Genomic DNA, 57,487 nt, shown 5'->3' on the forward strand with positions numbered 1-57,487 from the left:
CTTAGTGCTGAATTCACTATCGGCGAAGGTGAGTTGATGGCTCATGATGTCCCTCTGGGATGCGCTCCGGATGAATATGATGATCTCATATCAGGAACTTGTTCGCACCTTCCCTAATACAAAAGGCTGATATTTCTCCGCCGCAACTATAATTCCTGCGGGAAATGTCACAAAAAAAAGATGCAGGCGGCCTGTTTTAGCATGCTCAGATGATAACAACCGAGACTGCTGGGTGGCGGAATTTAAGTTAGCGTAATTAATAATAGCGGCAATATTTAGTATTTTTTGAATTCCTTACATTCCTGGCTATTGCACAACTGAATTTATGGCTCTATTATTAGGTCAACAAACCACCCCCCATTATAAGTTTGAGATTACTACAATGAGCGAAGCACTTAAAATTCTGAACAACATCCGTACTCTTCGTGCGCAGGCAAGAGAATGCACCCTCGAAACGCTTGAAGAAATGCTGGAAAAATTAGAAGTTGTAGTTAATGAACGTCGCGAAGAAGAAAGCGCTGCTGCGGCTGAAATCGAAGAACGTACTCGTAAACTGCAGCAATATCGTGAAATGCTGATTGCTGATGGTATCGATCCAAATGAATTGCTGAACAGCATGGCTGCCGCTAAAACCGGTACTAAAGCAAAGCGTGCTGCCCGTCCTGCTAAATATAGCTACGTTGATGAGAACGGCGAAACTAAAACCTGGACTGGCCAGGGTCGTACTCCTGCTGTTATCAAGAAAGCGATGGATGAGCAAGGTAAACAGCTGGACGACTTCCTGATCAAGGATTAATCGAGCCTTATTCAGAAAAATCCCGCTTATTGCGGGATTTTTTTTAACCTAAATTTGCCGCAAACATCCTCTTACACTCTGTCATAAAGCATTATTTAGCAATTTCATCGACTGTACTTTAAGACAGGTTTTCGGGAGTGTTACGGGCATAAAAAAACCGGTGGGCAACGCCTCACCGGTTTGAACATTTGCAGCGGTGGCTTATTTCTTAATACCTACGCTCTCTTTGAGCCAGGTTTTAAATTCTTCGCCGAGGGTATTGTGGCGGATACCATATTCAACAAACGCCTGCATATAACCGAGCTTATTACCGCAGTCATGGCTCTTACCTTTCATATGGTAGGCCTCAACGGTCTCTTTCTCGATCAGCATATCGATGGCATCCGTCAGCTGGATCTCATCACCCGCTCCTGGAGGCGTTTTCGCCAGCAGAGGCCAGATTTCAGCACTCAGGACATAGCGACCTACAACAGCAAGGTTTGAAGGCGCTACGTCGGCTTTAGGCTTCTCTACGACGCCAACCATTGGCACACTCTCACCCGGCTCAAGGTTAACGCCTTTGCAGTCAACCACACCGTATGCCGTTACGTCTTCAACAGGCTCAACCATAATCTGGCTGCTGCCGGTTTCGTCGAAACGCTTGATCATTTCAGCCAGGTTATCCTGAGAAAGATCGGATTCGTATTCGTCCAGAATAACGTCAGGCAGAATTACCGCTACAGGCTCATCACCCACGACCGGGTGCGCGCACATAACAGCGTGGCCCAGACCTTTCGCCAGCCCCTGACGAACCTGCATAATGGTGACGTGTGGAGGGCAAATAGACTGAACTTCTTCTAACAGCTGACGCTTAACGCGCTTTTCCAGCATGGCTTCAAGTTCAAAGCTTGTATCGAAATGGTTTTCGATAGAGTTTTTAGATGAATGCGTAACCAGCACAATTTCAGTGATGCCGGCTGCGATACATTCATTAACGACATACTGGATTAATGGCTTATCAACCAGAGGCAGCATCTCTTTAGGAATCGCCTTGGTTGCTGGTAACATCCTGGTCCCCAATCCCGCTACCGGGATAACGGCCTTTCTGACTTTCGAATTTAGGGCAGCCATTCAAATTCTCCTGAGCTGTTCAAGTTTTGAACTTTTATGCAATAAATAACGCGTTGAGTATATCAGCCTCGCCCCGCAGTCCGGGTCTGAAAAGAACGCGTTGCCGATCAATTAGGATAAATACGCATGAAACCGGGCAGCGATAGTAGCACTCCCCGCAAAACACAGGTAAAGCAATCTTAAAATGACGATCCAATTGCTTATTCCGTGGACAACATTAAGCGTAGCCGCCCCCCGGCGCCCCAAATTTGGCACTGCCAGGAGGAACAGCGGTGGCTAATTTGATTAAGATACGCCGTTCCCAACGTCCCAAGCGGTACACCGTTACTCACCTGAATATGGTGTTCACCGGTATTCAGTGATGCATTGAGACCGGCTGAAACGAGGATCAGATTTTTTAAACCGCTGTGGTAATAGCCGACCAATAGCGGAAACTGTCCAGGCAAATTGGCCTGACGAAAAAGCTGGTTTACCTGTTTGAGTAAACTGCCTAACTCCGGCAACCGTTGTCCCTGATGGGATAACTGTTCCTGCAACAAACCATTAAATAGCGCACGAAGAAGCAACGCCGCTAATACACCGTTATCCCCCGCCCGGGTGACATCCAGGGAATAAAACGCAAGGTCAGAGTCAGACAGTGGCGCAATATCCAGCACCAGCCCAGGCTGGTCAGCGGCCACCAGCTGCCGATAATTTACGCGACAGTGGGAAATAGTTTGCTGGACGGGCGGCTGGAGCTCTTGCAACAGTTTCGCCGCAGCAGGCGGATTACTCACCAGCGCGTCCCAGTCCTGGAAAAGACGTTCCTCTTCCTCTACCCGGGAATTAAACATATTCGGATAAAGGCACGCTAAGACCGTTTCTCGCAGCCGGTTCAAATCTTTAACCGGTTTAAGCAGAATATCCTGTACCCCAAGACGTAATGCTTTTGCGATATCCGCCATGTTTTCGGTGGCAGAGATCACCAGAATCGGCGTCTGATTGCCTTCGTTACGCAGATGCTCAACCAGCTTCAGTCCATTCATGCGCGGCATCGCAATGTCGCAAATCATCAAATCGGGCGTAATGCTGATCATTTTTTCCAGGGCGTCGATGCCATCTTCAGCCAGTGACGTCATTGCGCCCAGCGAGGATAACCACGAATCCAGTAGCGATCGGAAAACGGGCTCGTCTTCAACAATCAAAATGTGTTTTCCGGCCAATGGCTGCGTCATGGTTCCTCCCCTGGCTGACAGTAACTAAATAGTGGCATGCGATCGGCACTATCGCCTGTCAGATTTTGCTGAAGTAGTCAAAAAAAGGTGCTTAACGTGCGGTTTGCACAAAAGGCAACAATTCGTCCATTTTCTTTTCGACGGCTAACGAGCCCGCTGCGATGGCGGCCTCAGCCCGATGGAAATCAAGAGTAGAGATTTGCGGACAGTACGGCTGAATAAGAATATCCGGAGGATCGCCTGCCATACGGTTACGTTTAAGGCGATTCTCGAGTACCTGAATTGACGTGGTCATGATTTCTATCGCCGTCGGCGCAGCAACCGAACGACGAGCGGTCATACGCCCGATTCTTCCGCGCAGGCGCTCGTGCCAGGCCAGTTTCTCGCCCTCAGCATCTTCGCTCTGGAGATTGACCGGCATGAGATCCTGTTGCATCAGGTGGGCGTCGTGCTGCAGGTCGACGGCAATCACGATGTCAGCACCCATTGCACGCGTCAGAGAGATGGGAACCGGGTTAACGACGCCACCATCGACAAGCCAGTAACCGTTGTGTGGGACAGGCGCCATGAGTCCCGGCATACTGCAGGAGGCACGCACGGCAAGATGGATATCCCCTTCGGTTAGCCAGAGTTCGCGACCTGTACTGAGGTTCGTCGCGACGGCGCCGAAAGGCATCTGACAATCAGTGAAGTCTTCGAGGGGCATAACCTGGCGGAACTGGTTAAAGACGCGTTCGCCGCGCAGCAGTCCACCACGCTGCCAGGAGAGGTCCATCAGACGCAGCACGTCCCAGTAGCTGAAGGAGCGCACCCACGTCTCGAGCTCCGGTAGCTTTCCGCACGCGTAAGCGGAGCCGACAAGCGATCCGATTGAGCACCCTGCAACAATATCGACAGTAATGCCCATCTGATTTAAGGCATTAATCACGCCGATGTGTGACCATCCCCGGGCGGCACCTGAACCCAGCGCCAGCCCAATTTTAACCTTTCTCATTAGTCCTGTTTTACGTCCCCTGGATTCCTGACATGGCATCAACGCAACGCCTCAGTTAACATAGTGCTACCCGAAGCGTTTTACGCCTTTATTTTTTTGTTCCAGGAAGAGAATCGTGTCTCAACTCTGCCCTTGTGGTAGCGCTCTGGAGTATAGCCTATGTTGCCAGCGATATCTTTCTGGCGATCAGGTTGCACCAGACCCGTCACACCTTATGCGTTCACGGTACACTGCTTTTGTGATCAAAGACGCAGACTACCTGATTAAAACCTGGCATCCATCCTGCCACGCAGCCGATTTCAAACAGGACATCGAAGCCGGGTTTGCGAACACGCAGTGGCTCGGCCTCACCGTCTATGAATCCTCTCCAGGCAGTCATGAAGATGAAGGTTACGTCAGCTTTGTTGGCCGTTTTACCGAGAACGCTAAGCCTGGCGCCATTATCGAGCGTTCCCGGTTCTTAAAGGAACGCGGGCAATGGTATTATATTGACGGAACGCGTCCACAGTTTGGTCGTAACGATCCCTGCCCGTGTGGTTCAGGTAAAAAATTTAAAAAGTGTTGCGGGCAGTAATGCCTGACAACCCAGACTTCGCAAATACAAACAGGATTTCCCGGCGATGCAATCATTACAACGTAAAGTTCTGCGCACCATCTGTCCCGATCAAAAAGGGCTGATCGCACGAATTACCAACATTTGCTACAAACATGAACTGAATATCGTGCAGAACAACGAGTTCGTTGACCACCGTACCGGCCGCTTCTTCATGCGTACCGAACTGGAAGGTATTTTCAACGACACCACCCTGCTGGCCGATCTGGACAGCGCGCTTCCGGAAGGCTCCGTGCGCGAGCTGACCCCTGCGGGCCGACGCCGCATCGTGATCCTGGTGACCAAAGAAGCACATTGCCTGGGCGACCTGCTGATGAAAGCCAACTACGGCGGTCTGGATGTCGAAATTGCGGCTGTTATTGGTAACCACGAGACCTTGCGCTCGCTGGTCGAGCGCTTTGATATTCCGTTCGAGCTGGTTAGCCATGAAGGCCATACGCGTGAAGAGCACGACGATCTGATGGCGCAGGCCATTGAAGCGCATAACCCGGACTACGTGGTGCTGGCGAAATACATGCGCGTGTTAACGCCGTCTTTCGTGGCGCGTTTCCCGAACAAGATCATCAACATCCACCACTCGTTCCTGCCGGCCTTTATTGGTGCGCGTCCATACCACCAGGCGTACGAGCGCGGCGTGAAGATCATCGGCGCGACAGCCCACTACGTGAATGACAATCTGGACGAAGGTCCCATCATCATGCAGGACGTGATTCATGTGGATCACACTTACACCGCTGAGGACATGATGCGTGCAGGGCGTGACGTTGAGAAGAATGTGTTAAGCCGCGCGCTGTATCAGGTACTGGCCCAGCGTGTCTTCGTTTACGGCAACAGAACCATCATTCTTTAATCTTTCGGAAAATGAATTGATTAGCTTTGCGCCTTTACGGATAAAAAGCAGGCAAACAACTTCATTTCCCTAAAGGAAAGCTTTACAGGGGCGTCTCATTTGATATGATGCGCCCCGCTTCCAGCAGGAAGCAAGCCAGTAAAAAAGCATTACCCCGTGGTGGGGTTCCCGAGCGGCCAAAGGGAGCAGACTGTAAATCTGCCGTCATCGACTTCGAAGGTTCGAATCCTTCCCCCACCACCATCTCTCAGCACGACCTCAAAATTTGAATTACCCCTGGTGGGGTTCCCGAGCGGCCAAAGGGAGCAGACTGTAAATCTGCCGTCATCGACTTCGAAGGTTCGAATCCTTCCCCCACCACCATCACTTCCCCAACATAAAAAAACCGAGTCCGCCCTTGTAGGCCGGGTAAGGCGCAGCCGCCACCCGGCGACAGAAACCTACATCGGAGGCAAACGACGCCTGACCGGCGAACTCTTCACAATCGACGTATTACACTGGGCATGTTCCGCCAGGCCGTCCAGCAGCGCATCAAGCTGTTCGATTGACCGCACCACCAGCCTGATGACGAAGCAGTCCTCCCCGGTGACTTTGTCGCTCTCAATACACTCCGGCATCGCCTGAATATACTTATCCACCTTATGCAACAGCCCTGGCAACGGCCGTACGCGTACCAGCGCCTGCAGCGTATACCCCAGCGCCGCCAGATTCACCCGTGCACCATACCCCTGAATCACACCGCGCTCTTCCAGCCGCTTCAGGCGTTCTGCCGTGCTGGGGGACGTCAGACCGATGCGGCCGCTGAGCACCTTCAACGACATGCGCGCATCCTCAACCAGGCAGGCTAAAATTTGTCGGTCGATATCATCGATAAGGCATTCCATTCTTTTCACCTAATTTTAAAAAGCCATTTACCTTTTCAACCTTATCTCACCCCTGTAAAACCCGACAGCGATTTTCGACAATAGCGTCATTAATCAGGAGGTGGATGATGCGTGATTTCCATAAAGGCGTCTGGCAAATGAGCCTGGCGATGTTAATTTCCGGCTCTATCGGCGCGTTTGTTTTGCTCTCCGGTCTGCCGGTGACGGAAGTGGTGTTCTGGCGCTGTCTTATCGGGGCTATGGCGCTTTTTATTTTTATCCGGGCAAGTCAAAAGCCCTTCAGCCCCCTCACCCGCACCACGCTGCTGCTGGCTATTCTTGGCGGCGTGGCGCTAGTGGTGAACTGGCTGCTGCTCTTCGCGGCCTATGAGCGCATCTCAATTGGTCTTTCAACCGTGGTCTATAACACCCAGCCTTTTATGCTGGTCTTGATGGGGATGTTTCTGGGTGAACGCGTCAGCCTGGTGAAATGGGGCTGGCTATTCCTCGCCTTTGGCGGCGTGGTGATCCTGCTCTCCAGCGAGCTCACCGGCGCGCATGGCAGCGAATGGCTCACCGGAATAGGTTTGGCCATGGCCGCGGCCTTCTTCTACGCGCTGACGGCAATCATTGCGCGCAAACTGAAAACAATCGCACCGCAGCATATTGCCTTTATCCAGGTGCTGACCGGCGTCGTGATGCTTTTGCCGTTTGCCAGCCTGCCGTCATTTTCCGGCGATTTCCCCTGGCCGATGCTGCTGACGCTCGGCATTGTCCATACCGGCATTATGTACCAGCTGCTCTACAGCGCAATTCAGAAGCTGCCTACGCCCATCACCGGCTCCCTGTCGTTTATCTATCCGGTGGTGGCAATTGTTGTCGATAATCTGGTGTTCGGACACGCGCTTAATCTGACGCAGCTGGCGGGCGGCGCGCTGATCCTGTTTGCTGCCGCGGGCAACAACCTGGGCTGGGGCGAAAAAAAACCCCGCGAGCGCGGGGTTAGTATCAAAACGGCGAATTAGCGACGGGCGCGTACAATCTGGTATTTGCGCGTCAGGTACTCCACCGGCGCGCTCCAGATGTGGACCAGGCGGGAGAACGGGAACAGCACAAACAGCGTCATCCCCAGCACCAGGTGAACGCGGAAGATAAACGCCACGCCGTACAGGTGCTCAGATGCTCCGCCGTGGAAGGTCACCACGGACTGCGCCCAGCCGACCAGCTTCATCATTTCGCTTCCGTCCATATGCTGCGCCGAGAACGGAATGGTCAGCAGACCCAGCGCGCACTGTACCATCAGCAGGGAGAGGATCAGGATATCCGCTGCGGTTGTGGTGGCACGCACGCGCGGGCTGAACAGACGACGCTTGAGCAGCAGCAGGCCGCCAACAAGGGTCATCACGCCGCAGGCACCGCCCGCGATCATCGCCATCTTCTGCTTCACCTCAATCGGCAGCCACGCTTCATACATCCAGTGCGGCGTCAGCATCCCGAGGAAGTGACCGGCAAAAATGCCCAGAATCCCGATGTGGAACAGGTTAGACGCGACGTGCATCCCCTTGCGGTCCAGCATCTGGCTGGAGGCGGCACGCCAGGTGTACTGGCCATAATCGTAACGCAGCCAGCTTCCCACCAGGAACACGGTGCCCGCGATATACGGGTAAATGTCAAAGAAGAACATATTCAGGAAGTGCATTAGTGCCGTCCTCCGTTAGAGATATTCAAATATTGCGGGGCAACCGCGCCGGCAAAACGGCGCTGGTGAGCAGCGATTTCAGACTCGCCGCAGTTCTGGTCGGCAAAGAATTTGACCTGCTCTTCTTCCCAGACCGCATCCAGCGCCTGTGGCGTATCGTCACGGGCCTCATCGGCGATTTTCTCCGCCACTTTTTCACTGTCGACAGAGGCGTTGGCGAGCTTCACCAGCAGATCGAACAGCACCGCGTAGCGGCTCTCACGCTGCTGAAGACGCGCGCCGAGCAGCGCCAGGATCGGCGCGATGTCCTGCAGACCGCCCAGCGCCTCTTCTTTTGGCAGCTGCGCCAGATATTCCAGATAGAGCGGCAGGTGATCCGGCAGCTCGCGGCTGTCGAGCTGCAGGCCGTGCTGCTCGTACTGTGCCATCAGGTCAACCATCGCCTGACCGCGGTCGCGGGATTCACCGTGAACGTGTTCGAACAGCAGCAGCGAGGTCGCACGCCCCCGATCAAACAGCTGACTGTAGTCCGCCTGCGCATCAAGAAGATCGCGCGCCAGCAGGTCACGGAGGAAAACGCCCAGCTTCTGGGCATCTTCTTTATCCAGGTTTTCAGATGCCGCAAGCGCATCAAAAAGTTCCTGCTGGTGCTGCGCCAGCGCAGCATCCGGGTACTCGAGCAGACGCGAAACAATGACGAGTTCAATCATGAGTGCGGCTCCGTTTTACTGGTCACATCCATGGCGTCGATGCGGCGGCTGTTGAACAGGTTGAATTTGCTGTCTGACCCGTGGCAGCCGTCGCCAAAGGTAAAGCCACAGCCGTTTTTCTCCGGGAAGGCCTCGCGGGCCAGCTCACGGTGGCTGCTAGGCACCACGAAACGGTCTTCGTAGTTGGCAATCGCCAGATAGCGGTACATTTCCTGCGCCTGCGCTTCGGTCAGACCGACCTCTTCCAGCGCGCGGGTGTCGGTTACGCCGTCCACGGTTTCGGCACGCTTGAAGTGGCGCATCGCCAGCATACGCTTCAGCGCCAGCAGTACGGGCTGGGTATCCCCTGCGGTCAGCAGGTTGGCCAGGTACTGAACCGGAATACGCAGGCTCTCCACGTCCGGCAGAATGCCGTTGCTGCCCAGCTCACCCGCGTCAGCGGCAGACTGAATCGGCGACAGCGGCGGCACGTACCAGACCATCGGCAGCGTGCGGTATTCCGGATGCAGCGGCAGGGCCAGCTTCCAGTCCATCGCCATTTTGTACACCGGAGACTGCTGCGCGGCGTCGATTACGCTCTGCGGAATGCCGTCCTTCAGCGCCTGCTCAATCACCTTCGGATCGTTCGGGTCGAGGAACACGTCCAGCTGACGCTGATACAGATCCTTCTCGTTCTCGGTGCTCGCGGCGTTTTCAATCGCGTCCGCGTCGTACAGCAGCACACCGAGGTAGCGAATACGGCCTACGCAGCTTTCGGAACAGACGGTCGGCATACCGGCTTCGATACGCGGGTAGCAGAAGATGCACTTCTCGGACTTACCGCTCTTCCAGTTGAAGTAGATCTTTTTGTACGGGCAGCCGGTGATGCACATGCGCCAGCCGCGGCACTTGTCCTGGTCGATCAGCACGATGCCGTCTTCTTCACGCTTGTAGATGGCGCCGCTCGGGCAGGTCGCCACGCACGCCGGGTTAAGGCAGTGCTCGCACAGGCGCGGCAGATACATCATGAAGGTGTTTTCGAACTGGCCGTACATCGCCTTCTGCATGTTCTCGAAGTTCTGGTCTTTGGCGCGTTTTTCGAACTCGCCGCCCAGAATCTCCTCCCAGTTTGGACCGCTGGTAATTTTGTCCATGCGCTGACCGGTGATCAGCGAGCGGGGACGGGCGATCGGCTGGTGTTTACCTTCCGGCGCGTTGTGCAGATTCTGGTAGTCGTAGTCAAACGGCTCGTAGTAATCCTCGATGCCCGGCAGGTGCGGGTTAGCAAAGATTTTTCCCAGAAGCCAAGCGCGGTTACCCATGCGCGGCTGCAGCTTGCCGTTGATTTTGCGGATCCAGCCGCCCTTCCACTTCTCCTGGTTTTCCCAGTCGGTCGGGAAGCCGGTGCCCGGCTTGCTTTCCACGTTGTTGAACCAGGCGTATTCCATACCTTCGCGGCTGGTCCAGACGTTTTTACAGGTGACCGAGCAGGTATGGCAGCCGATGCATTTATCCAGATTCAGCACCATGCCGACTTGTGAACGAATTTTCATTTTACGCTCTCCTGTACCTGGTCATTACCTTCGCCGTCTAACCAGTTAATATTCTTCATCTTACGTACCACCACGAACTCATCGCGGTTCGATCCTACGGTGCCGTAGTAGTTAAAGCCGTAGGCCAGCTGCGCATAGCCACCGATCATGTGGGTCGGCTTCGGCGTAATGCGGGTCACGGAGTTGTGGATCCCGCCGCGCTGCTCGGTGATCTCTGACCCCGGCAGGTTAACGATACGTTCCTGCGCGTGGTACATCATGGTCATCCCGGCCGGTACGCGCTGGCTCACCACCGCACGCGCCGTCAGGGCACCGTTGCTGTTGAACACTTCGATCCAGTCGTTATCTTCAATACCCAGATCTTTGGCATCCGTTTCGCTCATCCAGACAATCGGACCGCCGCGCGACAGGGTCAGCATCAGCAGGTTGTCGCTGTAGGTGGAGTGGATACCCCACTTCTGGTGCGGCGTCAGGAAGTTCAGCGCCTTCTCCGGGTTACCGTTCGATTTCGCGCCCATCACCGCTTTCACGGAGCGGGTGTCGATAGGCGGACGGTACACCAGCAGGCTTTCACCGAAGTCGCGCATCCACTGGTGGTCCTGATACAGCGACTGGCGGCCGGACAGGGTGCGCCATGGGATCAGCTCGTGAACGTTGGTGTAGCCCGCGTTATAGGACACATGCTCGTCTTCCAGACCTGACCAGGTCGGGCTGGAGATAATCTTGCGCGGCTGGGCCTGAATATCGCGGAAGCGGATTTTCTCTTCCTCTTTATTCGTCGCCAGATGCGTATGGTCGCGACCGGTGAACTCGCTCAGCGCCGCCCAGGCCTTCACCGCGACGTGGCCGTTGGTTTCCGGGGCCAGGGTCAGGATCATCTCTGCCGCATCAATCGCCGTGTTCAGCATGGGCTGGCCTTTCGCCGGGCCGTCCGCTTTGGTGTAGTTGAGCTTGCACAGCAGGTCCATTTCGCTCTGGGTGTTCCAGGCGATGCCTTTGCCGCCGTTACCGATTTTCTCCATCAGCGGGCCGATGGAGGTAAAGCGCTCGTACGTTGCCGGGTAATCACGTTCAACCGGAATGATGTGAGGCGCGGTCACGCCCGGAATCAGGTCGCATTCGCCTTTTTTCCAGTCCTTCACGTCAAGCGGCTGCGCCAGTTCGGCAGCGGAGTCGTGCTGGATGGGCAGCGTTACCACGTCGGTCTCTTTGCCGAGGTGCCCCACGCAGACTTCGGAGAAGGTCTTCGCGATGTCTTTGTAGATTTCCCAGTCGCTTTTTGATTCCCACGCCGGGTCAACGGCCGCAGACAGCGGATGAATAAACGGATGCATATCCGAGGTATTCATGTCGTCTTTTTCGTACCAGGTGGCGGTAGGCAGCACGATGTCGGAGTACAGGCAGGTGCTGGACAGACGGAAGTCGAGGGTCACCACCAGATCCAGCTTGCCGTCGAGACCGTTGTCTTTCCACTCCACCTCTTCCGGCTTCACGCCGCCCTGCTTGCCGAGATCTTTACCCTGGATACCGTTTTCGGTACCGAGCAGGTATTTCAGCATGTACTCGTGGCCTTTACCGGACGAGCCCAGCAGGTTGGAGCGCCAGATGAACAGGTTGCGCGGGTGGTTTTTACCGTTTTCCGGCTGTTCTGCCGCAAAGCGGATTGAGCCATCCTTCAGGGATTGCACGGTGTAATCCACCGGTGACATGCCCGCTTTCTTGGCCTCTTCCGCAATGCGCAGCGGGTTCGTGCCCAGCTGCGGCGCCGACGGCAGCCAGCCCATGCGCTCGGCGCGGACGTTGAAGTCAATCAGATGGCCGCTGTAGCGGGATTTATCCGCCATCGGCGACAGCAGCTCCTGTGCGGTGACCGTCTCGTAACGCCACTGGCTGGAGTGGTTATAGAAGTAGGAGGTGCTGTTCATGTGGCGTGCCGGACGCTGCCAGTCAAGGGCAAACGCCAGCGGCTGCCAGCCGGTCTGCGGACGTAGTTTTTCCTGACCCACGTAGTGCGCCCAGCCGCCGCCGCTCTGGCCGACGCAGCCGCAGAAGATCAGCATGTTGATCAGACCACGGTAGTTCATATCGAGGTGATACCAGTGGTTAAGACCCGCACCGACGATGATCATCGAGCGACCGTGGGTCTTGTCGGCGTTTTCCGCAAACTCGCGGGCGATACGCACGATCTGCGCGCGTGGAACGCCGGTGATCTGCTCCGCCCATGCCGGGGTATAAGCCTTCACGTCGTCATAGCCGGTGGCGCAGTTTTCATCACCCAGACCGCGTTCCAGGCCGTAGTTCGCCATGGTCAGGTCATAGACGGTGGTGACCAGCGCGGTAGTCCCGTCGGCCAGCTGCAGGCGTTTCACCGGCAGCTTGTGCATCAGCACGTTTTTCAGCTCAACCTTGTTGAAGTGCTCGGAACCTTCGCCGCCAAAGTACGGGAAGCCCACCTCAGCAATCTCGTCCTGGCTACCCAGCATGCTCAGACGCAGTTCCGTCTCTTCGCCGGTCGTGCCGTTACGCTGCTCAAGGTTCCACTTGCCCTTCTCGCCCCAGCGGAAGCCGATAGAGCCGTTTGGCGCCACCAGCTCACCGTTGCTGTTATAGGCGACGGTTTTCCACTCTGGGTTATTTTCCTGGCCCAGCGCGTCCACCAGATCGGCGGCGCGCAGCGTACGGCCTGCGGCGTAGTAGCCGTCACGCTCTTCGAGCATCACCAGCATCGGCATGTCGGTGTAGCGACGGACGTAGTCGGTGAAGTACTGGCTTGGTTTATCCAGGTGGAACTCGCGCAGCATGACGTGGCCCATCGCCATCGCCATCGCGGCATCGGTACCCTGTTTCGGTGCCAGCCACAGGTCGCACAGCTTGGCGATTTCCGCGTAGTCCGGGGTCACCGCCACGGTTTTGGTGCCTTTGTAACGCACCTCGGTAAAGAAGTGCGCGTCCGGCGTACGGGTCTGCGGTACGTTTGAGCCCCAGGCGATAATGTAGCTGGAGTTGTACCAGTCGGCGGACTCCGGTACGTCGGTCTGTTCGCCCCAGGTCTGTGGAGACGCTGGCGGCAGGTCGCAGTACCAGTCGTAGAAGCTCAGGCAGGTACCGCCGATTAAGGAGAGATAGCGCGCGCCGGAAGCGTAAGAGACCATCGACATCGCCGGGATTGGCGAGAAGCCTGCCACGCGGTCAGGACCGTAGGTTTTCACGGTGTAGACGTTGGAGGCCGCAATCAGCTCGTTCACCTCTTTCCAGGAAGAGCGAACGAAACCACCGCGACCGCGCGCCTGCTTGAAGCTTTTCGCTTTGTCGGCGTCCTCGATGATGGATGCCCACGCATCAACCGGATCGCTGTGCTGCACTTTCGCTTCACGCCACATTTTCATCAGGCGTTTACGCATCAGCGGATATTTGAGACGGTTGGCGCTGTAGAGATACCAGGAGTAGCTGGCGCCGCGCGGGCAGCCGCGCGGTTCATGGTTCGGCATATCCGGACGGGTGCGCGGGTAGTCGGTCTGCTGCATTTCCCAGGTCACCAGACCGTTTTTAACGAAAATCTTCCAGCTACATGAGCCAGTGCAGTTTACGCCGTGGGTAGAACGGACGACTTTGTCATGCTGCCAGCGCTGGCGGTAACCGTCTTCCCAGTCCCGGTTGGTATCCAGAACCTGGCCGTGCCCATCGGCAAACGTTTCGCCCTTCTGCTTGAAGTAGCGAAACCGGTCCAAAAACTTGCTCATCGGGTATCTCCTGTATGGAGCCTGTGGCTCTCTAAATCGACATTGCTGATTTGCAGCGAAGGTAACGCCCTGAAAGAGAGGGAGAATTGATAACGATCAAGACGACGAGGGACTTTCAGGCGAGGGATTACACCGAATACCACCAAAGCGGTATCTTTATGAATTTCATATCTATATGAAATATAAGGTCATTTCAATTACATCCTACAAAAGACCAGGCTAAATTTAACATCTCAGGTATTAAGGGGTAGAGCGCCCTGGAAAGCGATGGCGATCACAGTGTTGCCTGCGGAGTTCCTCATCTGGGCTTTCAGTATGTTGTAACTATTTTGACCCAAAAAAAACGCGGCCCGAAGGCCGCGTAAACGGATAATCACACTTACTTATTTTTTTTGGTATTACGGCCATATACCAGCCACGTAATCACAACGCAGGCGATATAGAAGATGAGGAAGACCTTCATTGCCCCCGCCGGAGAGCCGGTCAGATCCAGCGAGATGCCGAACGCTTTCGGAATAAAGAAGCCGCCAATTGCGCCAATCGCAGAGATAAAGCCCAGTGCTGCAGCTGTATCCGTTGCCGCTTCACGCATCGCCTGCTCTTCGCTTCCGCCCTGCGCCTTCACGCGGTCCATCGTCAGCTTGCGGAAGATCACGGAGATCATCTGGAAGGTAGACGCACTCCCCAGCCCGGCCGTCAGGAACAACACCATAAACACGCCGAAGAAGGCGATGAAGCTCCCGCCCTGTCCGTCAGCAGGCAGCGTCAGGAACAGCAGCGCACAGAAGACTGCCATCACGACGAAGTTAACCAGCGTCACGCGGGTCCCGCCCAGACGGTCAGAGATCATACCGCCAAGCGAACGCGCCAGGGCGCCAATAAACGGGCCGAAGAAGGCGAATTGCAGGATCTGCACGTCCGGGAACTGCGTTTTCGACAGCATCGCGAAGCCCGCCGAGAAGCCGATAAACGAACCGAAGGTCGCCAGATACAGCAGCGCCATCACCCAGAGGTGTCCACGCTTCAGCACCGGCAGCTGTTCGCTCAGCGACGCCTTCGACGCGGACAGGTCATTCATAAAGAACCAGGCTGCAAGGGTGAAGACCACGAGGAACGGCACCCAGATCCAGGCTGCGTTTTGCAGATAGAGGGAAGAACCATCCGCTTGCTCAACGCCACCGCCGCCAAAGGCTGCAAAAATGGAGACCGAGATCGCCAGGGGAGCGATCAGCTGCATCACGCTCACGCCCATATTGCCCAGACCGCCGTTAATCCCCAGCGCGCCGCCCTGCTTCGCTTTCGGGAAGAAGAAGCTGATGTTCGCCATGCTGGAGGCGAAGTTCGCCCCGGCAAAGCCGCACAGCAGGGAGATAATCACGAACACGCTGAACGGCGTTGAGGTATCCTGCACCGCAAAGCCGAGCCACACGCAAGGGACGATCATGATGCCCGTACTGAACGCCGTCCAGCGACGGCCGCCGAAGACCGGCACCATAAACGCGTAAGGGACGCGCAGCAGCGCGCCTGATAGCGACGGCAGCGCGGTCAGCATAAACAGCTGATCGGTTGTGAACGTAAAGCCGACTTTGGGCAGGTTTACCGCCACCGCGCTAAACAACATCCAGACGCAAAACGCTAATAACAAGCACGGCACGGAAATCCACAGATTCCGGCTTGCTACACGATGGCCGCGCTGTTGCCAGAACGCCGGATCCTCTGGACGCCAGTCAGTAATAACGGCACCATTTTCCCTTTCGGGAGCGGATGAGTGACTCATAGACACCTCTGATTCTCGAATGATGCTGCAAACATTAGGGTTTTAGGGCGGCGGTAAGTTGATATAAATCAAAGGAAAAGTGGGAGGATTTGCGGCGTAAAATAAGGCCTCACCCTTAGTGAGTAGGCTAATTCGGTAAAAAAGACGTGGTTTTTCACGGCACTGACGGTTCCCTGCAGCGCCCACCTCTTTCCCCCTACTCCGTTGGCAATTTAGGGGTAATCCTTTATTGGTATGGGTATACTCCAGGGTATGCACCAGAATAGCGCCATTCCTGCAAGCAGGCCACGTCAGGAGCACGCCCACTCTATGTTAAAAAGATGCTTATCTCCGCTAACGCTCGTGAATCAGCTCGCCCTGATTGTTTTGCTGTCCACCGCCATCGGCGTGACCGGCATGGCGATCTCCGGCTGGCTGGTACAAGGGGTACAGGGTAATGCGCATGCCATCAACGAGGCAGGCTCGCTACGCATGCAGAGTTACCGTCTGCTGGCGGCGGTTCCGCTGACGCAGGACGATCGGCCTTTAATCGATGAAATGGAGCGCACGGCGTTCAGCCCCGAGCTGGAAAATGCCGCCATCCGTGCCGGTCAGCAATCCCAGTTGAACGCCCTTCAGGGGTACTGGCACACCCAGCTGCAGCCGGGCCTGAAACAGGCGCGCAGTACAGAAGCCGTTGCCCAGGACGTGGCGGGGTTTGTCTCCCGCATTGACGCGCTGGTCTCCGCGTTCGACCAGACGACCGAATTACGCATCGACCGGGTGGTGATGGTGCACCGGGCCATGGCGCTGTTTATGGGGCTGCTGCTGATCTTCACCATCGTCTGGCTCCGCGCGCGTCTGCTGAATCCCTGGAAACAGCTGCTGGCGATGGCCCGCGCGGTCACCGCACGCGATTTTACCCAGCGCACGCACATTAGCGGGCGCAACGAGATGGCCATGCTCGGCCAGGCACTCAATACCATGTCGGCCGAGCTCTCCGAGAGCTACGCGGTGCTGGAGCAGCGCGTACAGGAAAAAACGGCCGGGCTGGAGCAGAAAAACGAGATCCTCTCTTTCCTCTGGCAGGCCAACCGTCGCTTGCACATGCAGGTGCCGCTATGTGAACGTCTCTCACCGGTGCTGAATGGCCTGCAAACGCTGACCCTGCTGCGCGATCTGGAGCTGCGGGTCTACGATGTGGAAGACGAAGAGAACCACCAGGAATTTACCTGTCAGTCCGATATGTCCTGCGATGACAAAGGCTGCCATCTTTGCCCTCGCGGCCTGCCGCCGCTGACCTCCGGCGGCACGACCCTGAAGTGGCGCCTGACGGACAGCCACACTCAGTACGGCATTCTGCTGGCCACCCTGCCAACCGGACGCCACCTGAGCCACGACCAGCAGCAGCTGGTTGATACGCTGGTTGAACAGCTGACGGCCACGCTGGCGCTCGACAGGCATCAGGAAAAACAGCAGCAGCTGATCGTCATGGAAGAGCGCGCGACCATCGCCCGCGAGCTGCACGACTCCATCGCCCAGTCGCTTTCCTGTATGAAAATGCAGGTGAGCTGCCTGCAGATGCAGGACGCGGAGATGCCCGACAGCAACAAGCAGCTGCTCAGCCAGATCCGCAACGAGCTGAACACCTCCTGGGTGCAGCTGCGCGAGCTGCTGACCACCTTCCGTCTGCAGCTGACCGAGCCGGGCCTGCGTCCGGCGCTGGAATCCAGCTGTCACGAATTTAGCGCCCGGCTGGGGTTCCCGGTGAAGCTGGATTACCAGCTGCCGCCGCGCTTTGTCCCCTCCCATCAGGCCATACATTTACTGCAGATCGCCCGCGAAGCACTGAGCAACGTGCTTAAACACGCTGAAGCAACGGCGGTCACGGTCACCGTCAGCCAGCACGACAATCAGGTGAAACTGACGGTTCACGATAACGGCCGCGGCGTGCCGGAAAATGCCGAACGCACTAACCACTATGGTTTAATCATTATGCGAGACCGCGCCCAAAGCCTGCGCGGTGATTGCCAGGTTCGCCGGAGAGAGACGGGCGGCACGGAAGTTGTCGTCACCTTTATTCCCGAGAAACCGCTTACAACTGCTCAAGGAGATACCCATGACTAATCAGGAACCGGCATCCATCCTGTTGATCGACGACCATCCGATGCTGCGTACTGGCGTGAAACAGCTGGTCAGCATGGCGCCCGATATCACCGTGGTGGGCGAAGCCAGCAACGGCGAACAGGGCATTGAGCTTGCCGAATCCCTCGATCCCGATCTGATCCTGCTCGATCTGAATATGCCGGGCATGAACGGACTGGAGACCCTCGACAAGCTGCGGGAAAAATCGCTTTCCGGACGCATCGTCGTCTTTAGCGTGTCGAACCATGAAGAGGATGTGGTCACGGCGCTGAAGCGCGGGGCCGATGGCTATCTGCTGAAAGACATGGAGCCGGAAGATCTGCTTAAGGCGCTGCAGCAGGCGGCGGCGGGCGAGATGGTATTGAGCGAAGCCTTAACGCCGGTGCTGGCCGCCAGCCTGCGCGCCAACCGCGCCACCTCTGACCGTGACGTCAGCCAGCTCACGCCGCGCGAGCGCGACATTCTCAAGCTCATTGCCCAGGGCCTGCCGAACAAAATGATCGCTCGCCGCCTGGACATCACCGAAAGCACGGTCAAAGTGCACGTGAAGCATATGCTGAAGAAAATGAAGTTAAAATCTCGCGTTGAAGCCGCCGTGTGGGTGCATCAGGAACGCATTTTCTAAGGATTACTCCTCCGGCAGCAGCTTCCAGCGCGGGTCGTCATCAGGCAATGCGACCAGCGGCTGCACCACAGCAAGCGTGATCTCATTGGACGAGACGCGCTGGCCTTTCTCATCTTCTACCACTGCCGAGAGGTGCCAGCGGTTTGTCGCACCTTCCTGTTCATTCCAGGCAGGTATAATCACGCTCCAGCCGTCTGCGCTGTTACTTTTGGCCGGCGACGTCAGGCTCAATGCCTGCGTATCCCCCAGCCAGTGGATCTGACGGATGCCGTGCGTGCTGCGAACCTGCAGCTTCAGCATAACGGTCTCGCCCCCTTTCAGATCCCACGGCGGCGTGGCCAGCCAGACGGACAGCGTTTTACGCTGGCGGAACTCCATCACCGGCAGGCTAGTGCGCTCCGGTGAATCGTAGCGGCTGCCGCGCAGGGATCGCGTCGCGGCAACCTCATCGGCGGAAAGCTGCTTAGCCAGCGGAACGCCAAAGCGGTAGTTGAGCTTCAGTCCAAGGTTATTCTGGCTCTCGCCGCTTTCGCCCTGCTTGTGCCCGGCGGTCAACGTGACCAGCGGAACGGGGGTATAGTTAAGCCCCAGATTGACCGCAACCGGGTTGTGGTACCCGGTTCCACTGTTGAACAGGTCAACGTTATCGCCAAAGTACTGCTCAACGCTGACGCTGGTGTTCAGGTGATGAAACCACGGCAGCCAGGCTTTAGCGGTCACGTCATATCCGCGCGCCATGCGCTGCTCCTGAACGTCAGATCGCGCGCGCCATCCGGCAAAGGGCTGATAGTAGTTCGCTGAGAGGCGAAGATTTTCCCCCCACGCTTCCGCGCCCAGCCCGGCACGCTGCAGGTTTTCATCCAGAAGATTATCGTAAAAGGTGTTGTAGCCCAGCAGCCATTTCCCGGCGACCCAGCGCTGACCGATTCCGGCGTTACTGACCAGGCCATCCGTCTGCTGCGTCAGGCCAAGCTGGCTCCAGCTGAGGTAACGGTTAGTATCATTCCACGGAATAAACCAGCTCCCGCTGCTGCCGTTAAATTTGCCGTCGTTATCCACCAGCACGTTCACGCTGGCGTTTCCCCAGGGCGACAGCCAGGACTCAATCTGCTGGTTCACTTCCCCGCTTACCGCGTCGCGCACCTGACCAAAGGCAAACTGACGCGCCTGCTCGCCGGTCGTCAGCCCGTTGTCGGTCATGCTGGCTTCACCGAAGGCTTTCGCCATTTCGGCGAGGTGTTTCTCCCCTTCGCCCGTTGGCGCCGCCAGGCCGAGATCGGGCAGACTATCCCCATTATTATCAAAGGGGTGCTGCGCCTGATGCATAAAGGAATTCGGCGCACCGTGAACGGCTCCGGCCGTAAGAAGGGGGAGTAAAAACAGCAAACGAATGCGGGACGATACAGCCATCAACGTCGTCAATAAGAACCTGTGTTTATGAATAAACTCTTATTATGTTAACGCGATAAGCCCTGAAATGCAGTCCTGGCGGACATTTCAGGATTATCCTGAAACAGCCCTTTCAGCTCCGGCACGCAGGAACCACAGTTCGTACCACAGCGCAGCTTCGCCCCCAGCGCGGTGACGGAATCACACCCTCCGGCAATCGCCTCCCGTATCGCCTCTTCCCCGACGCTGAAACAGCTGCAGATAATGCGTCCCGGATCCATCGCCTTCCCGACGCTCTGCCCGTTCAACAGGGCGTGGCGTTCTGCGGGCAGCACGGGGGGTGAATGAAAAGCGGCTTCAATCACCGTATGCGCCAGCGCCGGTAACGCGGTACCTTCCCAGAAACCCAGCATAAGCTGGCCTTCATGCCAGGCCAGCACGCTGCTGCGTTCACCGGTCTGCGCAACCTGCAGCTGCCAGCCCCGGCCGCTGGCGTGTTCCATTACCCACGACAGCAGCGGTTTATCGCACGCCACCGTCAGGCGTGAAGCTTTACGCCACCAGTAAACCGAAGACGGCATTTCCAGCCCTTCGCGGGCATAGAGTTCTCCCTGCCAGACGGGCTGCCAGGGCTGGATTCTGACGGCGGTTTGTTTACTCTCCGGCTGGCCCGAAACCGGATCGCAGCGCCCTTCCACCAGCGCATTCACCTTTCCCTGGCGGGCAAACGCAGCGTTCCAGTGCATCGGGGCAAAAGCGTTCCCTTCACGCTGGGCGTCGCTGATGCGCACTCTTGCTACCATGACGCCGCGCGGCGAACTGATGCGCGCCAGCTGACCGTCGCACAGGGAAAACCGAACGGCGTCTGCGGGGCAAACCTCAACAAAGGGTTCGGCGATATGCTGCATCAGTCTGGCCACATATCCTGTTCGCGTCATGGTATGCCACTGATCGCGGATACGACCCGAGTTGAGAATCAGCGGGTACAACGCGCTGACCGTCGCACCGTGCGACAGAGGGTTAACGGGAACAATGTTGCGGCGTGGGAAATCCCCCCCAGGCCACTGCCAGGGCTCAAGCCGCTCCCACTCCTCACGGGTTAACGTAGCCAGGTCATGAAGGTTTAACGCCCGCGCGCCGTCATTTTCAAAGGCCGTCAGCGCCGCATGCTCGCAAAAAATCTCGTGGGGATGCAGCCAGGCAAAGGCGTCACCGTGCCCCAGCCGTTTCGCCACCTGCGCGACGATCCACCAGTCCGGCTTTGCCTCACCGGGCGCGGGCAGAAACGCGCGCTGGCGCGAAATGCGTCGCTCGGAATTGGTCACCGTCCCGTCCTTCTCTCCCCAGCCCAGCGCCGGAAAGCGAATATGGGCAAACCGGCTGGTGTCGGTATCATTCATCACCTCAGAGACAATGACCAGCGGGCAGCGCCCCAGCGCCTGACACACCGCGTGGCTGTCCGGCAGCGAGACGGCAGGATTGGTGCCCATGATCCACACTGCCTTCACCTCGCCGAGGGCAATGGCGTCAAACAGCTCCACCGCCATCAAGCCCGGCGTCTGCGCCAGCCGTTCCGTTCCCCAGAAACGCGCCACCCGCGAGAGATCGTCCGGCTCAAAGTTCATGTGCGCCGCCAGCTGGTTTGCCAGCCCGCCCACCTCTCTTCCGCCCATCGCGTTTGGCTGTCCGGTCAGCGAAAACGGGCCGCAGCCCGGACGGTTAAATTTCCCGCTGGCAATGTGAACGTTAATGATGGCGCTGCACTTGTCGCTGCCGCTGGAGGACTGGTTGATTCCCATGGTGTAGAGCGTGATGGCCCGGGGCACCGTCATAAACCAGTCGTAAAACGTACCAATATCCTGCGGCGAGAGGCCGCAAAACGCCGCCACGCGGGATATCGGCCACGCGTCCGTTCCCTGAATGACATTAAGCAGACCGACGAACAGCCCGGCGTCGCTGCCGGGAGTGAGCGCCAGATGCAGGTCAGCAATATCACAGGAGGCGGTTCTGCGCGGATCGATGACCACCACTTTCATCTCCGGATTGTTGTGCTTTGCCTGTACCAGGCGCTGATACAGCACCGGATGCGTCCAGGCCGCGTTTGAGCCCACCAGCACCACCAGATCGCTGTTTTCCACATCCTCGTAGCTGCACGGCACGACGTCTTCACCAAAGGCGCGCTTGTAGCCAACGACCGCCGATGACATGCAGAGCCGGGAGTTGGTATCAATGTTCGCCGCGCCGATAAACCCTTTCATCAGCTTATTGGCGGCGTAATAATCCTCGGTAAGCAATTGCCCGGACGCGTAAAACGCCACCGCCTGCGGCCCCCATTTGTCGATAATGTCCTGGAGGCGCTCGCCTGCCGCTCCCAGCGCCTGCGCCCAGGCCACCTCAGCACCGTCAACAACGGGGCGCAGCAATCGCCCCTGTAACCCCATTGTTTCCCCCAGGGCCGATCCTTTCACGCACAAGCGGCCAAAGTTTGCAGGGTGGGTTTCATCCCCCCGAACGCTGACCGTTTCACCGTCCACGCGGGCGACCACGCCGCAGCCGACCCCGCAGTAGGGACACGTTGTCCGGGTTTCCGTCATGAGGCCTCCGCACGCATTACCAGGGCATCATTACCGACCCACACCTTGCCGTTCTCAATTTTGACCGGCCAGGCGCGCACCGCGGGTTCGCCGTTCTCCACCTGACAGCCGTCGCGCAGGCGGATACGCTGCTTGTAGAGCGGGGAGATCACCACCGGCTCCCCCGCCGCATCGCCAAGAATGCCGCGGGAAAGCACGTTCGCGCTGCTGCCAGGCTCCCGATCGTCGAGGGCGTAAACGGTTTTGCCAAAGCGGAACAGCGCGATCGGCTTACGCCCAAGCCGCGCGCCGATTCCCGCCTGCTCGGGGATATCGTCGATGCCGCAGATTTCCTGCCATCGTTTACCTTGATCCGCTGCGGTGTCGTTCACCGCCGTGCGGAACAGCGCCAGACGGTTCGGATCGTTAAGCGTGGTTTGCCATTCGCACTGGTAGGTTTCCACCACCCGGGCCATCTCCTGCTCCAGCTCGTGGGCGATGCCCAGGCTGTCGTTGAGGATGACCTCCCGCAGGTAGTCGAGACCGCCTTCCAGGTTGTCCATCCAGGTGCTGGTGCGCTGCAGGCGATCCGCCGTGCGGATGTAGAACATCAGGAAACGGTCTACGGTGCGGATCAGCGTGTCATCATCAAGATCGCTGGCGAAGAGATCCGCATGGCGCGGCTTCATCCCGCCGTTGCCGCACAGGTAGAGATTCCAGCCTTTGTCCGTGGCGATGACCCCCACGTCTTTACTCTGCGCCTCGGCGCATTCGCGGGTACACCCTGAGACCGCCATTTTGATTTTGTGCGGTGCGCGCAGGCCTTTGTAACGGTGCTCGAGCCTGACCGCGAGGCCGGTGGAGTCCTGCACGCCGTAGCGGCACCACGTCGACCCGACGCAGGATTTCACCGTGCGCAGGGATTTGCCGTAGGCGTGCCCGGTTTCAAATCCGGCTTCCACCAGCGCCTGCCAGATCTCCGGCAGCTGTTCGAGCGTGGCGCCAAACAGGTCGATACGCTGGCCGCCGGTGATTTTGCTGTACAGGCTGTAGCGTTTCGCAATCTGGCCGATGGCGATCAGCCCGTCGGCGGTTACTTCCCCCGCAGGCATGCGCGGCACAATGGAGTAGGTACCGTCCTTCTGGATATTGGCGAAGTAGCGGTCGTTGGTGTCCTGCAGCGGCAGGTGTGCCGGTTTCAGCAGATACTCGTTCCAGCAGGAGGCGAGCACTGACCCCACCAGTGGCTTACAAATTTCGCACCCGTGTCCCTGACCGTAGCGGCTAATGAGCTGGTCAAAGGTGCGGATATGGTTGACGCGCACGAGGTGGTAAATCTCCTGACGCGAGTACGGGAAGTGTTCGCAGATGTCCTTTTTCACCTCCACGCCCTGTGCCGCCAGCTGGAACTCCATCACCTGCTTCACCAGTGCGCTACATCCTCCGCAGCCGGTCGCCGCTTTGGTGCACTGCTTAATCGCGCCGATATCCGTTGCGCCCGCCCTTACTGCCTGACAGATATCGTCTTTGCTGACGTTATGACACGAACAGATTTGTGCGCTTTCCGGCAGCGCCGCCACGCCGAGCGCTTTTGGCGCACTGCCTGACGACGCGGGTAATATCAGCGTTTCCGGCTCTTTTGGCAGGGCTATCCCGTTGAGCATCATCTGTACCAGCGTGGCGTATTCGCTGGCATCACCCACCAGCACGCCGCCGAGCAGCGTTTTGCCGTCGTGGCTGACCACGATTTTCTTGTAGATTTGCTGCGGGCCGTGCGTCCACTGGTAGCTCAGCGCCCCCGGCGTGCGGCCGTGAGCATCGCCGAACGAGGCCACGTCCACGCCCAGCAGCTTGAGTTTGGTGCTCATATCCGCGCCGGCGAAGGTTTTCTCCTCTCCCGCCAGCGCGGCGGCGGCCACCCTCGCCATCTGGTAGCCGGGCGCAACCAGCCCGAAGATTTTCCCTTCCCACAGGGCGCATTCACCAATGGCCAGCACGTCCGGATCGGAGGTCTGACAGCGGTCGTCAATGCCGATCCCACCGCGTTCGCCGATAGCCAGCCCGCTGCTGCGCGCCAGCGCGTCCTGCGGACGAATGCCGGCAGAAAAGACCACCATGTCTGTTTCAAGCTGTTCGCCATCGGCAAAGCGCAGCACCAGCCCGCCGCCCGCGGCGGCGATCTCCGTCGTTGCTTTACTGGTATGCACACCGACGCCAAGCGCCTCGATTTTCTTGCGCAGCATCGCCGCGCCGTCGTTGTCGAGCTGGACCGCCATCAGATTGGGCGCAAACTCCACCACGTGAGTTTCCAGCCCGAGCTGCTTCAGGGCATTCGCCGCCTCCAGCCCCAGCAGCCCGCCGCCAATCACGACACCGCGGCGTGAGCCCGCCGCGTGCGCCGCAATCTTGTCCAGATCGTCAAGGGTGCGGTAGACAAAACAGCCCGGCAAATTGTGGCCCGGCACGGGCGGCACGAACGGGTATGAGCCGGTCGCCAGCACCAGTTTATCCCAGTGGGTTTCGTGCCCGCTGGCGGTACGCACCACGCGCGCGTCGCGATCGATAGCGACAATCTGCTGCGACAGGCGCAGCTCAATGCCGTTGTTGGCAAAGAAATCCCCCTCCACCAGCGAAAGCGACGCCGCGCTGCGGCCGCCAAAATATTCCGACAGATGCACGCGGTCATAGGCGGCATAGCGCTCCTCGCCAAAGACAACGATCTGATACTGCTGATGCAGATTGTGGTTAACGCAGTCTTCGAGGAAATGATGGCCGACCATACCGTGCCCAACCACCACCAGAGTAGGTTTTGTCATAGCGTTCTGTCCTGCAACCTGCGGTTGCGTAGTGAAACGATCGAACAGCCAGTCCGCGTGCGCGGGCGCAGCCGTTGCCAGTAAATCGGTAAATGTTGCCGCGCTGCGGCAGTCCCCCATCAGCAGCACGCCAGCCAGCGCCCCCTGATGGATCAGTAAACGACGATAGTGACGGGTCAGCGGATCCCATGCGCTCCAGACCACATCGCCCTCCTGCTCTGCCGCGCGACCGAGGCTGAACAGCTCCACGCCGGTCACCTTGAGGCGCACGCCGTTGTCGGTCAGGGCAAACGGCGCGGTGACATCTCCGGCCAGCCGGACGGCGAGGATATCCGCCTGCGCCAGACAAGGGGCGACCAGGCCAAACGTCTGGCCGTCAATTTCACAGCATTCGCCAATGGCGTAGACGTCCGGCGCGGAGGTTTGCATCTGGTGATCCACCACGATGCCGCGCGCGCAGCGAATGCCGCTGGCCTGCGCCAGCACGACGTTGGGCTGCACGCCCGTCGCCAGCACCACGCGCGCGGCGGCGACGCTGCGTCCGTTCAGCAGCGTCACGCTATTCCCGTCAATCGCCGCGATGCCTGAGGCGAGCTCACAGCGCACGCCCCGCGCCGCCAGCGCCTCTTCCAGCAGCACGCCCGCCTTCTCATCCAGCTGCTGCTCCATCAGCCACCGACCGCGATGAACAAGGGTGACGTTGTCCCCTGAGCGCGCCAGCGCTGCTGCCGTCTCAACCCCGAGCACGCCGCCGCCCAGCACTACCGCCGGACCGGCGATCGCCCGAATGGCCCGGATATCCTCCAGGGTACGGAACGTGAAGACATGCGTCGCATTGCAGCCGGGAATTGGCGGAACAAAGGGCGTTGATCCGGTGGCAAACACCAGCGCATCCCAGCCCAGCGTGCGGGCGGTGGTTTGCACTTCCCGCGTGTCCACATTCACGGCGAGCGCCTTTTCGCCCCGCAGCACCGTCACGCCCCGTTCCTGGTACCAGTCGTCATTCTGAAGACAGATGCCCGCCGCCGTTTTTTCACCGCCCAGCACCGGCGAAAGCTGGATGCGGTTATAGGCATGCTCCGGCTCGTCACCGATGACGGTAATAGTGAAACGATCGGCAGCACGCCCGGTGAGCGAGGCAATCAGCCGCGTGGCCGCCATGCCATTTCCGATAATGACCAGTCGCATCAAAGCCCCCTCGCTACGCCGCTTTCGGCTGCTTTTCGTAGAGGAAATGCAGGATCTGCTGGCGCATGTGGTGATAGCGGCTGTCGTCGGCCAGCTGCACCCGGTTACGCGGGCGCGGCAGGTCAACGTGCAGGATCTCCCCGACGGTCGCCGCCGGGCCGTTGGTCATCATCAGCACGCGATCGGAGAGCAGCACCGCCTCGTCCACGTCGTGGGTAATCAGCACGATGGTGGTGTTCAGCGCCTGCTGGATCTGCATCACCGAGTCCTGCAGATGGGCGCGCGTCAGCGCATCCAGCGCGCCGAAGGGTTCATCCATCAGCAGGACTTTCGGCTTCATCGCCAGCGCGCGGGCAATCCCGACGCGCTGCTTCATGCCGCCGGAGATCTCCCCCGGGCGCTTGTGCAGGGCGTGCCCCATCTGCACGCGGTCGAGGTTGTGCTCAATCCACTCCCGGCGCTCCGCCTTGCTCATGCTGTGGCGAAACACGTGATCTACTGCCAGGACCACGTTGTCGAAGCAGGTGAGCCACGGCAGCAGCGAATGGTTCTGGAATACCACCGCGCGCTCCGGACCCGGCCCGGCAATTTCGCGGTTGTCGCAAATCAGCCCGCCTTCCGTCGGCAGCGTGATCCCAGCGATAAGGTTCAGCAGCGTCGATTTACCGCAGCCGGAGTGCCCAATCAGGCTGACGGTTTCGCCCTCATGGATATCAAAAGAGACGTTCTGCAGCGCCAGAAATTCGCCGCTGGCGGTGGAAAAACGCTGGCTCACGGCCTGGACCTGGATTAATGGTTTCATGTTCGCTCCTTATTTTTCCTGCCAGCTAAAGCGACGGGCGATCAGCATCAGCCCCTGCTCCAGCAGCAGCCCGACCACGCCAATGATGACGATGGCGATGAGAATGTTTTCGACGTTGAGGTTGTTCCACTCGTTCCAGATCCAGAAACCGATCCCTAAACCGCCGGTCAGCATCTCGGCGGCGACAATCACCAGCCAGGCGATGCCGATGGAGAGGCGCACCCCGGTCAGCACCGCGGGCAACACCGCCGGGAAGAGAATGCGGCGCATGATGGTCCACTCGGAAAGCTGCAGCACCCGGGCCACGTTGAGGTAGTCCTGCGGAATACGCCGCACGCCTTCGGCGGTGTTGATCACCATCGGCCAGATGGAGCAGATAAAAATGGTCCAGCTCGACGCGGGCTCCGCTTTCTGGAACAGCAGCAGGCCGATGGGCAGCCAGGCCAGCGGGCTAACCGGGCGTAACAGCGCGATCAGCGGGCCGAACATGCGCGAAAAAAAGGTGAAGCGGCCAATCAGGAAACCGAGCGGGATCCCGGCGAACGCGGCCAGGCCAAAGCCCACCGCCACGCGCTGTAATGAGGCGAGCACGTTCCAGCCGATGCCCATGTCGTTTGGCCCGTCGCGATAAAACGGATCGGCAAACAGGGTAATAGCGGAATCGAGCGTGCTGAGCGGCGTCGGGAAACCTTTGCTGTTAATCGCCGCCAGCTGCCAGAGCACCACCAGCAGTCCCAGCCCCAGAAAAGCCGGAATGATGCGCTGAAGGATCGCGTTAATCCGACGCGCAAACGTCGGCGTACGGCGGCGAACCTGCACCGGAGGCAGGACAATCACCTCTCCACTCTCCGGCGTCTCGTGTGATTTTGTCTTTTGCAGATGCTGCATAATCAGGCCCCTTTACGGTGAATGGCGAAACGGCTGGCGTATCTTTCCGGGTCGGTACCGTTCCAGACGGTGCCGTCCATCAATGTGCTGCTGCGTAGTGGTGAAGTCGGTGTGGTAATGCCCCCCACCGCCGTGGCGGCATCCTGCCAGACCGCAGTCTGGTTAATGCGTTGTGCGATGCCCGCATAGTCCGGGGCGGCTTTGAGCAAGCCCCAGCGGCGGAACTGGGTTAAGAACCACATGCCGTCGGAGAGATACGGGTAGCTGACGGCCCCCTCGTTGAAGAAGCGGATCGGGTGCGCGTCCTGCCAGCGCTGGCCCAGGCCGTTGTCGTACTCGCCGAGCATGCGTCCGGTGAGATACTGCTCTTTGCAGTTGAGCCACGCCCGGCGGGAGAGGATCTGCGCGGTTTCGCGTTTGTTTTCCGGGGAGGCCTCAATCCAGCGCGCCGCCTCCAGCACTGCGCTCACCAGCGCCCGGGCGGTGTGCGGGTTTCTCTCCACCCAGTCGCGACGCGTCCCGAGGATTTTTTCCGGATGGTCGGCCCAGACAGACTGCGACGTGGCGGCGGTAAAACCGATGCGGTCGTTGATGGCACGCGCGTTCCACGGCTCGCCGACGCAAAAGCCGACCATGTTGCCAATGCGCATGTTCATCACCATCTGCGGCGGCGGCACCACCACCGTGCGCACGTCGTCAAAGGGGTGAATGCCCGCGCTGGCCAGCCAGTAGTAGAGCCACATGGCGTGCGTCCCGGTCGGGAAGGTGTGCGCGAAGGTATAGGTGCCAGGCGCCTGCTGCCCAATCCGCTTTTTCAGCCCGTCAAGGTCATGAACGCCCTTCTCTGCCAGATCGCTGGAGAGCGTAATCGCCTGGCCGTTCTGGTTGAGGGTCATCAGGTTAGCCATCTGCTGTGGCTTGCCGGCGATGCCCAGCTCCAGTCCGTACAGCAGGCCGTAGAGAATGTGCGCGGCATCGAGTTCGCCCGCCACCAGCTTGTCGCGCACCGCCGCCCAGCTCGCCTCTTTGGTGGGCACGATGGTAATACCGTATTTTTTATCAAACCCTTTCAGCGCAGCGATAACCACCGGGGCACAGTCGGTCAGCGGGATAAACCCGATGCGTACTGTTTCCTGCTCCGGTTTATCCGAGCCTGCCGCCCATGCGGCCTGCATGACACCCGGCAACAGCATTGCACCACTCGCCAGCATGCTGGCCTGCAAAAAACGCCGTCTCGACAAATCCGCCATGACCACTCCTGAAAAAAAACCAAAAAAAAGCGCCCACGGTGCCGAAGCACCAGTGGACGCCTTTATCCCGAAGACGGATGCACCGCCGTTGGCGCATCGTCAAAAATGGTTAATCTGATAATGCAAAGTGAATGCCAGGTTTTAACACACCGTTTCTTGCGGCGCTTACCGTTATTCCCTCGCCTTTACGCACCGCAAACAGGCATAAAATGCCCGCTGACCGTGCAGCTACTCCTTTGGTGTTACCTGCCATACATTCTTCACCATGAGCAGCGCGCGGGCGATATCCACCATCCTTTGGTTCTTGTCCATCGCCATTTTGCGCAGCGCCGTCCAGGCCTGTTCCTCACTCATATTCTGGTGGGTCATCAGCACGCTCTTCGCTTTATCAATGATTTTGCGCTCTTCAAGCGTATCGCGCAGCGACGCAAGCTGACGTGAGAGCTGCTCTATCTCGCGCGCCTGCTGGCGAACCAGGGTAAGCAACGGTTTTTCCGGATAGCGGATCGGCGGGTCATCCTGTTCATCGCCGGGGAGCGCGTACTCATCGTCACGGTGAATGCATTCGTCCACCGCGACCATCAGATCGGCGATGATCGTCTCCTCCAGCGTGCGCAGATGCTCAAGGCGCGCGGTTTGCAGAGCAAACCAGGCCAGCGCCGTAAGGCCGTTATCGGCGGCGGGCTGGCGGGTACAGGCCACGCGCCGGAGCTGCTCCGTTTCACGATCGGGCTGACAGTGCATTGAAAAGGTGGTCTGAACGTCAGCTGAGCTGTGTGAGAGAAAGATCTCAAAGCAGGCCTGCTGCCCGTCAATGCGGTCAACCAGCCTCTGACGAGTCACATCATCGAAAAAACCCTGCGTGAAGCCAATCGCCCCCAGCGCACGCTCCTGTCCCGCCAGCTCTTTGCCCTGCATCAGGCTATAAAGCGCGACAAAACGTCCTGCGATTTGCGGATCGTCAATGCTGTCATTAAGCTGCGGCACGATACTGAGCAGATGGCGAAGCATGCGGGAGTAGTGTTCCATCGCCTGGGGTGCCGTTACCGTCTGCTGAATCACACCGTCACGCAGCGCGGGAAGCGTATCCAGGCTCAGGAGCGCGCCGCCGATGCGTTCACAGACGGCACTTCCCGGAATCGGCGACTGTGTTTCAAGAATGGCGTAAAGGGCTGCGAGGTTTTCATCCACCAGCGCCCGGCTGGCTTTGCATTCGGGAGCGTACAGCTTGCCCTGTGAGCAGAGCCAGACGTTGGACGCCCCGCGCTCGCACTGTAACATGTGCACCAGTTGGCTAATGCCGTGCACAAGCACGCCCAGCTGTGCCAGCTTGCTGAACTGCTCCTGGCGCATCATTTTTGCGCGCGTGAGCCATTCGGCAGCGCCTGGCGAAATGCCTGCCATTAATGTCATGCTTACTCTCCCGGACAGCGAAACTCCGGGGAATTAAGCAATATTCGTGCCTTTATAAGAACAGGAGTCAACATGCAGAAGATTGTGATCGTCGCCAACGGTGCGGCCTACGGCAGCGAATCCCTTTTCAACAGCCTGCGCCTGGCGATCGCGCTACGTGAAAAAGAGAGCGACCTGGCGTTACGCCTCTTTTTAATGTCGGACGCCGTCACCGCCGGGCTGAAGGGACAAAAGCCGGCCGAGGGTTATAACATTCAGCAGATGCTGGAGATCCTGACCGCACAAAACGTGCCGGTGAAGCTGTGCAAAACCTGCACCGACGGGCGCGGTATCACCGGGCTGCCGCTGATTGATGGCGTAGAAATTGGCACGCTGGTTGAACTGGCCGAGTGGACGCTGTCCGCTGATAAAGTATTAACTTTTTAATAATAAACCCGTAAAAATATTATTTTCTTATGGACGCGGTTTCAGCATCAAGTTTACCTGCGGGGTTGCCGATAGGCATGGAAACAACACAGCAGGTATTTCACTTATGTTCAGATCGATTCGTGCACGCATCATCGCGGCGACGGCAGGCTGTCTGGTCGTCGCCCTTCTCCTCAACACCGTTATTAACTTCCAGGTCACACGCCAGGATAACCAGCAGTCACAGCGCGATATCCTGACCAGCACCAGCGCCAGCCATAACATGGCGATTGCCGACTGGGTAAAAAGCAAGATGACGGTTATCGCCTCTGCCCAGACCGTTGCGCTGAGTGACGACCCGGTTCCGGTGTTTAAACAGCTTGCGCAGGCGGGTGGATTCACCAACGTTTATGTCGGCTACGCCAGCAAAACGGCGAAATTCTCTGAGCCCGCGGGCGTACCTGCGGATTATGACCCGACCATTCGCCCGTGGTATCAGCAGGTGGTCAGCACGGACGGCCCGGTCGTCACCGCGCCTTACGTTGATGCAGGTACCGGTAAACTGGTGGTGACTTTCGCCGTGCCGGTGAAAGAGAATGGCGCCCTGAAAGCGGTGGTGGCGGGCGATGTGGCCATGGACAGCGTGGTGGCGAACGTGCGCGGGATCCATCCAACTCCGTCCAGCAGCGGCTTGCTTCTGAACAGTGACGGCAGCGTGATTGCGGCTAACGATCCAGCTCTGACGCTTAAACCGTTTGCTGAGACCATCAAAGGCATCGATTTTGCTGCGCTGAAAAGCGGTAACCTTGTCGACGGTACGCTGAACGACGTCGAAAAAACCTTCGTGGCAACCGCCGTGCCGGGCACAAACTGGCTGCTGGTCGTCGCCCTCGACAACGGTGATGCCACTTCCGGCATGCGTTCCCTGCTTAAAGCCTCGGCGATTTCGCTGGTGATCCTGGCGCTGCTGAGCGCGACCATTGTTCACCTCCTGATTGCCCGTCTGCTGAAGCGCCTGTCGGACATTCGCGACGCGATGCACAACATTGCCAACGGGACTAACGACCTGTCGCAGCGTCTGCCTGACAGCGGTGAGGACGAGGTGGCGCAGATCGCCCAGGCCTTTAACGCCTTCAGCGATAAGCTGTCGGTGGTGATGGTGCAGCTCCGTGATGCCAGCGAGTCGGTGAAAAACGCCGCTCAGGAGATTGCGGCGGGTAACCAGGATCTCTCCGGACGTACCGAGCAGGCGGCGTCCAGCCTGCGCGAGACGGCCAGCGCCGTAGAGCAGATCACCGCCTCCGTGACCCAGTCGAACGAGTCGGCGGCGGAAGCGAATGACCAGGCGAGCAAGGCCTCTGCGGCCGCGGCGCGCGGCGGCGAAGTGGTATCCCAGGCGATCAGCACCATGCAGTCCATCGAAGTCGCGTCGGCTAAAATTGGCGACATCACCAGCGTGATTGACGGCATCGCGTTCCAGACCAACATTCTGGCGCTGAACGCCTCCGTCGAGGCGGCCCGTGCCGGGGAGCAGGGGCGCGGGTTTGCCGTGGTGGCGGGCGAAGTGCGTAACCTGGCAAGCCGCAGCGCCCAGGCGGCGAAAGAGATCAAATCGCTGATCGATTCCACCACCGACAGCGTGGCCACCGGCTCCCGCTACGTGCATCTGGCCGGGGAAAGCATGGACGAGATCCGCTCCAGCATCGGCAGCGTCTCCGGCATCATGCGCGAAATCTCCATCGCCACCAGCGAGCAGATGAAGGGTATTCACGAGATTAACCACGCGGTGACCCACCTCGACCGCATGGTCCAGCAGAACGCCGAGCTGGTCGTGCAATCCGCCGCTGCCGCGGGCGCCCTGCAGAGCCAGGCGGGCGACCTTGCTGAAACCGCCGGCCATTTCCGCATTTAATTTTCTACTGGCGCGCGTTTAGCGGGTAAAACGCGCGTCAGCGGAAACTTTGAGGAATTTTGTCATTTTTGTTTAATCGTTATGCCATTTTTTGATCAAAATCAGCATCCCTCCCCCTCCCCTTTGGTGTTATGCCATGAGTGAATTGTGAACAACATCACGCTCGGATATGGCTGCAGGGAGAGCGTTGTTTAAGACTACGGGGTAAAAAATGGCACTGGTAAAAACAAGTTTGAAACTGTTTGGCGGGGATACGGTAGTGGTGCGTTGCTCAGAGCGCTGCCGTATTCATCTGATGAGTGCGAAAGCACAAAAACAATCCCAGGCGGATATTCTCACCGTGCAGGATGATAACGCCTGGCTTACCGTGCCGTATACCGGCACCTGGGATGTGCTGATCGACAGCCACAGCCAGTCGCTGGAGCATTCTGTCAGTTACGTAGCAGCTTAAATTACGCGCCCGGCCAGCCGGGCGTATTATCAGGCAAAACCCGGTCGCAGCGTGCCGTTGAGCGGGTTTCCTTCCAGCAGCGCCTTCACCTTCACCACCAGCTCATTCAGACAATCGTCCTTCATGCCGAGGCGGGTAAGCTCCTGATCGAGAGAGAAAAGATACTGCGCGTTGGTACCCAGCGGCCCGCTGGCGGCGGCAATTAACGGGGCAATCACCTGCGTGCGGGTGTCCGCTTCATACAGCGGATGGCGCGGGTCCATAATAAACACCAGCGCATTGACGGTGCGTCCGTCGTCAAGATCCAGCTTGCACCAGCTCGGCATGTAGCAGCCGGTGATCATCTCACGCTTCCAGAGCAGCGTAAGCTCCTCTTCCAGGGTGGCATCCGGGAGGCGATACGCCACGCCCGTGGTGCGTCCGCCCTCTTTCAGTGCAAGCATACGCCCGGGCTGGCACGCGCTGCCGCGTCCGGCCGTCAGGCGCAGGCAAAATGCGCGATGCCAGCCGGGCAACGTGCCCGTTGCCGATTCGACAAATTCGAGCGCCGGGTTCCACATCAGGGAGCCGTAGCCAAAAATCCATACCGGGCCATCATCCGGGCGGCAGGCAAGCGTGGCAGCGAGCGACGCCGCACGTTGTTCAGCTGACCAGAGAAGCGATTCCTCAATAGCACCAAATGCCGTCTTACAATCTGCCTTCATTAAGAAATCACGCGTTAACACTTTCCACCTCCGCCACTGCATGCTTCCTTGCGACATCTGTAATTCGCCTTCCCGGCCTTAGGTGCTGGTCATTTTGCCAGCAGTTGAGTAACGATAAGCAATTAGCGGACCAGTTGCAATACAACGGCAGTTCAACCGCCTGAAAAGTCAAAATGAAGGCAGCGAATTATTTCAGGGCTATTTCTTTTTATGCCATTTATCGTCGTCTCCTTTTTCATATTCATGTTTTACAGCGGCCCAGGCGACTTTGTGTGCCGTCTCTTCACGGCTGGCATCATCCCGGCGATCGTCCTTATCTTTGTACTGATCCCATGCACTGTTAAACGCCTCTTTGTAGATATCCTGCGCGTGAGCGGGCAGCACGTTTTGCACATTATCGGGTAATTCGCGTTTCGTTTTATAAGGCATCACTCACCTCTCTTTTGGTTAAAGAGATAAGTGTGGACGACGATATGGCAGCGTGCCACCCACACTTCATTTATGAATGATCGAAAACATTAACTTATTGTTATTTAACAAATATTAGGAGAACATGGTGAATTACAGGAATCAGGCGTGATAATTATTAAAAAAGGTAAAATTAAGTAAAAAATAAAGGGCATTTAACAGAGATCTGTTAATTTAATGACCTCAAAAATCTATCTATAATTACAAGCACCTGCATTGATGGAGAAGCACATGACAGCAACACACGAGGCGGTAAAGACCCGCCACAAGGAGACGTCTCTCATTTTCCCGGTTCTGGCACTGGCTGTGCTGCTCTTCTGGGGAAGCAGTCAGTCACTGCCAGTGGTGGTTGGTATCAATATTCTTGCCCTGGTCGGTATCTTAACCAGCGCCTTTAGCGTCGTTCGCCATGCGGACGTACTGGCCCACCGTCTGGGCGAACCCTACGGATCGTTAATTCTCAGCCTTTCCGTTGTTATTCTCGAAGTCAGCCTGATTTCCGCGCTTATGGCGACCGGCGATGCCGCGCCGACGCTGATGCGCGACACGCTCTACTCGATCATTATGATTGTGACGGGCGGCCTGGTGGGCTTCTCTCTGCTGCTGGGCGGGCGTAAATTCGCGACCCAGTATATGAACCTGTTCGGCATTAAACAGTATCTGATTGCCCTCTTCCCGCTGGCGATTATCGTGCTGGTCTTCCCGATGGCGCTGCCGGGTGCCAACTTCTCCACCGGTCAGGCGCTGCTGGTTGCGCTAATTTCCGCAGCCATGTACGGCGTGTTTCTGTTGATTCAGACCAAAACGCACCAGAGCCTGTTTGTGTATGAGCATGAAGACGACAGCGACGACGATGACCCGCATCACGGTAAGCCGTCGGCCCACAGCAGCGCGTGGCATACGGTTTGGCTGATCGTGCATCTGATTGCGGTGATTGCCGTCACCAAGATGAACGCCAATCCGCTGGAAACGCTGTTAACCGAACTGAACGCGCCGGTCGCGTTTACCGGTTTCCTGGTGGCGCTGCTGATCCTGTCCCCGGAAGGGCTGGGGGCGCTGAAAGCCGTCTTAAACAATCAGGTGCAGCGCGCCATGAACCTGTTCTTCGGCTCCGTGCTGGCGACCATTTCACTCACCGTGCCGGTGGTGACGCTGATTGCCTTTATGACCGGTAACGAACTGCAGTTCGCGCTGGGCGCGCCAGAGATGATTGTGATGGTAGCCTCGTTGCTGCTGTGCCAGATTTCGTTCTCAACCGGACGCACCAACGTGCTGAACGGGGCGGCGCATATGGCGCTGTTTGTGGCTTACTTGATGACAATTTTTGCGTAGCCTTTTGCCCAGCGGCGCTTCGCTTGCAGGACCTACGGGTTTTGTAGGCCGGGTAAGCAAAGCGCCAACCGGCAATATGCCCCATAAAAAAACCCGCCGAAGCGGGTTTTTTGTTATTTGCTGGTATCCAGCTCATCGAAGCTCTTGACCAGATCGTCAATTGCTTTGATCTGTTTCAGGAACGGCTCGAGCTTATCCAGCGGCAGCGCGGATGGGCCGTCGCATTTTGCGTTATCCGGATCCGGGTGCGCTTCAATGAACAGGCCAGCCAGGCCGGTTGCTATACCGGCGCGCGCCAGTTCGGTCACCTGAGCACGACGGCCGCCGGACGCAGCGCCAAACGGGTCGCGGCACTGCAGCGCGTGGGTCACGTCGAAAATCACCGGAGACTGATTAGAGACGTTTTTCATCACGCTGAAGCCCAGCATATCCACCACCAGGTTGTCGTAACCGAAGTTAGCGCCGCGGTCGCACAGGATCACCTGATCGTTACCACCTTCGATAAACTTATCGACGATGTTGCCCATCTGGCCCGGGCTCACGAACTGCGGTTTTTTCACGTTGATCACGGCACCGGTTTTCGCCATCGCGGCAACCAGGTCGGTCTGGCGAGCCAGGAACGCCGGGAGCTGAATCACGTCAACCACGTCTGCCACCGGCTGCGCCTGAGCGGCTTCATGCACGTCGGTGATCACTTTCACGCCAAAGGTCTGCTTCAGCTCCTGGAAAATCTTCATCCCTTCTTCCAGGCCCGGGCCACGGTAAGAGTTGATGGAGGAGCGGTTGGCTTTGTCAAAAGAGGCTTTAAACACGTACGGGATGCCCAGCTTCTGGGTCACGGTCACGTAGTGCTCGCAGATACGCATGGCGAGGTCGCGGGATTCCAGCACGTTCATGCCGCCAAACAGCACGAACGGCAGGTCGTTTGCTACCTTGATATCACCAATGCTAACCACTTTTTGTTTCATAGGATCGCCTTATTCAGGTGTGAATCGGAATTAAGATTAATGCAGTGTAATTTGCTTGTGCGAGATCGCGTTGATCTGCGCACGAATCATTTCGCTAATAGGATCTTCCGGACACTGCTCGACGAAATAGCTCAGATCGTTCAGCGCCACGTGCTCACAATCGAGCTGGGCATAGATCAACCCACGGTCGCGAATTTCGTACGGGTCTTCCGGATTAAACTGCAGCAGCACTTCGCTGGCGCGCAGGGCCAGCTCCATCTGACGCTCTTCCATTAACGCAGACTTCAGCGTATCCAGCAGCTTGCGGATCACTTCCGCGTTATCCGCCTCGTCGAGATCTTCGTTGAAGAGCTCAGCCACCGGGCTGATATTGCCTTTCAGCCACACGTCCAGCGTATGTTCATCCAGCGTATCGCCGTTGAAGGGATTAATGAGCCACATCTCACCGTCCAGCCACTCCGCACGCAGGATCATCTGCGTCGGAAAAATGACCGGCACCAGTGGAATATCCAGGCGATGCGCAACCCAAAGCAAAATAGAACCCAGCGCAACGGCGCTCCCCTGACGATTTTTTAAGACCTGGTCCAGCCATAATGCGTCAGACAGGCGATACACGCCCCGCGTGTCGCAGAAACCCCATTCGCCGTAGAAAAGCTCGAGCAGCTTCTCTAATTGCCAGTCCTGCGGGCGCGCCTGATTGATCTCTTCACGCGCCAGGCTGACCAGATTCTCCAGCTCATCGTAGACGTACTGCGACGTAAAATCGTCGCGGATCATCTCAGAAATCAGGATCATGCCATCGCAAAGCGGCACTTTATTAAATTCGAAATCGGCTAAGGACTTCATGACTTACCCCAGTAACGACCGAGCGTACAGCGACGCCCGGGCGAGATAAAACTCAAAACGATGTAGATGATAACGCCAAACCGCCTTTCAGTCAGCCTTACGCCTTTATCAGTACCTGCGCTCATAACCACTGCCCCAGCGTCAGGCGTTCGTTGCCGCCGTAGTCGCGGCAGGTTTTGACATCGGCGTAGCCCGCCTGGGTAAAGAGCGCCCGCACGGCTTCCCCCTGCGTCCAGCCATGCTCCACCAGCAGCCAGCCGCCGGAAAGCAAATGTTGTCGTGACGTTGTCACAATGTGATCAAGGTCGGCTAAACCCTCCCTGGCGGCGACCAGCGCCGTCAGCGGTTCGAAGCGCACATCCCCCTGCGCAAGGTGCGGGTCACGCTCGTCAATATAGGGTGGGTTACTGACAATCACTCCGAACGTCTGCTTCTCCAGCGCGCTGAACCAGCTGCTTTGCAGCACCGTCACGTTGGTCAGGCCAAGACGTTCCACGTTACGCTGCGCCAGCGCCACCGCGTCGGGCATCACATCTACCGCCGTGATCGCGCAGTCGGGCCGTTCGGTAGCGAGCGCCAGGGCGATGGCCCCGGTCCCCGTTCCGAGATCGAGAATGCGGCAGGACGATGCGGGTAAGCGCGCCAGCGCCTGTTCAACCAGACACTCGGTGTCGGGGCGCGGGATCAGCGTCGCCGCCGAGACGTAAAGCGGTAACGACCAGAACTCGCGCTCGCCGACCAGGTGCGCCACCGGCTCGCCGGTTTTACGTCGGGCAAGCAGCGCGGCGAGCCGGGCTTCCTGTTCAGCAGTCAGTTCGGTTTCGCCGAAGGCCAGCAGGTACGTGCGGGCTTTACCCGTCACATGCTCAAGCAAAATTTCGGCATCGCGTTTCGGGCTTTCGCTTTCTGAAAGCTCACCGGCAGCCTCACGTAACCAGCGCTGAAAATCCATTATTCCTGCTCGGACAGTGCCGCCAGCTGGTCGGCCTGGTATTCCTGCACGATAGGCTCAATCAGCATATCCAGCTTGCCTTCCATTACTTCGTCCAGACGGTACAGCGTCAGGTTGATGCGGTGGTCAGTCACGCGCCCCTGCGGGAAATTGTAGGTGCGGTTACGGTCGCTGCGATCGCCGCTGCCCAGCAGGTTACGACGCGTAGACGCTTCCGCCTGCTGGCGTTTCGCCATTTCGGCCGCGTGGATACGTGCGCCCAGCACGGAGAGCGCTTTGGCTTTGTTTTTGTGCTGGGAACGCTCGTCCTGACACTCCACCACGATGCCGGTCGGCAGGTGGGTAATACGGATAGCGGAGTCGGTGGTGTTAACGTGCTGACCACCCGCCCCGGAGGAGCGGAAGGTATCAATACGCAGGTCAGCAGGATTGATGTCCGGCAGCTCCGCTTCCGGCAGCTCCGGCATCACCGCCACCGTACAGGCGGAGGTGTGGATTCGGCCCTGAGATTCGGTGGCCGGTACGCGCTGCACGCGGTGACCGCCGGATTCAAACTTGAGACGACCATACACGCCGTCGCCGCTGATCTTGGCGATAACCTCTTTGTAGCCACCATGTTCACCTTCGTTGGCGCTCATGATCTCCACGCGCCAGCGACGCGATTCGGCGTAGCGGCTGTACATGCGGAACAGATCCCCGGCAAACAGCGCCGCTTCGTCCCCGCCGGTCCCGGCGCGGACTTCCACGAACGCGTTGCGTTCGTCGTCCGGATCTTTTGGCAGCAACAGCACCTGAAGCTGCTGCTCCATCTCCTCAGAACGCGCTTTCGCATCCTGCAACTCTTCCTGCGCCATCTCGCGCATTTCAGGATCGTCGAGCATCATCTGCGCGGTTTCGATATCTTCCTGAACCTGTCGCCAGTCGGTAAAGCATTTAGAAACATCACTTAACTGCGCGTATTCACGTGAAAGTGCGCGAAAACGTTCCTGGTCCGCAATGGTCCCGGCATCGCCGAGCAGCGCCTGGACTTCTTCATGGCGCTCGTGCAGAGCTTCCAGTTTAGCGACGATAGAAGGCTTCATAGGCGTAAGTGCACCTTGTCTTAGAAAATGGGTATAGGGCGCTATTCCAGCCCGAGGCTGTTGCGCAGAATAGTCAGGCGTTCATCATCCCCGTCACGGGCAGCCTGCTGAAGAGATTTGGTTGGGGCATGAATCAGGCGGTTAGTCAGTTTCCACGCCAGATCCTGCATAATCGCCTGCGCGTCGCCGCCCTGCTCCAGGGCCGCTAACGCTTTGGCAGTCAGGTCATCACGCACCTGCTCCGCCTGCCCGCGGTACTCGCGGATGGTCTCGCTGACGCTTTGCGCGCGCAGCCAGGCCATAAACTCACTGGTTTCCTGCTCGACAATGGTTTCCGCCTGCACTGCCGCCGCTTTACGCTGCGCGAGGTTGTGCGAAATGATGCTTTGCAGGTCATCTACGCTGTAAAGATAGGCGTTAGCCAGCTTGCCGACTTCTGGCTCCACATCGCGCGGGACGGCAATATCCACCAGCAGCATCGGCTGATTACGGCGGGACTTCAGCGCGCGCTCCACCATCCCTTTGCCGATAATCGGCAGCGGGCTGGCGGTCGAACTGATAATAATGTCCGCCTCTTTCAGGCGTTCATCGATGTCGCTCAGGGCAACCACCTCTGCCCCCACTTCATCCGCCAGCACCTGCGCGCGTTCGCGGGTGCGGTTAGCGATAATCATCTTTTTCACTTTATGCTCGCGCAGATGGCGCGCCACAAGTTCGATGGTTTCGCCCGCGCCCACCAGCATCACGGTGACGGTAGAAAGGGATTCAAAGATTTGGCGTGCAAGGGTGCAGGCCGCGAAAGCAACAGAAACCGCACTGGCACCAATGTCGGTTTCGGTTCGCACACGCTTCGCCACGGAGAAGGACTTCTGGAACATACGCTCCAGCTCGCTGGCCTTCAGATGCCCTTTTTGCGAATCCGCAAAGGCTTTTTTCACCTGACCCAGAATTTGCGGCTCGCCCAGAACCAGCGAATCCAGCCCGCTGGCCACGCGCATCAGATGGCTGACGGCATCATTGTCCTGATGCCAGTACAGGCTGTTGCGCAGCTCGTCTTCATTGAGATTGTGGTAGTCGCATAGCCAGCGGATCAGCGCTTCGTGCAGGTTGTCCTGCTCTTCCACGCTTAGGTAGAGCTCGGTACGGTTGCACGTCGAGAGCACCACGCCACCCTGCACCATCGGCTGTGCAAGCAGGCTATCCAGCGCCAGGTCGAGCGTATCTGGCGAAAACGTTACGCGTTCTCGCAGCGAAACCGGGGCTGTTTTGTGGTTGATACCGAGTGCTAATAGGGTCATGTTGAGCGGGAGTAGTACCAGCGTTAATAAGGTTAGCAGAACGCATCATACAGGATGCGCGAGATCAATAAAAGAGACAGCCCCCTTTCGGAGTAATAGGTTACACAACGCTTTGAGATAATTTGAACGTAGACGGTAGCCCCCTTCGACGCTAGCATTAACAGTTATAACTGCAACGTATCTCAAGGATTTGTCCTCATTATGACCCGACTGATTCGCCTGCTGCCCCTGGCGGCACTGGTTCTGACCGCGTGTACCGTCACCCAACCAAAAGGCCCGGGCAAAAGCCCTGATTCACCCCAGTGGCGTCAGCACCAGCAGGACGTCCGTAATTTGAGCCAGTACCAGACCCGCGGCGCCTTCGCCTATCTCTCTGATGAGCAAAAAGTGTATGCCCGTTTCTTCTGGCAGCAGACGGGTCAGGACAACTATCGCCTGCTGCTGCTGAACCCGCTGGGCAGCACCGAGCTGGAGCTTATCGCGAAACCGGGCGAAGCGCAGATCACCGATAACAAAGGCCAGCACTACACCGCAACCGATGCCGAAGAGATGATTGGCAAGCTGACCGGAATGCCTATCCCGCTCAACAGCCTGCGCCAGTGGCTCCTTGGCCTGCCGGGTGACGCCACCGACTATACGCTTGACGATCAGTATCGTCTGAGCCAGGTGAACTACACCCAGAACGGCAAGACCTGGAAAGTGGTGTACAGCGACTATGACAGCAAGAGTAAACCGTCGCTGCCATCCAACATGGAACTGACCCAGGGCAGCCAGCGCATCAAGCTGAAAATGGACAACTGGATCGTTAAATGATGACCCACTGGCCCTCTCCGGCAAAACTGAATCTGTTTTTATACATTACCGGCCAGCGCGCTGACGGCTATCACACCCTGCAGACGCTGTTTCAGTTTATTGACTATGGCGACACAATTTCTATCGAACTGCGCCAGGACGGGCAGATTTGCCTCCTGACGCCGGTCGACGGCGTGGCGCATGAGGACAACCTGATCGTGCGCGCTGCGCGTCTGCTGATGAACGCTGCAGCGGAATCGGGTCGTCTGCCTGCGGGAAGCGGTGCGGACATCCGTATCGAGAAACGTCTGCCGATGGGCGGCGGCCTGGGCGGCGGCTCATCCAACGCCGCTACCGTGCTGGTTGCCCTGAACCACCTTTGGGGCTGCGGGCTGTCGCAGGACGAACTGGCCGTCTTAGGCTTGAGGCTGGGTGCGGATGTCCCGGTGTTTGTTCGCGGTCATGCGGCCTTTGCTGAGGGCGTGGGTGAAATCCTCTCCCCGGTCAACCCGCCGGAAAAATGGTATCTGGTTGCTCACCCCGGCGTGAGCATTCCGACCCCGGTCATCTTTAAAGATCCTGACCTGAAAAGAAATACCCCGATTCGGTCAATAGAAACGTTATTAAATTGTGAATTCAGCAACGATTGCGAGGATATCGCAAGAAAACGTTTTCGCGAGGTTGATGCGGTGCTTTCCTGGCTGTTAGAATACGCGCCGTCGCGCCTGACTGGTACAGGGGCCTGTGTCTTTGCTGAATTTGACACCGAATCCGCCGCTCGTCAGGTGCTTGAGCAAGCGCCGGTTTGGCTGCATGGTTTTGTAGCGCGTGGGATGAACATTTCCCCCCTACAGCAGGCCATTCTGGCGCAGACTGAGTTTCGGTGACAACGTCACCCTGTTCCAGACGTTGCATCGCGCTCTTTAATACACCGCCTGGATAGCCTTTGCCTGGCCCGCACAGTTTACGGCGAACGCTATCCACCACTGGACGCATGCCTGAGGTTCTTCTCGTGCCTGATATGAAGCTTTTTGCTGGTAACGCCACCCCGGAACTAGCACAACGTATTGCCAACCGCCTGTACACTTCCCTCGGCGACGCCGCTGTAGGTCGCTTTAGCGACGGCGAAGTCAGCGTACAAATTAACGAAAATGTACGCGGTGGTGATATTTTCATCATCCAGTCCACCTGTGCTCCAACGAACGACAACCTGATGGAACTGGTTGTTATGGTCGACGCCCTGCGTCGCGCTTCCGCAGGCCGTATCACTGCTGTAATCCCTTACTTCGGCTATGCCCGCCAGGACCGTCGCGTCCGTTCCGCGCGTGTGCCAATTACCGCGAAAGTTGTCGCTGACTTCCTGTCCAGCGTTGGCGTTGACCGCGTACTGACCGTTGACCTGCACGCAGAGCAGATCCAGGGCTTCTTCGACGTCCCGGTTGATAACGTATTCGGCAGCCCAATCCTGCTGGAAGACATGCTGCAGCTGAACCTGGACAACCCAATCGTGGTTTCTCCGGACATCGGCGGCGTGGTACGTGCCCGTGCTATCGCTAAGCTGCTGAACGATACCGACATGGCGATCATCGACAAACGTCGTCCGCGCGCTAACGTTTCTCAGGTGATGCACATCATCGGTGACGTGGCTGGCCGCGACTGCGTGCTGGTTGACGACATGATCGATACCGGCGGTACGCTGTGTAAAGCGGCTGAAGCGCTGAAAGAGCGTGGTGCCAAGCGCGTATTCGCTTACGCGACCCACCCGATCTTCTCCGGCAATGCCGTAAACAACCTGCGCAACTCCGTCATTGACGAAGTTGTAGTATGCGATACCATCCCACTGAGCGACGAGATCAAGGCACTGCCAAACGTGCGTACCCTGACCCTGTCCGGGATGCTGGCCGAAGCGATTCGTCGTATCAGCAACGAAGAATCCATCTCTGCAATGTTCGAACACTAATCGAACACGGCCGAAAAACCCGCTGCGGCGGGTTTTTTTGTCTCTGGGTTTTATTTGTATGATTAATGCCTCCTTCACCTGCCATTCACATGACAGATGATGCGCATACGGATGATAGATAATTGTGAAAAACGTAACCTCCTCACATGTTCTGCCCTTTCGCGCCCTCATCGACGCCTGCTGGAAAGAGAAGTACACCTCGTCACGTTTTATCCGTGACCTGATTGCCGGGATCACCGTCGGCATTATCGCGATTCCGCTGGCGATGGCGCTGGCGATTGGCAGCGGCGTTGCACCGCAGTATGGCCTGTACACCTCGGCCGTGGCCGGGATCGTCATTGCCCTGACCGGCGGCTCACGCTTCAGCGTCTCCGGCCCGACCGCCGCCTTTGTGGTGATCCTCTACCCCGTTTCGCAGCAGTTTGGTCTGGCTGGCCTGCTGGTCGCCACCCTAATGTCCGGCGTCTTTTTGATTCTGTTTGGTCTGGCCCGCTTTGGGCGGCTGATTGAGTACATCCCCCTTTCCGTCACGCTGGGGTTCACCTCGGGGATTGGGATCACCATCGGAACCATGCAGATCAAGGATTTCCTCGGTCTGCAAATGCCCCATGTTCCGGAGCACTATTTACAGAAAGTGGGTGCGCTGTTTATGGCGCTGCCGACGGCCAACCTGGGCGATGCCGCCATCGGGATTGTGACGCTGGGCACGCTGATCGTCTGGCCTCGTCTTGGCATTCGACTGCCGGGCCATCTGCCCGCGCTGCTGCTGGGCTGTGCGGTGATGGCCATCGTCAATATGTTCGGCGGCCATGTCGCCACTATCGGCTCGCAGTTCCACTATGTTCTGGCGGACGGTTCGCAGGGGAGCGGCATTCCGCAGCTGCTGCCGCAGCTGGTGCTGCCGTGGGATATGCCCGGATCCAGCTTTACCTTAAGCTGGGATTCCCTGCGCGCCCTGCTTCCCGCCGCGTTCTCGATGGCGATGCTGGGGGCGATTGAATCCCTGCTCTGCGCCGTCGTTCTGGACGGGATGACCGGCACCAAGCACAAAGCCAACAGCGAGCTGGTTGGTCAGGGGTTAGGGAACCTCATCGCACCGTTCTTTGGCGGTATTACCGCCACGGCAGCCATCGCCCGTTCTGCGGCAAACGTGCGCGCGGGTGCAACGTCACCCGTTTCGGCAGTTATCCACTCCCTGCTGGTGATCCTCGCCCTGCTGATCCTCGCCCCGCTGCTCTCCTGGCTACCGCTTTCCGCCATGGCCGCCCTGCTGCTGATGGTGGCCTGGAACATGAGTGAGGCGCACAAGGTGGTAAACCTGCTGCGTCGTGCGCCGAAAGACGACATCATCGTGATGCTGATCTGCATGTCGCTGACCGTGCTGTTCGATATGGTCATCGCCATCAGCGTCGGGATCGTGCTGGCGTCCCTGCTGTTTATGCGCCGTATTGCGCAAATGACGCGCCTCTCCCCGGTTAACGTGGAGGTGCCTGACGATGTGTTGGTTCTGCGCGTGATTGGCCCGCTGTTCTTCGCCGCGGCGGAAGGTCTGTTCAGCGATCTGGAGTCTCGCATCGCGGGCAAACGGGTTGTGGTGCTAAAATGGGATGCCGTACCGGTGCTGGATGCGGGCGGCCTGGACGCCTTCCAGCGCTTTGTGAAACGTCTGCCTGAAGGCTGTGAGCTGCGGGTGAGTAACCTCGAATTCCAGCCCCTGCGCACCATGGCGCGTGCAGGCGTGCAGCCGATCCCTGGCCGCCTTGCCTTTTATCCTAACCGTGAAGCCGCGTTAGCGGATCTGTGAATTGCCTGATGCAGAGAAACGTCTCTGCATCATCACCCCGATGGCCTGCTGGAGCCATGCAAGCACGGCAGGCGTCATCCAGGTTCCCTTCATCAGATGCGGCTCCTGCTGCATGGCCGTGCGAAACTTTTGCTGGGTCTCCGGGTTGGTGCCCGCGTACGACTGGAACAGCGCCAGCCAGTTTTCGGCAAGCTTTTGGGCATCGTCAGAGGCGGGGTCGAGATTTTCCCGCTGCGCCTGATGCAGCTTCGCCACCAGCGGCGGCCACTCCATCATGCGATCAAAGTAGTGCTTCCGCGTAAAGGCCATCTCTTTGGGAGTAAGGTACTTCTCCCATATGCTGAGCTTGGATTCCGCAAACGCGCGCGTAATGTAATCCGTCATCTCCGGCGTGATACCGGTTTGCGCCTGCATCTGTGGCTCTACGCTGTGCATCTCGTTCAGCCGGGCAAGAAACTCCGGTTTGCCCGCCGTGTCCTGCTCCAGGCGCTCCATCCAGCGCGTCGCCAGGTCCTTCGCCCTCTCGTCCGTAACGGGTATATGGTGCTCCAGCAGCGCGTTGGCCTCTGCCACCAGCCCTGACCAGATAGCCGACAGCGCGTCCTTCTGCACCGCAAACGGCAGCTGCTGTAACTCTTCTTTGCTAAACCAGCGATCGTACATATTCATTAACTCCAGAGTCTGTAGCCAGGATTCCAGGTCCGGCGTCGCATCGTCGAGAAGCCCGGTACGCAGTTCGACCAGCCGGTCGCGCAGCGTATGTATGCTGCGCAGCTGTTTATCCAGCAGCGTGATTTGCGCATCGAGTAACTCGGTTAACGACAGCGACTCCTGTTCAAGGAAATCCCTGATTTCAGCAAGTTCCAGCCCCGCTTTTGCCAGCGCCTGGATCATATGCAGGCGCTGAACATCCGCCAGGTTGTAAAGCCGGTAACCTGCCGCGCTTCTGGCAGAAGGCAGTAACACTCCTGTTTGCTCATAGTGATGCAATGTGCGTACGGTGATACCGGCCCGTTTCGCCAGTTCACCCACCTGAATCAACATAACTGCTCCTTTTCTTTGCCAGTGCCGCCACTCTGGCGCCTTACGTTACGTGAGGGTCAACCCTTGATGCAAAAAAAAACGACTCCCAGGGAGTCGTTTCGGTATTCTTTCGACATGGCACTAGCTGTGCTTATGCTGATCTCGACGGCAGCGTTTATCGTAGTGGCGCACCCACCAGTATTTATCGCAGACTTCCTCATGTCCGCTCACGCGCGCCCCGGCGAGCCACAATACCGCGCCGAGGAAGATGCTCAGTACCGCGCCATGCGCGAAGTATTGCGGAAGATCAAGCTGCGGCAGCTGGTTTAATATGGAATAACCTACGCCGACGACCATCACAAACAGCCCCAAACCCATCAGCACGTTACCGAGTAGCGAAGCGTTTTTGCGTTTCATGTGTCACCTCCGGAACTTTGGGTTGTCAGGGGAAAAGCCCCTAATCCTTGTGTGTAAAGTATAGACAACGCTCCTTTTATGAGTTGCGTGAATGATCACAATTACAGATAACGCCCAGACAAAAGTTTACAAATAACACGTTGAACAGCTTGAAATTCTAATTGTTCAGGTAAGTAATTATTCGTATTTCGCTGCGACGATCGCAGAATTTTGTCAAGCGGCGCGCCAGACAGTAAACTACGCGCCAGATCTGGAACCCATTAGGAATTGAATCGTGACGATTAAACTGATTGTCGGCCTCGCCAACCCGGGCGCAGAATATGCGGCTACCCGCCACAATGCCGGGGCATGGTACGTCGATCTGCTGGCCGAGCGGTTACGTGCTCCCCTGCGTGAAGAACCTAAATTCTTCGGGTATACCTCACGTATCAACCTTGCTGGCGCGGACGTTCGCCTGCTGGTCCCTACCACGTTTATGAACCTGAGCGGTAAAGCCGTGGCGGCGATGGCAACGTTTTATCGCATCAATCCGGATGAAATTCTGGTCGCCCACGATGAGCTGGATCTTCCCCCTGGCGTGGCAAAATTCAAGCTGGGCGGCGGGCACGGTGGTCACAACGGTCTTAAAGACATCATCAGCAAGCTGGGCAATAACCCCAATTTCCACCGTTTACGCGTGGGAATCGGCCATCCGGGCGATAAAAACAAAGTTGTCGGTTTCGTGCTCGGTAAGCCACCGGTTTCTGAGCAGAAACTGATTGATGAGGCGGTAGACGAAGCGGCGCGCTGCACGGAAATCTGGCTGCAAGACGGCTTAACCAAAGCGACAAACCGCTTACACGCTTTCAAAGCGCAATAATCCGCCCGATACGGCTTTTTTACCGCGCGTCATGCGGGTTACGTGTATAATAGGCGTAGTTATTTACTTTTCATCAGTCGGTTATCGTTAACGGATTGATTATCAAGATATTAAGGTGATTTAGAAATGGGATTCAAATGCGGTATCGTCGGTCTGCCAAACGTGGGCAAATCCACCCTGTTTAACGCGCTTACCAAAGCGGGTATCGAAGCGGCGAACTTCCCGTTCTGTACCATCGAACCGAACACCGGCGTGGTGCCAATGCCGGACCCGCGTCTGGACCAGCTCGCGGAAATCGTGAAGCCGCAGCGCATTCTGCCAACCACCATGGAATTCGTGGACATTGCGGGCCTGGTAAAAGGCGCATCCAAAGGTGAAGGTCTGGGTAACCAGTTCCTGACCAACATTCGTGAAACTGAAGCGATCGGCCACGTTGTGCGCTGCTTCGAGAACGACAACATCATTCACGTAGCGGGTAAAGTAAACCCGGCTGAAGATATTGATGTCATCAACACCGAGCTGGCGCTGTCGGATCTTGATACCTGCGAGCGTGCGATCCACCGTATCTCCAAGAAAGCCAAAGGTGGCGATAAAGATGCCAAAGCCGAGTTGGCGGTGCTGGAAAAATGTCTGCCACAGCTGGAAAACGCGGGCATGCTGCGTTCTCTGGATCTGAGCAAAGACGAGAAAGAGCTTATCCGCTACCTGAGCTTCCTGACGCTGAAGCCAACCATGTACATTGCCAACGTGAACGAGGACGGTTTTGAAAATAACCCGTACCTCGATCAGGTGCGTGCTATCGCCGAGAAAGAAGGTTCTGTCGTGGTTCCGGTTTGTGCCGCAGTAGAAGCCGATATCGCCGAACTGGATGACGAAGAGCGTGACGAGTTTATGGCAGAACTGGGCCTGGAAGAGCCTGGGCTGAATCGCGTTATCCGTGCTGGTTATGCCCTGCTCAACCTGCAAACCTACTTCACCGCTGGCGTGAAAGAAGTGCGTGCCTGGACCATCCCTGTGGGTGCAACTGCGCCTCAGGCTGCGGGTAAAATCCACACCGACTTCGAGAAAGGCTTTATTCGTGCGCAGACCATCGCGTTTGAAGATTTCATCACCTACAAGGGTGAGCAAGGCGCGAAAGAAGCCGGCAAGATGCGTGCAGAAGGGAAAGAATACATTGTTAAAGATGGCGATGTGATGAACTTCCTGTTCAACGTCTGAGTCGTCTTGAATGAAAAAAAACCACGCCCTGGCGTGGTTTTTTTATTGCGGGGTCAAAACACATTGTCTAAGAGTTCTGTTTTCATGCTGGGTTCAAAAGGAATGATTTCAGCCGTCGCGAGCTTTAACCTCTGAAAAGGATCCTCGCGTAATCGCTCTTCAAGAGAGGCAAGACTCTCACATTTCGCGAGAATGACCCCACCGATTCTCGGCACCCGTCTTCCGGATGCGAGGAAAATTCCCTCTGCATACCCTTTTTTTAGCCACTCGACATGCGCAGGTATTGCTGCGTCAATCTCTTCGAGTGGTTTGATATAGGTTAAAATGACAATATAAACCGTGCTCATCCTTTGCCTCTCAGCTGTGTTTTTAGCCGTTTGTTGGAATTGCTTATGCAGTTCCTCTGTTGCCATCGGGTATCGTTATCATTTTGGGCACATTTGATCTTAATATGCAGGGCCCGATCGAGACAACGCGTTATTCTTCATATTCCACGAATAGAACCAGTCATGCCAGCCGTTTTGCTTTACCACATAGCTACAGGCCACAATCACTTCCTTTGACTGGTTGAAAGTTAAGTAATAGAAAATAGAGCCTTCAGGAGGTGCAGACCAAAATAATTTTTCGCCCTGAGCATTGAAGATGGTCAAAACGGTTGGTAATGGCTTTGGTTGGCTTAACGCAAAGACTAACTGGCGTGTTGAGTCGACCATTGCAGAGTCTAAAAATGGCATACTAACCATTATGTTACGTTCACCACACGCCCACTGAAGCAGGTCATTTTCTTTAATACAAATGAGATTTTCAATCATCGGTAAACCTCAACTTTTAAAGCTTGATCTGTTTCATATCACCTTCAAAAAGCCCCACAAGATATACCCGGTATCGGGCTGGTTGCACTTCTTTATACGTTAATACAGTAGAAAATTCCTTTACACACTTTGAACATGTATTTTTCGAAACATATAATTGGCTTTCATCGTAGATATACTCCTTATGTTCACTAACAAACTTCACACCTCGCATTTTCTTAACCAAAAAGTCTTTCGCCTCTTCAGAGAGCGAGTCAAATTCATATGAGTTTACGATAGAATAGATTATTACTCCCTCGCATTCAGGGCATGCTATTTCTGCGCCAGAATCTAAAAAGTCATTATCTATGCCATCCAGGACTAGTACCTTCTTTTTCAGTCGATTAGTTATTTTCATTTTCTATAACCTTTTAATTTTATTAATAAATAAGATGAGAACCGAATGAGGGATTTTATTAATCTATAATGTCATTCAGTCAAACATTCCATTCGATATAAATTCCACAGTCGAAGCTTTTTTCATTAGACTGTACAATAATGCTTCCCCACTAATGATGCCACTGAGTTCCGTATGGAGGCGTACTAATTTTAAGCTTAGGGCGCGAAGTTATTTCACTCTCTACCCAAGCTGTCAAGCGCTGTTCTTCTTCAGATAAATCACGCAAATTGGCTCTTTTATCCCAATTCCATAAAGTTTTATAAAAATCCCCATTCTTACTGGTAAGGAATATGGAAGGAGAAAAAGAAAACACAGAAGGCCTCAGTTCTAATATGAAAGTTTGATCTTTCCAATCGATATTATCAATAGAGAAATAATAAGAGCCTATTGTATTCAACGGAGAGAATAACATGTAAAATTCGGAGTTTTTAAAAGTCTCAACATCCTTTAACTCGAGGGGGCAATTGTTAATAGCCACAAAGCCACTATTAATATCAAAATTCATTTCTAACATATCTAAACCACCTTGTCTGGAAGTGACTACATTATATTCCAGGTTAAATATATCCCGTGATTAAATGATTTTATCTCATATGAGACAGAAATCCGCCCCCATTCAAAGCGCCACCTAATCATGTCTGTTTCCGTGGTATCTGGCGTGTCCAGATTGAGTGATTCTCTTAGCCTATCAGATAAGCTTTTCACTGATTCATTTAGCATGTGAATATTAGCTCGCGCATTCCAGTCATTTAATGCGTTATAATACTGACTGTTTTTATCAACAAGATGAAACATAAAAGGAAAACCATAGCACACCGGGCGTATAGTAACTTGAAATTCTTTGTCGAAAAACGCTACTGAGTCAACAAGGTAGTGATTCGGCATGGTTTTATTTACAGCTTTTCGCTTGATTAATTCGTGGTATAAACCACTCTTACAAAAGCCTTCTTCAGTATCAATTCCCAAAGGAAGATCATCAAATGTCAGATCACCGGCAATCGGATTTAAATTGAATTCAATCATGTTCCCCTGCATTACTTTTGACTGTCTAACAAGATCTTAATGATATAGTCGACTTAACATGATAACAACCATATAACGATAATTTTCCGTATAAAATCACATTTGTTATAACATTTACAATAATATCCATATAGCAATAAAGTCTTATTGCCAATGGTGTAATAAGTCAATCCACATTTCTTTTTCCCCAGCGATAACTTTTATGCCATCTTTATTTTGTTTTACATACTGCATGTATGTTTCATAAATAGCTCTTATCATCACTGTTTTTTCAGAGCGAGATCCTTCAATCAAAGTCATTATTTTTTCTAAATAAATTGATGAATTCACTCTTTCTTTGAAAAAAAATGAGGTAATCGGGTACTTCGTTATAAGAATCGTAATTCATGACAGGCTTCTCTGAGCTCTTATTCAGATTTATTTTAGCACATCCAATTTTTGGTTGCGCCTAAAACAGTGTTTCCATTTAACAAAGGAGTCATGTATGCAAGCGTCAATTGATACTGGAACGCTACGCATGGAGATTCTGGTTGGTTTGTACACCAGTTTAAGCAATAAAAATTAATCATTTTCTATGTCAGGAGGAGGAGTCGTAATGCCAAGAACATCTCGCCCAAATCGAATTTCTTCGTTGGTTTTCTTTTTTAATTTAAGGATTATAACACCCAGTAGAGTATTGTTTTTATCTGAATAAATTTTAAAGGAAAATGACTTAGTTCGGATATTAATTACTAAGACAGTTTCTTCATCATAGTTTTCAAGAGCAATAATTAATTCATCAAGACCTTCTACCTTCACCCCTGTAAGTTTTGTATTATTTTTATGCGCTTTCATTATTCGCAACTCATCTTGAGTATTGTTTATAAATGATGCACATTGAAGATTATTCTTTTTATTTAAAGAAGAACTATATTCATCCGGTATTTTTTCTCGCGCATACTCAATAAGGTCATCATCATTTATCATGGTAAATTCGCCTCAACGTAGCCTCTTAGAAGTGCTTTCAGAATGATTTCATGTTCCTTCATTCGTCAAAAGAAGACTCCCACGACCACGAATCACCTTGTAAAGGAGTCTATTGAAAGTGCAGTGTCTATATCTGATCCACGCGACCGCGCTGTCGTCTCTCTTCATTTCTGTACCTCAGAGTAATCGGCCAGTTCAAAAAATACCGAAACTCATTGTCGTGCAACCCTGCCGGTGCATCATCGTCGTCAATACGCGCCAATGAGCGATCGAGACGGTAGAATTCATCGCGTGCGCTAAACAGCCCTGCGTGCGGAAGGGAAAAATTGCATCGTTAAAGATGGCGACATAATGATCGCCTTCTTTACGTCTGATTCTTTATAAATTAATCATCTTTGGTTAGCTTTAAATTTAAAAAACACCTTCTTTAAGAGGATGATTTTTTATTCCACTCTAGGGATCGTCTAGCAAAAACTTAGCTGAAACAGTTTCTTTTGTCGGTACGAGCGTGAAATTATAATAAATTTCATCTCCTTCACAAACTTCATAAAATAGTGAATAAGTTTTATCATTTAATCCTAAGCTTAAATCAAATTTTTCAGTTGCTGAAGCTACTTGTAATTTATGTTGTTCCGTAACAAAAAATGGCACAACGATGCAGCGCTGAGAATTCTCATCTAAATTGAAAGATTGTTCTACTTTAATATTCACGTTTGCAACAAATGCATCATCTGGCAATGGATCAAATATTACATAATCCTTATGAAGTACAGCACCTTGTGAAATATTTCCTTTCCCCCACTGACTCAGTTTCTCATCATAGTCTCGGGATCGTAACAATATTTGACTATGCGAAATCAGTAGATTAACTATTTGTATGTTTTTATTGTTCATTACCTTACCTCGATTTTTATTCTCGTTACACCTGACTGCTCTGATAAAAACGTTACCAATATTACACCCTGCACCACAGTTACTGCTCTTTGATATCCGTCATCTCTTGCCAGTTTTGCTTATAAAAATTTATTGCCATATATTGAACAACTGCCTCCATATCTCCTGTTCCTCATGAGCAAGGACTCTATAATCTTGAGTCTTTCGTCTATATACCATAAAGCATGAGTCTATAGATCGAATAGAAACCGTTTTTTCTTTTCGACAACCCTCTAAAATAGATTGCATATCCTGGAGGCAATTATAATCAAGAATATATTTTTGAAAAAATAATTCCAGAAAATCCAATGCTTCATAATAAGATTGCAAATTTATCATGGTTCCTCTGAGAAAATATCAATCTTGTCGTAATTAATAACTCTATTTTCAGCATGCAGCTGTTGAACACTACCCTGGTCGTATTCAGGGTATGAACTGTGAAGCTACAGACAACATTTACTTCCTTTGACTTTTTCAATTTTAAGTAAAAAAACGCCTTCAGCCGGTAAAACAAAAGTATTTTTTCTCCCTGTACTTTGAAGATTATCAAAATGGTTGATTAGTGCTCTCCAGGATTTATTTTATGAGGGATTATCTTTCCTCTATATGGTATGTATTTCTATTACTCCAGTAAATAATTTTATATTTACCAAATTTGATGTTTTGTTCTTTATAATACTCTATTACTTCAGATGGATACCAACCAGGTCCAAATAAAAAAAGAGCACCTTCGTCAACTAACAGTCTTATTATTCTTTGTTTATTCTGTTCGTCAATTACAGGTATAACCATAAACTCATCTTTTAATGAAAAACCTATCGCCTGCATTTTTTTAATTAAACCACTTCCCAATACACGTATTTTTATACTAGTCCCAGTCACATCATTAACAACAATTGAATTATCTGGCATCTTATTCAATATACATTTACCCTTATTAATTGTAGTGAATATATTGCTAACATTCAATGGCTTCTTATGAAAGATCTTCTTCTGTTACCAATCCATTAACAAAGATGGAAAATGAATTTGTCAGATATCTTTGAAGTTTTATGTGATTCTCTTGCATAGTCAAATACTCATCAAAAGAATCTGTAGCAAAGTATACTATTGAGTAATTATCTAAATCCAGACAGAAGAAATTCCCTCCCCAATCATTTGCGAAGGGAAAAAGGTTTTTTGGGATCACTTGCCTATCCAACATGCTGACATAGCAACCATCAATTAAAGATCTAGGGTCATCATTTGTCTGACTATTATAAATAAACGGTTTAAACCCAGCCACCTCTACTGGTTCAAAATCTTCATCATCGGCCCACCAACTTTTCTCAGGAGTGCCACCATTAAATTGCAGATAATGTGAAATGAAATCATCAGGAAGAATAATAGATAATTCTTCTTCATTTTTAGCAATATCTGCACGTCCAATCTTTTTTTCACAGTTACTGAAATGATTCATATATTATTTGGCCAGATGATCAAAAAAATCGCGAATTTATTTAAGGTGTTTATGAGCTGTTGCTGTATGAAAATTAGCTTAGGAAGCCCGCCTCCCCTGATGATCAAATATTTATCAGAACATTGTCGACAAGCTCAAAGCCTGAAACCCCCATTGTTGTGTAATTTGGATATTCAGCAACAGATAAACGCCTGATTTCGTCCTCCCCATCATATAAGCCGCCAGCATGATTAAATATTTTTAATTCTTTTTTTTCTTCAGTAAGATTAGCGTGGCCAATAATTTTCCAAATGCCTTTGCTAATATTCTGATTGCCAGTGAAAACAACCTTCATCTCTTTGCCAAACTTTTCAAAAGATAAAGGTCTCAGTAAACTGTTATCTTCAAGCTCCTCCGTATTCTGTATTGATAAAATGCAGAAACCTATTGCTTGCTTAAACTTTTCTTTTGGAGCAAATACAATCTGGCAAATCGCAAATTTCCCATTACTCATCGGAATGACAAAGATGTCACCCTCTTTGTATTTTACTTTCATAAGCTATTACCTTTCAGAATTGATAACGCATCTTTCAATACTTTTCCACCCCAATTACTGTTATGACCCGCAATATCATATGTGCTAGCATTTAGGTTATAAGGACTAAATGATCTGATTTTATTTATGAGATTTTTTAAGGAGATCAATGACTTAGCTCCACCATTAAGAACCATAATCCTTTGTACCAGGAATTTAATTTCCGCTTTGGTCAAATTATTATCTAATATAATCAACTGTTTCAAATGTGATTTACCCGGTGTATTCGCATGGCTATTCAAACGAGCGGGAGCTTCCCCACGTCCTCCATAGATAATATTCTTTTCATCGTGAAGGGTTATCGTCCCGCTCTTCCCACACCAGGTTATTGCGGCAATCGTAATCCAGGCAGAGGGACCAGCGGCGCAGCGCTGGGTGTGGAAGGGGAAGATTATATCATTAAAAAATGCGATGTGATAAACTACTTTTCAATATATGATTTGTTTTGAACAAATTAACGATTTGACGTGAATTTTTCAATGTTCTGAACTAGATGATTAATAAATCAAACATTATAGCCTAAATATGCTATTACTTTCTTTATCCATGTCCAGACTTCCTAACGCTCCAATATCTAAAGAATAAATCTCATCAGTACCTTTACGCAAATTCAAAAAGTATCCCAAATCACCATCTTGACCAATCAATAAAACGTCAGGCTCCACCGATTCAATTGTGTATGTATTATTTCTTTCAAGCAAGTCAAAACAATTGAAAACATAAAGCTGTCCACCATTTGCTCGTTGAATTTCATAAGAGTAGCTATCTTTGACGTTCTCAATCATAAAGCGCTTATATTCAGAAGGTAAAGACGTGTGTATAATCTTTTCAACTTCATTTAACTGATCAATTAAATCTTGCTTTTCCATATCGGCTTACCTATAAATGAATAAATCCTATATTAGGATAAATATTATCTCCATTAGGTTCACATTTATTGATGAATTAGTTGTAATTATTAATAAGGGCAATTATTGTTTCTTTCCTGAAACTAACCAGTCATTAATTGCATAATAAAAAATGGAATAAAAACCCAATTTTTCTTATCAATGCTCTATATATTCAGTGCAATGGTTAAAGATTGATAGAATCTTTATTTATAAACACCAAGCTCTTCAGATCATGAAATTAATTCATCTTGTAAGGAGCCTTGTACTTCATCGCCGTCATATTCAAGTTTAAAATCCCCATCAATATTTGGAGGGAAACGTGAACCATCGATTGTTCCGAGAACAGTAGAAGTTGTATCTACAATGACCAACCTAAGGAAATTGAAAATTTTCTCCTGTTCTTCTGGGGATAGTTTATGAATTACACTTCTTGCCCGCGAATAAGGATCTTCATCACCATTTGACTTGGATAAATCAGATAGATTATCAATATAATAATTTAGCGTATCGCCTAAAAGCTCGGCAAGTAATGATCTCACAACTAACTCATCTTTATTCACATTATCTCCTACAATTACTTTTACCTTTAGGTTTTGATTTTCTCATTTCAGGATACATTGCTTTATTTTTTGCGATTAATTCCTGAAGAACGCTGTTTGCAATGTCTTGATAAACTCGCCTTAATTCTAAGATGTCTCTAGCAAGCAGTTCCCTCGCATTAGCAAATGGTTAGCCAGTTGAAGGATTAATTTTCTTCGTGAAACAATACCGACACCATCTTTTGATATAGTATGGCTTTCTTAAGGTACTAAATTTGACGGGCCAGTTTTAGGATCATAACCTTCTACAAAATCTTTCATAGTAGCTTTTTGCCCCGCTTGATGAGCATCAAGTCCTGTGTTACCTCGCAAAACTATATCTCTCAAATCAGTGT

At 54.7% G+C, this 57,487-nt stretch carries 57 protein-coding genes and 2 tRNA genes (1 of these 59 cut by a window edge); 19 read left to right on the plus strand and 40 right to left on the minus strand.

Annotated elements, in window-relative coordinates:
- Positions 1–382 precede the first annotated feature (382 nt).
- Positions 383–796: a histone-like nucleoid-structuring protein H-NS gene (gene hns, locus FHC48_RS18305; RefSeq protein ID WP_008502781.1), complete on the plus strand. Its 414-nt coding sequence runs from the start codon at positions 383–385 to the stop codon at positions 794–796.
- Positions 797–997: 201 nt separating this feature from the next.
- Here hns and galU read toward each other — a convergent pair whose 3' ends face one another.
- The 3 genes from galU to rssA all read right to left on the minus strand — a co-directional run bounded on the left by galU (position 998) and on the right by rssA (position 4,114).
- Positions 998–1,906, minus strand: coding sequence for a UTP--glucose-1-phosphate uridylyltransferase GalU (gene galU / locus FHC48_RS18310; protein ID WP_008502780.1), 909 nt, complete (start codon positions 1,904–1,906; stop codon positions 998–1,000).
- 200 nt (positions 1,907–2,106) lie between these two features.
- On the minus strand, positions 2,107–3,120 hold the full coding sequence (rssB, locus tag FHC48_RS18315) for a two-component system response regulator RssB (RefSeq protein WP_021240333.1): 1,014 nt from the start codon (positions 3,118–3,120) through the stop codon (positions 2,107–2,109).
- 91 nt (positions 3,121–3,211) lie between these two features.
- A complete protein-coding gene (gene rssA, locus FHC48_RS18320; protein WP_021240334.1) occupies positions 3,212–4,114 on the minus strand; it encodes a patatin-like phospholipase RssA in 903 nt (300 codons plus the stop codon).
- A gap of 115 nt (positions 4,115–4,229) precedes the next feature.
- Here rssA and FHC48_RS18325 point away from each other — a divergent pair, with 115 nt between their 5' ends.
- From FHC48_RS18325 to FHC48_RS18340, 4 genes are all read left to right on the plus strand, one after another.
- Positions 4,230–4,688, plus strand: a complete 459-nt coding sequence (locus FHC48_RS18325; protein WP_059363537.1) for a YchJ family protein — start codon at positions 4,230–4,232, stop codon at positions 4,686–4,688.
- 46 nt (positions 4,689–4,734) lie between these two features.
- Positions 4,735–5,577 carry a formyltetrahydrofolate deformylase gene (gene purU, locus FHC48_RS18330; RefSeq protein ID WP_021240336.1) on the plus strand — a complete coding sequence of 281 codons (843 nt, stop codon included), beginning with the start codon at positions 4,735–4,737 and terminating at the stop codon, positions 5,575–5,577.
- Positions 5,578–5,735: 158 nt separating this feature from the next.
- Positions 5,736–5,820: transfer RNA gene (locus FHC48_RS18335), tRNA-Tyr, on the plus strand.
- A 35-nt stretch (positions 5,821–5,855) separates the two neighbouring features.
- Positions 5,856–5,940: transfer RNA gene (locus FHC48_RS18340), tRNA-Tyr, on the plus strand.
- Between the two features lie 77 nt (positions 5,941–6,017).
- On the opposite strand, the gene FHC48_RS18345 is transcribed toward FHC48_RS18340, so the two are convergent.
- The gene (locus FHC48_RS18345) at positions 6,018–6,461 is read right to left on the minus strand and encodes an Lrp/AsnC family transcriptional regulator (RefSeq protein WP_021240337.1); all 444 of its coding nucleotides are present in this window, start codon (positions 6,459–6,461) and stop codon (positions 6,018–6,020) included.
- 107 nt (positions 6,462–6,568) lie between these two features.
- Here FHC48_RS18345 and FHC48_RS18350 point away from each other — a divergent pair, with 107 nt between their 5' ends.
- On the plus strand, positions 6,569–7,465 hold the full coding sequence (locus tag FHC48_RS18350; RefSeq protein ID WP_045334903.1) for a DMT family transporter: 897 nt from the start codon (positions 6,569–6,571) through the stop codon (positions 7,463–7,465).
- Here the strand turns inward: FHC48_RS18350 and narI are convergent.
- The 5 genes from narI to FHC48_RS18375 form a co-directional block, all read right to left on the minus strand.
- Positions 7,462–8,139, minus strand: a complete 678-nt coding sequence (gene narI / locus FHC48_RS18355; protein WP_059363539.1) for a respiratory nitrate reductase subunit gamma — start codon at positions 8,137–8,139, stop codon at positions 7,462–7,464. The genes FHC48_RS18350 and narI overlap by 4 nt on opposite strands.
- A complete protein-coding gene (gene narJ / locus FHC48_RS18360) occupies positions 8,139–8,849 on the minus strand; it encodes a nitrate reductase molybdenum cofactor assembly chaperone (RefSeq protein WP_008503001.1) in 711 nt (236 codons plus the stop codon). Before narJ ends, narI begins: the two co-directional genes overlap by 1 nt.
- Entirely contained in the window at positions 8,846–10,381 is a 1,536-nt protein-coding gene (narH, locus tag FHC48_RS18365) for a nitrate reductase subunit beta (RefSeq protein WP_021240341.1), read from the minus strand. The genes narJ and narH overlap by 4 nt, the downstream gene beginning before the upstream one ends.
- Entirely contained in the window at positions 10,378–14,121 is a 3,744-nt protein-coding gene (locus FHC48_RS18370) for a nitrate reductase subunit alpha (protein WP_059363541.1), read from the minus strand. Before FHC48_RS18370 ends, narH begins: the two co-directional genes overlap by 4 nt.
- 379 nt (positions 14,122–14,500) lie before the next feature.
- On the minus strand, positions 14,501–15,898 hold the full coding sequence (locus FHC48_RS18375; RefSeq protein ID WP_032652255.1) for a NarK family nitrate/nitrite MFS transporter: 1,398 nt from the start codon (positions 15,896–15,898) through the stop codon (positions 14,501–14,503).
- A 309-nt stretch (positions 15,899–16,207) separates the two neighbouring features.
- On the opposite strand from FHC48_RS18375, the gene narX reads away from it, so the two are divergent.
- Positions 16,208–18,004, plus strand: coding sequence for a nitrate/nitrite two-component system sensor histidine kinase NarX (gene narX, locus FHC48_RS18380; protein WP_032652256.1), 1,797 nt, complete (start codon positions 16,208–16,210; stop codon positions 18,002–18,004).
- Positions 17,997–18,647 carry a two-component system response regulator NarL gene (gene narL, locus FHC48_RS18385; protein WP_008499531.1) on the plus strand — a complete coding sequence of 217 codons (651 nt, stop codon included), beginning with the start codon at positions 17,997–17,999 and terminating at the stop codon, positions 18,645–18,647. The genes narX and narL overlap by 8 nt, the downstream gene beginning before the upstream one ends.
- 3 nt (positions 18,648–18,650) lie before the next feature.
- On the opposite strand, the gene FHC48_RS18390 is transcribed toward narL, so the two are convergent.
- From FHC48_RS18390 to nasR, 7 genes are all read right to left on the minus strand, one after another.
- Complete coding sequence (locus FHC48_RS18390; RefSeq protein WP_023292222.1) at positions 18,651–20,057, minus strand: YchO/YchP family invasin; 1,407 nt, start codon at positions 20,055–20,057, stop codon at positions 18,651–18,653.
- 47 nt (positions 20,058–20,104) lie between these two features.
- On the minus strand, positions 20,105–22,630 hold the full coding sequence (locus FHC48_RS18395) for a nitrate reductase (RefSeq protein WP_220420560.1): 2,526 nt from the start codon (positions 22,628–22,630) through the stop codon (positions 20,105–20,107).
- Positions 22,627–26,613 (minus strand): nitrite reductase large subunit NirB, encoded by a 3,987-nt coding sequence (gene nirB, locus FHC48_RS18400; RefSeq protein ID WP_072253856.1) that lies wholly within the window; start codon positions 26,611–26,613, stop codon positions 22,627–22,629. Before nirB ends, FHC48_RS18395 begins: the two co-directional genes overlap by 4 nt.
- Before the next feature lie 13 nt (positions 26,614–26,626).
- Positions 26,627–27,415 (minus strand): ABC transporter ATP-binding protein, encoded by a 789-nt coding sequence (locus FHC48_RS18405; protein WP_220420561.1) that lies wholly within the window; start codon positions 27,413–27,415, stop codon positions 26,627–26,629.
- Between the two features lie 9 nt (positions 27,416–27,424).
- Positions 27,425–28,303: a nitrate ABC transporter permease gene (gene ntrB, locus FHC48_RS18410; protein ID WP_008499525.1), complete on the minus strand. Its 879-nt coding sequence runs from the start codon at positions 28,301–28,303 to the stop codon at positions 27,425–27,427.
- A gap of 2 nt (positions 28,304–28,305) precedes the next feature.
- On the minus strand, positions 28,306–29,553 hold the full coding sequence (locus FHC48_RS18415; protein WP_031274932.1) for a CmpA/NrtA family ABC transporter substrate-binding protein: 1,248 nt from the start codon (positions 29,551–29,553) through the stop codon (positions 28,306–28,308).
- A gap of 228 nt (positions 29,554–29,781) precedes the next feature.
- Complete coding sequence (gene nasR, locus FHC48_RS18420) at positions 29,782–30,966, minus strand: nitrate regulatory protein NasR (protein ID WP_059363547.1); 1,185 nt, start codon at positions 30,964–30,966, stop codon at positions 29,782–29,784.
- Positions 30,967–31,038: 72 nt separating this feature from the next.
- On the opposite strand from nasR, the gene FHC48_RS18425 reads away from it, so the two are divergent.
- From FHC48_RS18425 to FHC48_RS18435, 3 genes are all read left to right on the plus strand, one after another.
- Complete coding sequence (locus FHC48_RS18425) at positions 31,039–31,392, plus strand: DsrE/DsrF/TusD sulfur relay family protein (protein WP_008499522.1); 354 nt, start codon at positions 31,039–31,041, stop codon at positions 31,390–31,392.
- Between the two features lie 106 nt (positions 31,393–31,498).
- Complete coding sequence (locus FHC48_RS18430) at positions 31,499–33,283, plus strand: methyl-accepting chemotaxis protein (RefSeq protein ID WP_059363549.1); 1,785 nt, start codon at positions 31,499–31,501, stop codon at positions 33,281–33,283.
- Between the two features lie 211 nt (positions 33,284–33,494).
- A complete protein-coding gene (locus FHC48_RS18435; RefSeq protein ID WP_008499520.1) occupies positions 33,495–33,734 on the plus strand; it encodes a DUF1883 domain-containing protein in 240 nt (79 codons plus the stop codon).
- A gap of 29 nt (positions 33,735–33,763) precedes the next feature.
- Here FHC48_RS18435 and FHC48_RS18440 read toward each other — a convergent pair whose 3' ends face one another.
- Together FHC48_RS18440 and chaB are read right to left on the minus strand one after the other, a co-directional pair.
- A complete protein-coding gene (locus tag FHC48_RS18440; RefSeq protein ID WP_023292215.1) occupies positions 33,764–34,459 on the minus strand; it encodes a gamma-glutamylcyclotransferase in 696 nt (231 codons plus the stop codon).
- 177 nt (positions 34,460–34,636) lie between these two features.
- On the minus strand, positions 34,637–34,867 hold the full coding sequence (gene chaB / locus FHC48_RS18445; protein WP_008499518.1) for a putative cation transport regulator ChaB: 231 nt from the start codon (positions 34,865–34,867) through the stop codon (positions 34,637–34,639).
- A gap of 270 nt (positions 34,868–35,137) precedes the next feature.
- On the opposite strand from chaB, the gene chaA reads away from it, so the two are divergent.
- The gene (gene chaA, locus FHC48_RS18450) at positions 35,138–36,238 is read left to right on the plus strand and encodes a sodium-potassium/proton antiporter ChaA (RefSeq protein ID WP_008499517.1); all 1,101 of its coding nucleotides are present in this window, start codon (positions 35,138–35,140) and stop codon (positions 36,236–36,238) included.
- Positions 36,239–36,351: 113 nt separating this feature from the next.
- On the opposite strand, the gene kdsA is transcribed toward chaA, so the two are convergent.
- The 5 genes from kdsA to hemA form a co-directional block, all read right to left on the minus strand.
- Positions 36,352–37,206 (minus strand): 3-deoxy-8-phosphooctulonate synthase, encoded by an 855-nt coding sequence (kdsA, locus tag FHC48_RS18455; RefSeq protein ID WP_220420562.1) that lies wholly within the window; start codon positions 37,204–37,206, stop codon positions 36,352–36,354.
- Between the two features lie 36 nt (positions 37,207–37,242).
- Positions 37,243–38,052, minus strand: a complete 810-nt coding sequence (gene sirB1, locus FHC48_RS18460; protein ID WP_008499515.1) for an invasion regulator SirB1 — start codon at positions 38,050–38,052, stop codon at positions 37,243–37,245.
- A 121-nt stretch (positions 38,053–38,173) separates the two neighbouring features.
- Positions 38,174–39,004, minus strand: a complete 831-nt coding sequence (prmC, locus tag FHC48_RS18465; RefSeq protein WP_059363553.1) for a peptide chain release factor N(5)-glutamine methyltransferase — start codon at positions 39,002–39,004, stop codon at positions 38,174–38,176.
- Positions 39,004–40,086, minus strand: coding sequence for a peptide chain release factor 1 (prfA, locus tag FHC48_RS18470; RefSeq protein ID WP_021240360.1), 1,083 nt, complete (start codon positions 40,084–40,086; stop codon positions 39,004–39,006). Before prfA ends, prmC begins: the two co-directional genes overlap by 1 nt.
- A gap of 41 nt (positions 40,087–40,127) precedes the next feature.
- Complete coding sequence (gene hemA, locus FHC48_RS18475) at positions 40,128–41,384, minus strand: glutamyl-tRNA reductase (RefSeq protein WP_008499512.1); 1,257 nt, start codon at positions 41,382–41,384, stop codon at positions 40,128–40,130.
- A 201-nt stretch (positions 41,385–41,585) separates the two neighbouring features.
- Between hemA and lolB the strand changes: the two genes are divergently transcribed.
- The 4 genes from lolB to dauA all read left to right on the plus strand — a co-directional run bounded on the left by lolB (position 41,586) and on the right by dauA (position 45,940).
- Positions 41,586–42,197 (plus strand): lipoprotein insertase outer membrane protein LolB, encoded by a 612-nt coding sequence (gene lolB, locus FHC48_RS18480; protein ID WP_220420563.1) that lies wholly within the window; start codon positions 41,586–41,588, stop codon positions 42,195–42,197.
- Entirely contained in the window at positions 42,194–43,063 is an 870-nt protein-coding gene (ispE, locus tag FHC48_RS18485; protein ID WP_021240362.1) for a 4-(cytidine 5'-diphospho)-2-C-methyl-D-erythritol kinase, read from the plus strand. Before lolB ends, ispE begins: the two co-directional genes overlap by 4 nt.
- 125 nt (positions 43,064–43,188) lie before the next feature.
- A complete protein-coding gene (prs, locus tag FHC48_RS18490) occupies positions 43,189–44,136 on the plus strand; it encodes a ribose-phosphate diphosphokinase (protein ID WP_003856663.1) in 948 nt (315 codons plus the stop codon).
- A gap of 124 nt (positions 44,137–44,260) precedes the next feature.
- Positions 44,261–45,940, plus strand: a complete 1,680-nt coding sequence (gene dauA, locus FHC48_RS18495; protein ID WP_047747429.1) for a C4-dicarboxylic acid transporter DauA — start codon at positions 44,261–44,263, stop codon at positions 45,938–45,940.
- Here the strand turns inward: dauA and FHC48_RS18500 are convergent.
- Complete coding sequence (locus FHC48_RS18500) at positions 45,926–46,984, minus strand: MerR family transcriptional regulator (RefSeq protein ID WP_059363555.1); 1,059 nt, start codon at positions 46,982–46,984, stop codon at positions 45,926–45,928. The two genes, dauA and FHC48_RS18500, sit on opposite strands and share 15 nt — an antisense overlap.
- A 120-nt stretch (positions 46,985–47,104) precedes the next feature.
- The gene (ychH, locus tag FHC48_RS18505) at positions 47,105–47,380 is read right to left on the minus strand and encodes a stress-induced protein YchH (protein ID WP_008499505.1); all 276 of its coding nucleotides are present in this window, start codon (positions 47,378–47,380) and stop codon (positions 47,105–47,107) included.
- A 274-nt stretch (positions 47,381–47,654) separates the two neighbouring features.
- Here ychH and pth point away from each other — a divergent pair, with 274 nt between their 5' ends.
- The gene (gene pth / locus FHC48_RS18510; protein WP_008499504.1) at positions 47,655–48,239 is read left to right on the plus strand and encodes an aminoacyl-tRNA hydrolase; all 585 of its coding nucleotides are present in this window, start codon (positions 47,655–47,657) and stop codon (positions 48,237–48,239) included.
- A 126-nt stretch (positions 48,240–48,365) separates the two neighbouring features.
- On the plus strand, positions 48,366–49,457 hold the full coding sequence (ychF, locus tag FHC48_RS18515) for a redox-regulated ATPase YchF (protein WP_020690896.1): 1,092 nt from the start codon (positions 48,366–48,368) through the stop codon (positions 49,455–49,457).
- 53 nt (positions 49,458–49,510) lie between these two features.
- Here the strand turns inward: ychF and FHC48_RS18520 are convergent, their stop codons facing one another.
- The 12 genes from FHC48_RS18520 to FHC48_RS18575 all read right to left on the minus strand — a co-directional run bounded on the left by FHC48_RS18520 (position 49,511) and on the right by FHC48_RS18575 (position 55,869).
- The gene (locus FHC48_RS18520) at positions 49,511–49,804 is read right to left on the minus strand and encodes a YciI family protein (protein WP_023292207.1); all 294 of its coding nucleotides are present in this window, start codon (positions 49,802–49,804) and stop codon (positions 49,511–49,513) included.
- A 99-nt stretch (positions 49,805–49,903) separates the two neighbouring features.
- Positions 49,904–50,269 (minus strand): hypothetical protein, encoded by a 366-nt coding sequence (locus FHC48_RS18525; RefSeq protein ID WP_023292206.1) that lies wholly within the window; start codon positions 50,267–50,269, stop codon positions 49,904–49,906.
- Positions 50,270–50,285: 16 nt separating this feature from the next.
- Positions 50,286–50,666 (minus strand): hypothetical protein, encoded by a 381-nt coding sequence (locus FHC48_RS18530; RefSeq protein WP_059363558.1) that lies wholly within the window; start codon positions 50,664–50,666, stop codon positions 50,286–50,288.
- 151 nt (positions 50,667–50,817) lie between these two features.
- On the minus strand, positions 50,818–51,222 hold the full coding sequence (locus FHC48_RS18535; protein ID WP_227028271.1) for a hypothetical protein: 405 nt from the start codon (positions 51,220–51,222) through the stop codon (positions 50,818–50,820).
- A gap of 26 nt (positions 51,223–51,248) precedes the next feature.
- On the minus strand, positions 51,249–51,731 hold the full coding sequence (locus tag FHC48_RS18540) for a hypothetical protein (RefSeq protein WP_059363560.1): 483 nt from the start codon (positions 51,729–51,731) through the stop codon (positions 51,249–51,251).
- Positions 51,732–51,875: 144 nt separating this feature from the next.
- Positions 51,876–52,061, minus strand: coding sequence for a hypothetical protein (locus FHC48_RS18545; protein WP_225828827.1), 186 nt, complete (start codon positions 52,059–52,061; stop codon positions 51,876–51,878).
- A gap of 231 nt (positions 52,062–52,292) precedes the next feature.
- Positions 52,293–52,697 carry a hypothetical protein gene (locus tag FHC48_RS18550; protein WP_032635753.1) on the minus strand — a complete coding sequence of 135 codons (405 nt, stop codon included), beginning with the start codon at positions 52,695–52,697 and terminating at the stop codon, positions 52,293–52,295.
- A 453-nt stretch (positions 52,698–53,150) separates the two neighbouring features.
- Entirely contained in the window at positions 53,151–53,591 is a 441-nt protein-coding gene (comJ, locus tag FHC48_RS18555; RefSeq protein ID WP_059363562.1) for a competence protein ComJ, read from the minus strand.
- A 630-nt stretch (positions 53,592–54,221) separates the two neighbouring features.
- Positions 54,222–54,542, minus strand: coding sequence for a hypothetical protein (locus FHC48_RS18560; RefSeq protein ID WP_065366452.1), 321 nt, complete (start codon positions 54,540–54,542; stop codon positions 54,222–54,224).
- Positions 54,543–54,606: 64 nt separating this feature from the next.
- Positions 54,607–55,089: an SMI1/KNR4 family protein gene (locus FHC48_RS18565; RefSeq protein ID WP_023292200.1), complete on the minus strand. Its 483-nt coding sequence runs from the start codon at positions 55,087–55,089 to the stop codon at positions 54,607–54,609.
- A 103-nt stretch (positions 55,090–55,192) separates the two neighbouring features.
- Positions 55,193–55,624 carry an immunity 26/phosphotriesterase HocA family protein gene (locus FHC48_RS18570; protein ID WP_059363253.1) on the minus strand — a complete coding sequence of 144 codons (432 nt, stop codon included), beginning with the start codon at positions 55,622–55,624 and terminating at the stop codon, positions 55,193–55,195.
- A complete protein-coding gene (locus FHC48_RS18575; RefSeq protein WP_220420564.1) occupies positions 55,621–55,869 on the minus strand; it encodes a hypothetical protein in 249 nt (82 codons plus the stop codon). The genes FHC48_RS18570 and FHC48_RS18575 overlap by 4 nt, the downstream gene beginning before the upstream one ends.
- 24 nt (positions 55,870–55,893) lie before the next feature.
- Between FHC48_RS18575 and FHC48_RS18580 the strand changes: the two genes are divergently transcribed.
- Complete coding sequence (locus FHC48_RS18580) at positions 55,894–56,112, plus strand: hypothetical protein (RefSeq protein ID WP_145975203.1); 219 nt, start codon at positions 55,894–55,896, stop codon at positions 56,110–56,112.
- 63 nt (positions 56,113–56,175) lie between these two features.
- Here FHC48_RS18580 and FHC48_RS18585 read toward each other — a convergent pair whose 3' ends face one another.
- From FHC48_RS18585 to FHC48_RS18595, 3 genes are all read right to left on the minus strand, one after another.
- Complete coding sequence (locus FHC48_RS18585; protein ID WP_059363255.1) at positions 56,176–56,532, minus strand: SMI1/KNR4 family protein; 357 nt, start codon at positions 56,530–56,532, stop codon at positions 56,176–56,178.
- 251 nt (positions 56,533–56,783) lie between these two features.
- On the minus strand, positions 56,784–57,113 hold the full coding sequence (locus FHC48_RS18590) for a hypothetical protein (RefSeq protein ID WP_072253835.1): 330 nt from the start codon (positions 57,111–57,113) through the stop codon (positions 56,784–56,786).
- Positions 57,114–57,353: 240 nt separating this feature from the next.
- A protein-coding gene (locus tag FHC48_RS18595) for a hypothetical protein (protein WP_185949894.1) crosses the window boundary here: on the minus strand, positions 57,354–57,487 show its 3' portion. Its footprint extends 76 nt past the window's final position; only the last 134 of its 210 coding nucleotides appear in the window; its start codon lies off the right edge, out of view; its stop codon occupies positions 57,354–57,356.

The organism is Enterobacter sp. EC_50 (assembly GCF_019584525.1).
GTDB classification, from domain to species: Bacteria; Pseudomonadota; Gammaproteobacteria; order Enterobacterales; family Enterobacteriaceae; genus Enterobacter; species Enterobacter roggenkampii.

Coding starts and splice junctions, on each gene's coding strand:
- narX (WP_032652256.1), top strand. CDS start 16,208: ATGTTAAAAAGATGCTTATCTCCGCTAACGCTCGTGAATCAGCTCGCC.
- FHC48_RS18350 (WP_045334903.1), top strand. CDS start 6,569: ATGCGTGATTTCCATAAAGGCGTCTGGCAAATGAGCCTGGCGATGTTA.
- rssA (WP_021240334.1), bottom strand. CDS start 4,114: ATGAGAAAGGTTAAAATTGGGCTGGCGCTGGGTTCAGGTGCCGCCCGG.
- FHC48_RS18345 (WP_021240337.1), bottom strand. CDS start 6,461: ATGGAATGCCTTATCGATGATATCGACCGACAAATTTTAGCCTGCCTG.
- comJ (WP_059363562.1), bottom strand. CDS start 53,591: ATGAACAATAAAAACATACAAATAGTTAATCTACTGATTTCGCATAGT.
- ychH (WP_008499505.1), bottom strand. CDS start 47,380: ATGAAACGCAAAAACGCTTCGCTACTCGGTAACGTGCTGATGGGTTTG.
- FHC48_RS18415 (WP_031274932.1), bottom strand. CDS start 29,553: ATGGCGGATTTGTCGAGACGGCGTTTTTTGCAGGCCAGCATGCTGGCG.
- FHC48_RS18550 (WP_032635753.1), bottom strand. CDS start 52,697: ATGATAAATGATGATGACCTTATTGAGTATGCGCGAGAAAAAATACCG.
- FHC48_RS18370 (WP_059363541.1), bottom strand. CDS start 14,121: ATGAGCAAGTTTTTGGACCGGTTTCGCTACTTCAAGCAGAAGGGCGAA.
- narL (WP_008499531.1), top strand. CDS start 17,997: ATGACTAATCAGGAACCGGCATCCATCCTGTTGATCGACGACCATCCG.
- narH (WP_021240341.1), bottom strand. CDS start 10,381: ATGAAAATTCGTTCACAAGTCGGCATGGTGCTGAATCTGGATAAATGC.
- narJ (WP_008503001.1), bottom strand. CDS start 8,849: ATGATTGAACTCGTCATTGTTTCGCGTCTGCTCGAGTACCCGGATGCT.
- lolB (WP_220420563.1), top strand. CDS start 41,586: ATGACCCGACTGATTCGCCTGCTGCCCCTGGCGGCACTGGTTCTGACC.
- nirB (WP_072253856.1), bottom strand. CDS start 26,613: ATGCGACTGGTCATTATCGGAAATGGCATGGCGGCCACGCGGCTGATT.
- hns (WP_008502781.1), top strand. CDS start 383: ATGAGCGAAGCACTTAAAATTCTGAACAACATCCGTACTCTTCGTGCG.
- FHC48_RS18570 (WP_059363253.1), bottom strand. CDS start 55,624: ATGAAAGTAAAATACAAAGAGGGTGACATCTTTGTCATTCCGATGAGT.
- FHC48_RS18565 (WP_023292200.1), bottom strand. CDS start 55,089: ATGAATCATTTCAGTAACTGTGAAAAAAAGATTGGACGTGCAGATATT.
- FHC48_RS18535 (WP_227028271.1), bottom strand. CDS start 51,222: ATGTTAGAAATGAATTTTGATATTAATAGTGGCTTTGTGGCTATTAAC.
- galU (WP_008502780.1), bottom strand. CDS start 1,906: ATGGCTGCCCTAAATTCGAAAGTCAGAAAGGCCGTTATCCCGGTAGCG.
- kdsA (WP_220420562.1), bottom strand. CDS start 37,206: ATGAAACAAAAAGTGGTTAGCATTGGTGATATCAAGGTAGCAAACGAC.
- ntrB (WP_008499525.1), bottom strand. CDS start 28,303: ATGCAGCATCTGCAAAAGACAAAATCACACGAGACGCCGGAGAGTGGA.
- FHC48_RS18525 (WP_023292206.1), bottom strand. CDS start 50,269: ATGATTGAAAATCTCATTTGTATTAAAGAAAATGACCTGCTTCAGTGG.
- ychF (WP_020690896.1), top strand. CDS start 48,366: ATGGGATTCAAATGCGGTATCGTCGGTCTGCCAAACGTGGGCAAATCC.
- FHC48_RS18430 (WP_059363549.1), top strand. CDS start 31,499: ATGTTCAGATCGATTCGTGCACGCATCATCGCGGCGACGGCAGGCTGT.
- chaB (WP_008499518.1), bottom strand. CDS start 34,867: ATGCCTTATAAAACGAAACGCGAATTACCCGATAATGTGCAAAACGTG.
- FHC48_RS18500 (WP_059363555.1), bottom strand. CDS start 46,984: ATGTTGATTCAGGTGGGTGAACTGGCGAAACGGGCCGGTATCACCGTA.
- FHC48_RS18395 (WP_220420560.1), bottom strand. CDS start 22,630: ATGACGGAAACCCGGACAACGTGTCCCTACTGCGGGGTCGGCTGCGGC.
- prfA (WP_021240360.1), bottom strand. CDS start 40,086: ATGAAGCCTTCTATCGTCGCTAAACTGGAAGCTCTGCACGAGCGCCAT.
- FHC48_RS18375 (WP_032652255.1), bottom strand. CDS start 15,898: ATGAGTCACTCATCCGCTCCCGAAAGGGAAAATGGTGCCGTTATTACT.
- rssB (WP_021240333.1), bottom strand. CDS start 3,120: ATGACGCAGCCATTGGCCGGAAAACACATTTTGATTGTTGAAGACGAG.
- sirB1 (WP_008499515.1), bottom strand. CDS start 38,052: ATGAAGTCCTTAGCCGATTTCGAATTTAATAAAGTGCCGCTTTGCGAT.
- chaA (WP_008499517.1), top strand. CDS start 35,138: ATGACAGCAACACACGAGGCGGTAAAGACCCGCCACAAGGAGACGTCT.
- FHC48_RS18530 (WP_059363558.1), bottom strand. CDS start 50,666: ATGAAAATAACTAATCGACTGAAAAAGAAGGTACTAGTCCTGGATGGC.
- FHC48_RS18580 (WP_145975203.1), top strand. CDS start 55,894: ATGGCTATTCAAACGAGCGGGAGCTTCCCCACGTCCTCCATAGATAAT.
- ispE (WP_021240362.1), top strand. CDS start 42,194: ATGATGACCCACTGGCCCTCTCCGGCAAAACTGAATCTGTTTTTATAC.
- FHC48_RS18390 (WP_023292222.1), bottom strand. CDS start 20,057: ATGGCTGTATCGTCCCGCATTCGTTTGCTGTTTTTACTCCCCCTTCTT.
- FHC48_RS18435 (WP_008499520.1), top strand. CDS start 33,495: ATGGCACTGGTAAAAACAAGTTTGAAACTGTTTGGCGGGGATACGGTA.
- nasR (WP_059363547.1), bottom strand. CDS start 30,966: ATGACATTAATGGCAGGCATTTCGCCAGGCGCTGCCGAATGGCTCACG.
- hemA (WP_008499512.1), bottom strand. CDS start 41,384: ATGACCCTATTAGCACTCGGTATCAACCACAAAACAGCCCCGGTTTCG.
- FHC48_RS18540 (WP_059363560.1), bottom strand. CDS start 51,731: ATGATTGAATTCAATTTAAATCCGATTGCCGGTGATCTGACATTTGAT.
- FHC48_RS18585 (WP_059363255.1), bottom strand. CDS start 56,532: ATGGAAAAGCAAGATTTAATTGATCAGTTAAATGAAGTTGAAAAGATT.
- narI (WP_059363539.1), bottom strand. CDS start 8,139: ATGCACTTCCTGAATATGTTCTTCTTTGACATTTACCCGTATATCGCG.
- prmC (WP_059363553.1), bottom strand. CDS start 39,004: ATGGATTTTCAGCGCTGGTTACGTGAGGCTGCCGGTGAGCTTTCAGAA.
- FHC48_RS18560 (WP_065366452.1), bottom strand. CDS start 54,542: ATGCCAGATAATTCAATTGTTGTTAATGATGTGACTGGGACTAGTATA.
- purU (WP_021240336.1), top strand. CDS start 4,735: ATGCAATCATTACAACGTAAAGTTCTGCGCACCATCTGTCCCGATCAA.
- FHC48_RS18520 (WP_023292207.1), bottom strand. CDS start 49,804: ATGAGCACGGTTTATATTGTCATTTTAACCTATATCAAACCACTCGAA.
- FHC48_RS18425 (WP_008499522.1), top strand. CDS start 31,039: ATGCAGAAGATTGTGATCGTCGCCAACGGTGCGGCCTACGGCAGCGAA.
- FHC48_RS18405 (WP_220420561.1), bottom strand. CDS start 27,415: ATGAAACCATTAATCCAGGTCCAGGCCGTGAGCCAGCGTTTTTCCACC.